The organism is Desulfomonilaceae bacterium (genome assembly GCA_041662605.1).
Classification (GTDB): Bacteria; Desulfobacterota; Desulfomonilia; order Desulfomonilales; family Desulfomonilaceae; genus CAJBEZ01.
Genome location: JBAZSD010000004.1, coordinates 173015 through 225740 on the forward strand (window position 1 = coordinate 173015; position 52726 = coordinate 225740).

Here is a 52726-nt window from a genome sequence, read left to right on the forward strand (position 1 = left end):
GAGCCACATCGTTCGACGAACTTGTGGCCGCAGGTAAACCCACTCGATTCTTGGGATCTAGAGTAGCGGAAACAACCCTTCTGGACACTAAAACGGGCCAGGGGACGCCTTTCGAATCGCGTGTCCATGGTGTTCAAATGGCCGAAGTTGAGGTTGATACCGAAACAGGAGCGGTTAGGATTCACAAGATAACGGCTATCGTCGACCCTGGAACCATTATCAACCCCATGATTGTAGAAGGTCAAATAGAAGGCGGTGTAGATATGGGCGCGGGGATGGCTCTTCGTGAACATTACGTACACGGAAAAACCCGTGACTGGGTGGGCCTCAAGTTCCCCACAACCAGAACGGCTTTTGATATCGATGTGATATTGCTTCAGACCCCTCGAAAAAAAGGCGCATTGGGCGCCGTAGGTGTGGGAGAGTTTGTCCTGTTGCCTACCGCCGCAGCAATAGTCACGGCTATTCAGAATGCTACCGGAGGAACCCGTATACGGGATCTGCCGGCTACGCCGCAACGGGTCTTGGAATCCATGAAGTCCCCATTGGATTAGAGGGGCGACACCTTCTTGGGCCACCACGGGGACACCAAAACAAGTGACAGTGATACAACCGCTGTGCAAGCCGATATCGCCCTGTTTGATGAAGAAGGCTTTTTATTGGATCCTGACGTGTGGAACGAAACGATGGCGGAAAATATCGCACGCGCTCAAGGGATGTCCGAGCTAAATGAACTTCACTGGCAGGTGATTAGCTTCCTGCGAAAATACTATATGTCGATGGGAAAAGCTCCCCTTAACACTGAACTGAGAAAGGGCGCCGGTTTAAGTTTGACGCAAATAGAAAGGATTTTCCCGGGTGGCATCAAGTTCGGCGCTCGTCGCATAGCGGGATTGCCCAACCCTAAGAGCTGCTAAAACAATGTCTTCCTGTCCCGAGACAATTTATTTGGATAACGCAGCCACCACATTCCCAAAACCTCCCGATGTTATTCGATCGATGTTGGAAGGTTACGAGTGTTTGGGTGTTTCACCGGGCAGAGGTGGTTATGATCTGGCTGTTCGAGCCGAAGAATTTGTCGCCGGTGTGAGACGACAAGTTAGCGACTTCTTCGGGGGTCATGATCCGAATAGAGTGGTTTTTTCCTACAACGCCACAGACGCTCTTAATACTATCATCTTCGGCTTGGTCGAACCCGGATGCCATGTTATCAGCTCCAGACTGGAGCATAATTCGGTACTGAGGCCTCTTTATCACCTCAGGGAAAAGAACCTTATCACTTTAGAACTCCTTCCGTTTGATTCCAGTGGCTTTGTCAATCCTCAAGACGTGGAAAAAGCGATCAGACATGAAACCGGACTTGTCATACTCACCCACGCTTCAAATGTCCTGGGTACAATTCAGCCTGTAGAGTCAATCGGCCTCATTTGCCATGAAAAAAATGTTCCATTTGTTATTGACGCATCCCAAAGCGCAGGGATCATTCCTATAGATATGAAGGCATGGCGCCTGGACGCCATAGCGTTCACAGGCCATAAGTCTTTGTTGGGCCCGACTGGAATAGGCGGACTGGTCATTCGTGACGGTTTAGACGTTCGGGCCAGCCGTTTCGGAGGGACCGGCGTCGATTCAGACAGTCCGGCGCATACAGACGAATACCCTCAACATCTGGAACCCGGCACCATTAACATGCTCGGTGTCATAGGGCTTTCCGCCGGCATGCGGCATATCACAGAGCTAGGCCTTCAAAATATTTATGAACGCGAGATGGATCTATTAAGGAAGCTTCGTGATGGACTTACCTGCTTCAAACGTGTCCGACTTTATTGCGCTGATAATTTGACCAACCATCTTCCGCTCCTGACGCTTAATGTCGATGGCATTAGCGCTGCTGATTTAGGCTCTATCCTGGATGGGGATTTTAACATTGCGGTACGAACCGGCCTGCATTGCGCCCCGCTAGTACACCAAGACCTCGGCGTAAGTCCCAACGGCGGTGTGCGATTCAGTATAGGGCCCTCCAATACGCATGAGGACATCGACGCCGTCCTGGATGCCTTTGGAGCAATTCTGGAATCCAGCGTAACATCCTCCTAACGTTATCGAACCATCGAGGCAAGAATATTTACAACGGCCTCAGCAAAATCAGTGTCGTTAATATGCGCATTAACTTCTGTCACTTCCACTTTGGAAGCAAGTCTGATTTTGAGTTCAGAAATAAACGCCTGATTGGCTTTGGGGTCCCACAAGGGACCGCCAACTGCGTCCGCCTCTGAAAAACCGCCCATTGGTATTACTACATTCGTAGGACCTTGGGACCGATTTAATTTGTCGGATATTATTCCGGCAAGCTGAATCATGTCCTCAATTGATGTTCTTACTCCGGATCTAAAATCGTACCAGAAGACGGCACGGTCGCGAAGATTGGTGGGCATGGTCTCTCTTGAGTCAAATTCCAACACTATACAATCAAGACCCCCTGGGACCACTACTTGTGGTAAGCCGAGCCGGCCTGCGGTCTCCAATCGACTTGTCCCTATGTCTCCGCAATACCCGCCATACAAGGAATCAGGGAACTCATGAAGGGCCAAATCCACCACAGCGTTTATTATACCCTGCTCTATCAGATCTTCCATGGCCATGCCGCCAGTTCCATTTGCGTGAAAAGGGGCTACCTCATAACCTTTAAGCTCCAGCTTTGATTTAACCTTCATGGCTCCTTCCGTAATGAAGCCAAAAGATGTCAGTCCCACAATAGGTTTTTCCGAGCTGATCTTTCTGGAATCGAAAGCCATACCCGCTATAGCCGCCGCGGCATTAGACAGTATCTTTCTGCTGATAGGGTTAAGGCCGAGTATGTCCACAACTGAATGCATTACCGTGATATCTTTGGTTCCAATTAGTCGGCTCATGTCTCGTGACGCTACGGTAGAAACCATGAGTTTGGGGACACCGAGTGGCAGGCTCCTCATAACTCCCATCCCGATGTGAGTACCGGTTCCACCTCCCACTGACACTATTCCAGACAGACGCTTACCTTCGTGGAGTTTCCTTGCAATTGACGAAGCCCCAAGAATCATGCTTTCTACAGCGGTTCTTCTGTCCCCCCGTTTATGAATGTCCTCTATGCTGGTTCCGGCTGCTAAAGCCACATCTATTCGAGAAATATCCGCTTGGCAGGTTGGTGGATTAAGCGTTCCAACATCAACCACGATCGTTGAACATTCGTGCCGGGATATTTCACTTTTAAGGAAATCGACCTCGGCGCCTTTTGTGTCCAAGGTTCCGAGAATTACTACAATGGGCTTCATTGGGACCTCGCGGGAATAGATTGTGACTCGGCAGGTTTGCTTGGGTCTTAATTCTAACTCTCACTATTCGGGGTGTTCGTCCAGAAAATTCTCATTGCGTTTCTTAATAGCTATTTTTAGGAATTGTCGGACATGAGACATCATTGGTTTTTCTCGAAGCACTACTATGTCGGCCGGAAACCGGATGTCGCCTTCGACAAGGTCAATCTTCTTCAAAATCCCTTTCGAAAGCTCATTTGGAACCTCGTTAGCCATTACAAACGAAACTCCCATTCGGCGCTCAACATAGGCCAGAATGAAACTCAGACTTCCCGACTCTATGATTGCGGAGGGCTTTACACTATGCTCTCCGAGTTTTTTTAGGATAGCGTCTCGCGATCCTGATCCCTGTTCCCGTATTATTAGCAATTCTCCGGACAGGTCCTTGATGGAGACATTCGCGCGTTGGCAGAGCGGGTGATCAGGCCTGGCTACTAATACCAATTCTACTATTGCAAAAGGGAATGCCTTGAAGCAAGCGTCGTAGTTGGTCCTAGCCACTACAACCAGATCCTTTTTCCGGCTCCTGAGACGGGCCATTAAATCCAAAGAATTTCCCTCGTTCAATTTCACCTGGATTTGCGGGAACTGATCCTGAAACTTTGCGACCAGTTCCGGCATCAATGTGACCGCATAATCTTTAGTTGTACCAATCCTCAAGACACCAGACTTGGGTTTCCGCGCTTCGTCAAGCACAGATTCAATTTGGTCCAGGCGGGCAAATATGACCTTACTCAACAGAAAAACCGATTCCCCAGCGTCTGTGAGTTTATACTGACTGCCCTCACGATAAACTAATTTTACACCACACTCTTCCTGGAAAAGATTAATTTGTTGAGAGATGGCCGGTTGGCTAACGTTCGAATATTCCGCAGCGCGAGTCATGCTGTGAAACCGGCAGAAATGGTAAAAGGTCTCCAGGTGTTTGAGATTGATTGGCATACTGGACCTCGTTGTACCGAAGTATAGTATAAGATAGACTTATGGACATATAACTTTTTCTATCTTGACTTGAATGTTTTAGAATTTCATAATTGAGATCAAGCAAGAGACTTGCGAACAAGCGACGAAAGTCGGCGTTCCGGCCTGCACAAGGGCAGTAGGGTAAACTTTCATTGTTTATCCGGGTGGCGTGTCATTACATGTTAAAAAGTCGAGGCCTTGCGATATTGGTTTAACACTTCCCAAAGACTCATGACGGAAAGCATGAGAACCAAAACTGGCGAACCTGCAGCCTTACAGTTCATTATTGTTTTTATCGGGCTAACAAAGCTGGGACAAAGCATCAGCAGCAGACTCTCAACGTAGACAGACCACATTAACAAACACGATTCGATCAGATTGCTGGAAAGGCATGTAGTGAAGAGAATTGTTGTAGGAGTTAGTGGCGCAAGCGGGACCATTTACGGTGTCCGACTGCTCGAGGTCCTAAACCAGATTGATGGCGTTGAAACCCATCTGATTCTTTCCCGCGGGGCTAGAGTCACGATGGAGCATGAGACGTCAATGAAACCTGATGCGCTTGAAAAGCTTGCTCATGTATCTCACTCCCCTGACGATCTTGCAGCTTGTGTTTCAAGTGGATCTTTCAAGACTGATGGTATGGTGGTCGCCCCCTGCTCGATGAAGAGCCTGTCCATGATCGCTAATTCGATAGATGACAACCTGTTGATTCGAGCGGCGGACGTAACCCTTAAGGAAAGAAGAAAACTTGTCTTGATCGTGAGGGAAACACCTCTCCATCTTGGTCATCTTCGGCAAATGACAGCAGTAACAGAGATAGGGGCAATAATATTGCCACCAGTTCCATCTTTCTACCACAAACCAAAGACAATAGAAGACATAGTAGATCAGACCATAGGAAAAACCCTGGATCAATTAGATATCGATCACCACCTGTTTCAGCGCTGGGCGGGAGGATGATCAAGGAAGATCTCGAGAAAACAGTAATCCGCTTCCTGGATTCATTGACCACAATGACTCTCGGTTGCACCCTGGCGGATGAACCATGGATTTGCCCGGTATTTTACGCTCGTCAGGGATTTGATCTCGTGTTCTTTTCGTCACAAAACTCCAGACATTCTGTCGTGTTCAAGGAAAATCGACGAGCCGCGGCGTCGGTTCATGCAGCATGCGACAACTGGCGGGATATCAAAGGATTACAGATGGAAGGCCATGTCGAAACTATAACGAAGATACCTGCGATCGCAAGAGCTACTGTGACGTACTTCAGAAGGTATCCATTTGTTAGAGAGTTTTTTAGCAAAGACTCCTCTTTGTCCAATGAACTTAGGGGGAAAATGAGCAGAGTCGCTCTGTACATTTTTCGCCCTGGTACAATACTATACTTGGATAATTCAATCGGAATGGGTGTCAGATGGAAACTGACCATACACGATGGAGTAGCGGTTGGTTCCCCTGTTCCAGCCTAACTCCAGGAAATAGTCCAAACTCATGATCGTTTTCTGAAACGGTCAACGTGACCAATGTAAGTAACAAGAGACAGGAGGACGAAACATGGCCGAGATGAAATTCCCAAATCCACACGAAGCGGAAACTATTCCAGGGACCGAAGGTTGGGAACGTATGTATCCCTACAATTATCAGTACAGTACTGAAGATCCGGAACGCAAGAAATATGAGGAGGACATGTTCTGGTTTTACGATGGACTGCACTATCCAGAACCGATGTATCCCTTTGACATCATTTGGGACGAGGCCTGGTTTTTAGGCCTTTCTCAGTTCAATTCCAGGATCTTCATCGTTCCTCCTGCAATGGGTGTCGATCACCGAATTCATAACGGCTACATTTATATCACCCCATTACCTGTTTCTGACCCAAGCGAGATACCAAAAAGGGCAGAATTGTTTATGAAAAGAGCCGGGTATTATTATCAGAACTGGGATCGTCTCCATGATCAGTGGGAAGTAAAAATGCGAGACGTTATTGATCAGGTCTCGAAGCTGAAAATCCCGACTCTCCCTGAAATTGAAGACGAGTCTGTGGTCACTGAAGGTCTTGGCACATCTACAGGGTATACGCTGCTTAAAGCATATGACAAACTTATAGATCTTGGCATACTAACATGGCAGTACCACTTCGAGTTTCTGAATTTAGGGTACGCCGCCTACGTGGTTTTCGTTGATTTCTGTCAAAAAGCCTTTCCTGACATTCCTCTTCAAAAAATCACACAGATGGTCGGCGGCATCGATGTAATAATTTATCGACCGGACGAAGAATTGAAGAAATTGGCCAAGTTAGCGATTGATCTTGGAGTGGATGACATTGCGCTAAAAGGCAACGAGGTTGAAGTATTGGAAGGCATGCAAGCGAGCGAGAACGGTAAGAAGTGGTTGGAAGCCTTCAATGCAGCGAGAGAGCCCTGGTTCTATGTGTCCACAGGAACCGGTTGGTATCATCACGACAAATGCTGGAATGACGACCTGGATGTCCCTTTGTCGGCAATGGGGATTTATATAGAAAAAATTAGGAAAGGGGACAATATAGATCGGCCGACCAAGAGCATTATTGCAGAAAGAGAAAGGCTCGCTACGGAATACAGGGCTTTACTCAATACGGACGCGGATAGACAGACCTATGATCAGCTACTCGGGACCGCGAGAACAGTTTTCCCATATGTCGAGAATCATCTTTTCTACGTCGAGCACTGGTTCCACAGTCTTTTCTGGAACAAAATACGTGAGGTCGGGAAAATCCTGGTTGATTACAAATTGATCGAGGATGTGGAAGATGTTTGGTACTTGAAACGATCCGAGATTAAGGACGCTCTATGGGACGTAGTTACGAGCTGGGCGACAGGAAGTAAGCCAAGAGGACCCCTCGTATGGCCCAAAGAGGTGGCTTGGCGTAAGGGAGTCATGGACAAATTCCGTCAGTGGACCCCGCCCGACGCTATGGGGACGATGCCGGAGACCATAACTGAACCATTCACGATAGTCTTGTGGGGTATCACTTCCGAATCCATGTCCCAATGGGCAAAATTAAAAGCCGTAGCTGAGGGTGATCTGACCATGATAATCGGTTTTCCTGGTTCCCCGGGAGTGGTCGAAGGCAAAGTTCGCGTATGCCGCACAGTCAAAGAGGTGGGAGAACTCAAGGAAGGAGAAATACTTGTGGCCCCCACGACTTCTCCTAGCTGGGCTCCGGCCTTCCAGAAAATCAAAGCTGCCATTACCGATGTTGGCGGGGTTATGTGCCACGCAGCTATCGTCTGTCGTGAATATGGTCTTCCGGCCGTAGTGGGAACCGGATCCGCGACATCGAGGCTGAAAACTGGCCAAAGAATAAGGCTTGACGGTTCCAAAGGTGAAATCAACATAATCGATTAGATATTTGTCGTAAAACTATAGGAGTCCGTGATGGACACATCAGGGTATGTGATTCCCTTTGAAAATTGCGATAACAGCATGGTTGGTATTGTCGGAGGAAAATGCGCCAGTCTGGGGGAACTAATGAAGGCAAGAATCCCGGTTCCCCCGGGCTTTGCAATCACGACCGCCGCATATGAACAATTCCTCGATGACAATGACCTGAAAAACAAGATTGTCAATCGTTTGGTCAATCTAAATGATGAGGACCTTTCTAAACTGGAAGAAGCGTCGAAAGATATCCGAAGTTGGATCGAGGCTGGAACCATAAGCGAAACACTGGAAGACATCATCGCTTCGCAGTATCGGCTCTTGGCACGCCGTTCGCGAATACCAGCCCTGCCGGTTGCGGTTCGATCCTCGGCGACGGCGGAAGATCTGCCCGGCGCGAGCTTTGCCGGACAGCAAGACACTTTCCTATGGATAAGGGGTGTGGATCAGTTGCTCGACAGAACAAAAAGATGCTGGTCCAGCCTGTTCACTGCCAGAGCAATCGCCTACAGGATAAAAATGGGATTCGAGCATTCCATTGTCCTCATTAGCGTTGCGATCCAGAAAATGGTCAGATCATTTACGGCAGGAGTTATGTTTACACTGAACCCGGCCACGGGTGACAGGGCTACCGTAGTTATAGATTCTAACTTCGGATATGGAGAAAGCGTAGTGTCAGGAGAAGTGACACCTGACCAGTTTCACGTGAACAAGATTACTATGGATGTTGTAAAGAAGACCGTTTCAGAGAAGAAGATTTATTACACTACAGACCCGGAGTCCGATGAAGTTCTAAAACTGGATTTACATCCGGAACGACAGACACAACAGAGTCTTCTGGACGAAGAGATAATTCAGCTTGCTAAAGTCGGGAAAATTATTGAGCAACATTACGGGCGTCCTATGGATATAGAATGGGCCACCGAAAAGGGACTGCCTTACAAGGGAGAAATTTTTATTCTTCAGAGCCGCCCTGAAACCGTTTGGAGCCAAAAGGAGGCTAAACCATTAGTGGAGCCCAAGGCTTCTGCGATTGAACAAATAATCGCTGGACTGATCAAGGGACGAACCATCACATAAGGCCAAATAATCTAAAGATAAGGAGATGTGGATTCGTATGAAAGACATGAGAGATTTTGTCAAGGAAGCTGAAGCTAAAGGACTCTGTAAAAGGATTAAGGCGGAGGTCGACTGGGACCTCGAGCTGTCACATATCGCTAAACTCAACGAAGAACAAAGCGGTCCCGCTCTGTTCTTTCAAAATATAAAGGATTACCACACACCGGTCATCACCAGTGTATGCACTACCACGGAACGCCTGTCCCTGATCATGGGGCAACCGCTCGACTCGACCCTGGTGAATCTTTACGACGCTTGGGCAAGGTTGGGCGAAAATCTGCTTCCTCCCAAGTATGTGGACAAGACTGCAGCGCCGTGCAAGGAAAACATCCTGACCGGAGATCAGATCGACCTTTTCAAGTTCCCGGTTCCCCGTTGGTACCCGCTGGATGGCGGGCGTTTTATCGGCACCGCTCACTTTTTCATTACCAAAGACCCTGAAACAGGCTGGGTCAACCTGGGCACTTACCGCGCCCAACTGCTTGGCAAGGACAAGATCGGAACCCAGTTCATCAAGGGCAAACACGCAGACATCATGCTGAAGAAGTATAAGGCATTGGGCAAACCGATGCCAGTCGCCTCGATAATCGGATGTGACCCTTTGCTTTTCATCATGGGAGCGGCCCGAATTTCCGCTTCAGTGTCGGAATATGACGTAGCGGGAGCCCTCAGGGGAACACCTGTGGAGGTAGTAAAGGGAGAAACCGTTGATCTGCCCATACCGGCGCATGCCGAAATCGTTATCGAAGGTGAGGTGGACGCCGACAAATTCATGGAAGAAGGACCGTTCGGCGAGTACACCGGTTATTACTCCGGCGTGGGCACCGACCCGCGAAATTTCGTGGATGTGAAATGCGTCACCCACCGGAACAATCCGATTCTGTGGGGGACTACTGTGGGTCGGGCGGTGACTGACACCCACATGACTATGGCGCTTTCCTACGGAGCGACTCTCTGGCAGCAACTCCTGGCCATGAAGATTCCAGGTTTGAAAGCCGTTTACTGTCCACCCGAAGGATCGGGAAGGTTCCTTGCCATAATCTCTGTCAAACAGATGTACCCGGGGCATGCCGACCAAGTCCTTACTGCGGCCATTTCTACGGAAATGGGAGCTTATGGTCTGAAAACCGTGATCGTTGTAGATGAAGACATCGATCCCTGGGACATTCCACGGGTGATGTACGCTCTTAGTTTCAGGTTCCAGCCGAACCGGTCTCAGGTAATTAAGCGTGGTCGATCAACCCCATTGGATCCATCTCTACCCATCGACGCCAGAGACATCACTGGCCGCCTCCTCCTGGACGCCACCATCCCCTATGACTGGAAAGACAAGCCGATTCCAATCGAGCTCGATGCAAAAATGGTGGAAAGAGTTAAGGGACGGTGGTCCGAACTGGGACTGTGAATTGGAGATCGCTAAACAGAAAACGCTAATCAGCTCGGTCTGTCGAGGAGGACTGGATGAAACCGATTCGTTATAAGCAGGAAATGGTCGATGAATTCTTAAGAAACGGCTATTGGACCCAGGAAACCTTTTACGATTTCTGGGATAGGAACGCCCGTGAATATGGAGACAGGGAGGCCCTGGTAGACTCCAAATACCGGTTGACCTGGGCCGAAGCAAAGCGTCTAGTGGACGCAATGGCTATTTCATGGGTCGAAATGGGAATTCCGAAGCATTCTCGAATCATCATTCAGTCCCCCAACAGCGTTTACGGTTTTTTGTCCAGGATCGCCTGTGAAAGGGCCGGTCTGATCTCGTTGACTGTTTATCCGTACCTTCGGCAGAGAGAACTTGAATACATGGTCGAGAGGACGGAAGCATCGGCCGTTATCATCCTGAATATTTACAACAAATTCGATTATCTGGAAATGTACAAAGGGTTGCAAAAGCAGTTTCCTCATTTGAAAAACATCTTTCTGTTCGACGACGAAGTTCCGGATTCGGTGCCCGAGGGAACGTTTTCGCTCACCCGCATAGTAAATGATAGGGCCCAAAAGCCGGTGGACGAGTCAATCCTTGCGGAAAGACGACTGGATCCTATATGGAATGTGGCGCTGCTTACCACGACAACGGGAACAACTGGAATTCCCAAACTTGTGGAATGGCCGATGGCTCCACGTGTCTGCACATCCAAGGGCCGCGTGGATATCTGGAAACTGAACAAGGACGATATTACAGTGGCTATCGCTCCTCATGCCGGTGGAGCGGCTGGTACACTCACATATTTTGCAGCGCCACTGGCCGGAGCAAAAACCGTCATGTTGGAGGAATTCTCTCCGGACGGGGCGCTGGCGCTCATTGAAAAAGAAAAGGCTACGGCCATCGGCGTCGTGCCCACTCATCTTGTGAGGATGCTCGACACGGATACGTCCAAATACGATTTGAGTTCGCTGCGTTTTATCCGTTCAGCCGGTGGCTATCTTTCTCCCCAGATTGCAGAGGAAGCCGAGCGGGCTTTCGGCGCATCCATCACAAGTGATCTTGGCACCCAGGACATGGGGTCGGTGTCCGGATGCCGCGTCGAGGATTCCAGAGATTTACGCCGTCGGACAGTGGGTCGAATGCTTCCGGGAAACCAGGTCCGTCTAATGGATGAGGAAAACAAAAACGAAGTTCCCGATGGAGAACCCGGTGTCCTATATTTCCGTGGCCCCCACGCCCCTGCTGGTTACTACCGCGATGAGAAACTCACCGCAACTGTTTTCGATCCCAACGGATGGACCACCACCGGCGATATTGTTAAATTCGACCAGGGTTGCCTGTGGATACTTGGAAGAGCCAAAGATATGATTATCCGAGGGGGACAGAATATATATCCTGCTGAAATCGAAGGCCTATTGAACGATCATCCCAAGGTGGCCTCGGTTGCGGTCGTAGGGTACCCGGACAGGGAGATGGGAGAACGCGCCTGCGCCTACGTGATTCCAAAAGCGGGGAGCCAATTCACCTTCAAGGAAATGGTGGATTTCCTAAAAGCCAGGAATATCGCCATGTTCAAACTCCCGGAGAGGCTGGAGATAGTGTCCGAGTTTCCATCTGTGGGCGATTCCGGAAAGGTTAACAAAGAAACCCTGAAAAAAGATATCAGGGAAAAGGTGCAGGCGGAGGTCAGAATTTGATGGAACGCGTGTCGCTTCTTGTGTCGACACTAGACACAAAAGGTCCGGAAACCTTTTATCTTAGAGATTCTATTAAGAATAGAGGCGGCGCATGCCTAGTCCTGGACATGAGTATGTCCGGAGAATTTCCCGGCGCCGATATAACATCCGCGGAAACAGCGCGTGCGGCAGGGGCCGATATTGAGGACATTCGGGTTTCTAAAGAAAGAAAGAAAATAACCAGACAAATGATTTCAGGCGCAACCAAAATAGCGACTGATCTAATGAAATCAGGGCGTCTGGGGGGTGTGATTGGTCTGGGAGGTTCTACCGGCAGCCTTATGGCGACTGATGTCATGAGGGCCCTGCCATTTGGAGTTCCAAAGTTAATGGTTTCTTCTACCGCCGCCCTACCCGGCTTGGCTACCCGATACATTGGCGCTGGAGATATAGCTATACTGCATACTGTTATAGAGATCTCCGGTTTGTCAAAGCCCCTGATGAACATCCTGGACAGGGCGGCCGCCGCAATCACAGGAATGGCGACGATTGATTCGCTTACTGTTCAATCATCGCGGGATAGTGGCATTCCTCTGGTGGCAATGTCCATGTTCGGTCCCACAGAACGCTGCTCTCATTCCGTGAGACAAAGTCTGGAATCCAGTGGATATCAGGTAATCGGATTCTCGGCCGCTGGAATTTGTGACAGGGCCATGGAAGAGATGATTTCGGAAGGCTTTTTTGATGCAGTCGTGGAATTGGCCCCAGGTGGAGTAGGAGAAGAATATCTTGGCGGCATGAGAGCCGCCGGCGCAAATCGCCTGACCAGCGCAGCCAAAATCGGCATTCCCCAAGTAATCGCGCCAGGGGGGGTCAATCTCACCAGCCCACGAAAATCACGTTACAAACCAGAGCATCATGAACGTCGAAAATTCGAGCTAGATGAACTCCGGACATTCTTGAGGGTCTCTGATGAAGAAATTGTCGGAGTGGCCAAGGTTTTTGCGGAAAAGCTAAATCAGGCAAAAGGGCCTACCATTTTTCTCTTTCCCACACGTGGTTGGTCCGCTGTCGACCCGCCAACGGGACATATGTTTGACAGAGATCAGGACAGGTTATTTCTGATGACTCTAAAAGAGGCCCTTTCATCCGATCAGGTCGTCATTAGAGAGGTAGACGCCAATCTGGAAGAACAGACTTTTGCCGAGGCCGTAGCGTCCGCTTGTTTGGAAATCTTCCCCAAGAGTTTGAAATCGCAAAAAGATTAGACTTCTCTTTCGGGGTTCTTGGGAACTATCAATTACAAAAACCTCGGCTTGAATTTGATAACTAGGAATTACTGCCTGCAACCGATTCAGGAGGCCATAATGTTCGTTAGAAACTGGATGCATGCTCAAGAATTGTCAATCTCAAGTGACGCTTTGGCGACCGAAGCTGTTACTCTAATTTCACAGAATAACCTGAAAATGCTGCCGGTGGTTGATAACGGCCGCTTACGGGGAGTTGTCCACAGGAGAGATCTCAGTGAGGCGGCGACCTGTGTAAGTGAAAGTGGTAATACATGTGAAATGAACTACTTTTGCAACAAGCTCAAGGTCAAGGATGTCATGGTCCGCATGCCTGTGGCGGTCTCCGTCGATGATAGTGTTGAAGACGTGCTCATGAAGGGTCGTGAACGAACAATGAGCACTTTCCCTGTAATGGATGGGGACAAGGTGGTGGGAGTGCTCTCCGACCGGGAAATTTTTGTAATGCTTTTTAAACTCTTGGAGGTCGGCCTGGAATGCACGCGAATTACCCTTGCTGATGTAAATCTTCAGGAAGGAACCTTGTCAAAGATTCTAAAAATTGTGGAGGATAGTAACTGCATGGTCCGGGCGGTCTTCACCGTTCCGGAAGGCAAGAACGGGTCGGCCCGCGTCGTGTTACGCACGGAATGTAAAGATTCAGGAGTTTTGAACAAGAATTTGGTGGATAATGGCTTCAATATACTGGAATTCAAGGGATAGGCTAAACAATGACGGTTTATGGACGGCTTTTTGGATTCATACAAAAGTAAGGCCATCCTACGGAATTTGAACTTTACATTTTTTTTGAGGTCTCTGTTAATGTTCCTCACGGAGGGAGCGTCTAATATGGTTGAACCTTTTGCGGAAATATATGAACTGGCTTTACCTTACCTTGACACCAGGAACAACAAAATCCATATGGAGGTTTCCAGAGGCTTTGCTGTGAGGTTGTTACAGGCGGAAGGCGGGGAACCGAAAGTGGTGTTACCCGCAATAACACTTCATGATGTCGGCTGGAAAATGGTACCTGAAGAATTGCACCTCAGGGCGTTTGGTCCCCATGATTATGACCGGGCAATTAACCGGATACATGAAGTTGAAGGAGCCAGAATAGCCGGTGAAATTCTCGAAAAGGTGGGATACGACCCTGCTTTGATCGCTGAAATAGTGGAGATCATAGGTGGTCATGATTCACGAGAGACAGCATTATCCCTTAACGATGCTATTGTAAAAGACTCGGACAAACTGTGGCGCTTTTCAAAAGAAGCTTCGGAAATAGATCCGAAGAGATTCAACATCGATGCGAATATCCATATTCCTTGGTTAGCTTTACAAATAGAAGGGTGGTTCATCACAGAAACAGGGAAGAAGATAGCGCGTGAAGAACAACAACTCAGGTCTAAGGCTCTAGAACAATAGTAGTTCCACTCGTTTGGACGTTATAGGAAGCTTAGCGGAGCGTTGTTATTAAATTCGCCGATAAACGCTCCCGTCGAAAGCTACAAATCCCTTTTTGATCAATCTCTGAATGTGCTTGTTCATTATTGCCCGTTCACCGAAATCGTAGAATTCTTTAGGCTCACGCTTTTTCTTGTATACGATTCTCTTCTCAACGATCTCCTGCATGGTTCTGGGCTGTTTCAGAAAATCCAGGATTTTTTCATCACGTAAGTCAATCACACTGATGTAGTTGTCCCAAGCCTCTGGCTTGACACTATGGTGGATACCTACCCCATGAGAAGTAATCCATAAACGTGCATCGATCTGCCGGAGTCTTTTTACGGATTCAAGGGTTGCGTCGATATCTGAACCGGTGTCTCCGTACCATGGGCCGAAGGATGTCAAATCATAGTCACCCAGGAACAGAATCTCCAGTTCTCTAAAATACAGTGATGTGTGTCCTGGCGTATGACCTGGCGTGTGAATTACCTCAATGGTCATCCCGCCCAAATCAATGAAATCCGTTGGCTTAATTAATCGATCCGCCGCCCTGGGTTTGAAATGGAACATGTCGTACATCGTCTTTGTCCATGGCGGCCTCTCATCAGAGTTCATACCGTATGCGTCGAAGAAATGGTCTATGCTGCGCAGGGGTCCGGCATCCAATTCGGATATCCAGAGTTCCTTACCGTCAAATAGATCCAAATGCGTGAAATGATCTTCGTGCCAGTGAGACAACCATACTGCGTCCACTCCGGAGGTATCTAGAATTGTGAGGAGTCTGTCCCGGTTGGAGGCTGGGTCAATCAGAATCTTTTTGTCGCATTCCAGATACAGGGAATGACAGCAAGGATAATTCCCGTTGTTGTCTCCAGGGATAAATATCAGCGGGCCAAAATTTGTCTCCATTTCAGGCAACCCTCTACTTGTCCAGTCTAGCAGGCGATTATTGAGTGTCTTCTCAATCTCGAAATTGTTCCAAAACCCGGATTATGTTCAACAAGGTTTGATTAACGGGCGTTGGGATACCGTAACTCTTACCCATATCAACCATCTTTCCGGCAAAGACATCTACCTCGGTCTTACGTCCTGCCTCAATGTCCTGCAACATTGAAGTCTTACCTTTGGGGGAAAGGGTATTGAGGACGGCGTACCAATCATTGAGATCCTGCTCCTTCAGATTTACCCCCGCCCACTGCGCCAGGGAAATAACCTCACGCATCAGTTCACCCATCAACGCCTGTGCGTCCGGAGACGATTGAAAGACTCCATAGGGTACCCGCATCACCGCAGACGCCTGGTTGATTCCCACGTTAATCATGAATTTCCACCACAACATGCGTATCATGTCGGGGGGGATCTCATGGGCTATTCCTGCCTTCTGAAAGGCTTCACTCACACGTAGGACCTGTTCACTCAGACTGGAATTGTTAGCCTGGCCAAAGAAGATTTTCCCGGGATTGGTATATGTGACCGAGTTTCCCTCACGAACGGCGTCTATCCCAACGGCAATCGCATAGAGCACTTTATCCATGCCATACACGGAACCAAGGAATTCTTCGCTGTCGAGCCCATTCATTACTGATATAAAAGTTGTCTGGTCACCGACCAGGTTTTTCAAATCCGGAACCGCCTCTGCAAGGTTGTGGCTCTTGAGAGCTACGATGATGAGGTCGCAGGGCCGGAAGGGCTCATCAGGGTGAACGACTGGAACTAGATAATGCTTCCCGTTGACCGTGCTCCCTTCTTTTCTCAGTCGATCATAGCGTGAATCTCGAGCGACTAACACCGTGGAGAAAGGTGACGCGTCGAAAAATTTGGATGCGTATACTGCTCCCATCGCTCCTGCTCCGAGGACGGCAACGGTCTTGATTTCTTTCACTGAACACTCCAATCCTATTGACTTATCTCATGCCGGTCAGTGGTTCCCGGCATTTATTAGCTTACCTTCTCAGCCTGATTCTCGTTTGAAATCGATCTAAAAAGGAACTACCAATTAATTAAAATAACTTTACGGACGTTCACGATGATGGCAAGAAGTTTTTTCAGTTTTCAGTGTTGATGGTCAGGAAATAAAAAGATAAGGAGCCAACATGAATAACTGTCTGATTTTGGTTGATCTACAAAATGACTATTTCCCCGGTGGCGCGATGGAACTTGTCGGCATGCAATCCGCCGCAGCAAACGCTCAAATTCTGTTGAACGAATTCAGAAAGACTAAAGCGCCTGTCATTCATATTCAGCACATTTCAGTTCACCCAGGCGCTACTTTTTTCTTGCCGGATACTGATGGCGCAAAAATCAATCAAATGGTAACTCCCGGGAGAAACGAAGTTGTAGTGGTAAAAAACTATCCCAACAGCTTTCGTGACACATCTCTCTCGGAAATTCTTAAAACCAAAAAAATTAACAACCTCGTGATCTGCGGAGCAATGAGTCACATGTGCATAGACGCGACCACTCGCGCTGCTTTCGACTTGGGTTTCCGTTGTGTTGTGGCCGAAGACGCTTGCGCCACAAAGGACTTGAATTTCAAGGGCAAAACCATAACGGCGTCGGAGGTTCATGGGTCCTTCATGGCAGCATTGTCAACTATTTATGCGAGGGTTATTTCTACAAAAGAAATCACGGGAAACATGCAATGAACGATGAATTCAGACGTTAACCCAGTTGAACCCGTGGAATTTCTCGGATCGTGAGGAATACGTGAGCATCACAATGAAGGTACTGAGCCGAATGCGACAAAATTAAGCCCCATCCACTTGGACGATCGGCGCAGCTACCGGAACACGATACGTGATTCTTTTTCGGTCGTTTTGACAAGTCCGCCGCATCTGTTTGTTTACTTATTCTGGCGCAGCTTATACACTTACGCCATGGTCCAATTCTTTCAGACCATCTCTCCCAGTCCAGAGTAAAAAGGTGAGGCGGGAAAATGACCAAAACGAAATTGCACTACGGATGGCTGGTTATCTTCGCAGGGCTCATGGTTACCATCGGCGCTCACGGTTTTGGCCGAATGTCCTACACATTGATCCTCCCGGCAATGAAGGACGGACTACATTTCAGCTACACGGAACTAGGGTTACTGGGGACGGGGAATTTCATCGGATACCTCGTGATGGCTATCATTGGAGGATTTCTTGCCGCGCGTTTCGGACCTCGAATTGTAATCACACTGGCATTGGTCTTGATGGGCGTCACAATGATCCTAACCGGTTTGGCAAATAGTTTCTCGTTTGCCTTTGGCAGCAGGTTGCTCACCGGACTCGGAAATGGAGCTGCGTACGTTCCGGCCATGGCACTTGGTTCCGCATGGTTTTCGGTCCAGCGTCGTGGATTTGCGACAGGGATAGTATCGGCAGGGATTGGCGGTGGCACCATGATCGCCGGGATCGTAGTCCCCGTGATTCTAGGAGCCTACGGGACCGAAGGATGGCGATTTGTCTGGTACTACCTGGGAGCGGCAGTGCTGCTTATTGCGATTATCGCCGGACTGGTCATAAGAAACCGCCCTGAAAATCTTGGGCTACATCAAATTGGATCAAAAGCCGGGATCGCCGGAGATCCGCCGAAAGCGCCATCCGGACCTATGGGCTGGAGCAGGATCTACAAAATGAGGTCAGTCTGGTATCTTGGCACGGTTTATTTTCTATATGGTTTTTCTTACATCATCTACATGACTTTTTTTGCAGCGTATCTGTGCAGGGAAATGGGTATGGCGCCGAGTGAAGCAGGCACACTCTGGGCATTAGTTGGCGGGTTAAGCATATTCTGCGGAATGATCTGGGGAGGTCTGTCCGACAAACTGGGTCGCGCTAGAGGAGCGGCCATGGCATACATGGCCCTTGCTTTGTCGTACGCCATTTTTGCGTTGTTTCAAATTAAGCTGGGATTTTATCTATCGGCTGTACTGTTTGGCCTCACTGCGTGGAGTATACCAACTATCATGGCGGCAACGGCTGGTGATTATGTGGGTCCGAGACTGGCCCCAGCGGGGCTCGGTTTTATAACCTTGTTTTTTGGAATCGGCCAGGCGCTTGGACCATGGATCGGCGGGTATCTTGCCGACGTAACAAAGTCTTTCACAGGACCGTTTTTGCTCGCGTGCGCAGTATCCGTAATCGGGGCTGTCATGTCCCTGGGATTGAAACCGATACAATCTGAGGAGTCATAACGACAAGGCCAGGATAGCGCAGGCCTTTGCCTTGCCATAGTACGTAAAATTGTGTTGGATCATGGAAGACGAGTCTCGATTGAGAGCCAGATCTGCAAAGGAATGACTTTCTACCTCTCGTAACAGGGAGGAACTAGTCGAAAAGCTAATTGCGTTCCGTAAAATGCGCTTTTGCATAAGAATTTACACTATGCTGACGTCACAAAATCTTGCTTCAATTCAGTAATCATGTCTTCCAGGGTTTGGGCAGAAGTTTGAGCGACCTCTATTTGCAGAGCGTCGAGAGCATAACCTGATCCTTTGCCTTCGAGTCGCACGCGAGACCTTACCTGATCGACTCCATGTTCTGCAAGCATCTCCGCTGCCTTCACGCCCTTCTGGCGCTCGAGATCTTTGAAACGATTCGGCAAATAATTATCTATTGAAACAGTCTTGTTTGAATAACTCTTTGCAATAATCGCAAAATAGGGCGCTTCCCCAAAGTGGTCGGATAGTCTGGATTTCTCGTCCGGCAGATTGGGCGCCTTTACATCCAGAGGAACGGCAATTAGTTCAATATCTTTGTGCTGAGGTTCGTAATGTATAAGAATTTTATCTATGTTTGGGTACTGATCTAGAATTTCCTCCTCAATCTCCGAAGTAAGTTGATGGGCGTCACTGAGAAGCTTTAAGTTTGTAGTAAGTGATATTTCCACAAATTTGAACCTCCCTGAATTTCGGCCTCCAATGTTCAGTATTTCCTCGACTTCCTGTCGGCTTTCGACGATTTTTCTTATGCCGTTTAAGGTGGGAAAATCCAGGGTAGCGTCTAAAAGAACTTTTACCGCCTCAACGAGTATCTGAACACCAATACGGGCCACGATCACAGCTACCAATAAAGCCACATAGCGATCAATCGGGTATCCCAAGTATGTGCCAATTATGCCGAACAGGATCACGGCGCTGGCCAGCAGGTCCGTAGTCACGTGTCTGGCGTCAGCCACCAAACTGGGGGAACCCACGTCCAGTCCGATCCTCAGTTCATATCTCGAAAAAATTGCGGCTATCGCCATGATTGCAATGATTCCCCCAACAACCTGTGGGAGATTTTTTATTTGCTCGTGGGACACCTTCCATAATGCTTCGGCGCCAATTTCATATGCGGCGAAAAAAATAAAGAGTGACGACAGGAGCGCCGCGAGGTTTTCTACTTTATAAAGACCCTCGGGAAAATTCCTCGTTTTACGGTCAGAGATTACTATCCCCAAAAATATGGTCAGGGATGAAATTACGTCGGCGAAAGAATGAATTGCGTCGGCTTTTAGAGCAAGACTTCCTGAAGCCTCGCCCAAATAGTACTTCAAAGCCATAAGCAAAGAGTTTACAAGGCAAGAATATATGGCGACTTTTGAATATCCGGATACCCGACTTATCGGATTATCTTCGCCTGCAAATTTTTCTTCGTGGTCCACTACAATAATCCGGTCTTGTCCCTGGATTCGTTCTCTGAATGCTGCTGCTGCCGCATCGGGGACATATGAGTTGGCGTCCTCCTCCGAAGGGGACCTCCCACTCATGTTTACATTTTAAACAAAGGAATTTCCTGTTTTGGGTTTCAGTCATGAACTTGCACCAGTGGTCCGTCGTAAAATTTCATGGCTTGCATTTCGATCGTTTAGGGTCCTATGCGCCATAGTGATACACACCCTGCCCTGTCTTTTTGCCCAAATGCCCCGCCTTGACCAGCTTTACAAGAAAAGGAGCCGGCCTGTACTTCTCTCCCAGTTCTCTGTGAAAGGTCTTCATGCAAGCCAGTAGTATGTCCAACCCAAAGGCGTCCGCTGCGGCCAGGGGTCCCAAAGGGAAAGCTAAACCCCTGACGCAGCTTCTGTCAATCTCCTCGGCGCCGGCAAGACCCGTCTCTAAAGCGAAAAACGCCTCATTGACCAGAGGCAAGTATAGCCGGTTTATTACGAATCCTGGAGAATCTGCCACCGTGACGGTCTCCTTGCCGCATCTGTTCAAAAAATCCAGAACGGCTTCATGTGTCTTGTCAGATGTTTCCACTCCCCTGACAACCTCCACAAGTGGAGTCAGAGCCGCTGGAATCAAAAAGTGAGCGCCAATGCACTGATCACTGCGTCCTGTAACCGCAGCCAGTTCGGTAATCCACAGAGTGGACGTGTTGCTGGCGAAAATGGTCTCTTTCGGCGCCACTTCATCCAGGATCTTGAAAACGTTGCTTTTTGTCTCTATGTCCTCGAAGACCGCCTCTATTACAAGATCCGCGTCCGCAACCCCTTTTGACATATCATTACTTGTGGAAATGAGCGAGAGGATGTGATCAATATCATCCTGACTCATCTTTCCCTTTTTCTTCTGATGGCCAAGAAATGAGCTTATGGTGGAGGCTCCCTTCTCCACCTGTTCGCTGGATGTGTCTACCATATAGGTTGGGAACCCCGCACGGGCGCACACAATTCCAATCTGGCTCCCCATTGTGCCCATGCCTATGACGCTCACCCGCTTGATCAGCATGTATTTCTCCTCTTAAACGAGTCATTCATTTCAAGGACTGTCGGTCCCGTACCTAAGCGCTCAAATCCTTTCAAAAATTGCGGCAATCCCTAGCCCCCCGCCGCCACATATGCATTCCAGGCCATAGCGAGCCTTTCGGCGACGCATTTCGTGGAGCAAGGTCACAAGAACTCGTGTTCCCGTGCAGGCTATGGGATGCCCCAGCGAGATCCCTGAACCATTGACATTGACTCGGGCATAATCTTCCGGTCCAATTCCAAGCTCCTGCAAATCGGCGAGAACCTGGGAAGCGAAGGCCTCCTGTATTTCCATCAGATCTATCCGATCAAGTGATATGCCGGTCTGGGAAAGAACTTTTCCCACGGCCGCAGGAATCGTCCTGTACGTATGGCGCGGATCATCTCCCGCCACAGCGAAGGATCTCAATCTTCCGAGCGGCTCCATCCCCATTTGCTGGGCGCATTCCAGCGAGGTCACCAATACGGCGGCAGCCCCATCGTTTTCGGAGGAAGAGTTTCCTGCCGTGCATACTCCTCCAAGGATAGGTTTGAGTTTCGCCAATTTTTCCATGCTCGTGTCTTCCCTCGGGCCCTCGTCTTCAGAAAAGACAGTTGGATTGCCCTTGTGGCCCGGAATTGGCACAGTGACTATCTCTTCGTCAAACTTCCCAACCTTACGTGCGCTGCATGCTTTTTGATGGCTGCCAACTGCCCACCGATCACAGTCCTCCCGCGAAATGGCCTCTTCTTGCGCTGCGGTTTCGGCCCATGACATCATCGAAGGTAAAATTCCATAACGCTCCTGAGGCTGCGACATAACCCTGGCCCGTTGGATGCGATCGTAGAGAGGAAGGCCCCAGGTTGACAGGTCTCCGTGGCCTCGAGGCATACCATGGACCCCGCCAACGCCCCACTTAATTGATCCAGGGAGATAGAACTCCGCGTTACTCATGCTCTCCACCCCTCCCGCTACTACGATATCCGCATATCCAGCCTGAATCTTCATGGCGGCTAGACATACGACATCAAGACCCGTACAGCAACGCCGATCCACAGTAATTCCGGGGATCGAATCCGGAAACCCGGCCTTGAGTAACGCCATTCGGGCCACATTCACAGACTCCCCACTTTGGTAAGATTGTCCCATGATTACTTCATCAATTCGTGTCGGATCCAGCGCCGCTCGTTTGACTACCTCTTTGAGGACTATGGCGCCCAGGTCATGTGCTGGGATCTCCCTGAGTGATCCCAGGTATCGTCCAACGGGTGTTCGAACCCCAGTAACTATCACTGCATCTCTCATTGTTTACCCCAATCAATTTTATCCATCACGGACGCCTGCAAGGGTCTCCCCGAGTTCCGTCTTCTCCCCAAGAATACCATCCCTTTCCGGTTTTACGTCCAAGATCACCGGCCTTCACTTTACGCCGAAGCAATTGTGGAGGAAAAAATCTGTCATCTCGCGAATCCTCGTAAATGGCGGTCAGCGCCCCGCAGGAAACATCGAGACCAACTATGTCGCCTGTTTCAAATGGACCCATTTTTCTTCCAAAAGCCAGCCGCACACCTTTATCAATATCCTCCACATTCCCAACGCCGGACTCCACAAGCCGAATCGCCTCAACGTATCCTACAAGGTTGATGCGGTTGAGGAGAAAACCTGGGACGTCACGTTCAACCGTAATGGGTTCCATGCCCAATTGCCTGACAAATGCCGTCGCCCTGTCAACGCTCCCTGGAGAAGTCTGCATTCCCCTGACCACTTCTACTGCCTTCATCATAGGAACAGGGTTGAAAAAATGGAGTCCAACCACTCGTTGAGGAGCCTGAGTAACAGCGGCAAGGTCCGTCACCGGGATTGCCGACGTGTTACTTGCCAATAGCGCTCCCGGTTTTGCCAATGAATCGAGTTCCTCAATTACACCCTGTTTGACGCGAAGATCCTCAAACACAGCTTCAATTATCAGATCAGCCTCCGACACGCCGGAGAGTTCGGTGTCGGTCCGAATGCGACACATTATCGTGTCCGTGTCTTCAGTCAACCTGCCCTTTTCCACGAACTTGCCCACCGACCATTTTATGGCGTTGATGGCCTTCCTTAACGCCGGCGCGTGAACGTCATTCAAGATAACTTGTCGCCCAGCCTGAGCGCAGACCTGAGCGATGCCTCTACCCATAACTCCCGCCCCTATCACTGCCACCATTTTGACAGGCGCCATTTAACCCCTCCTGCTCGACGATATTGCTTCTTTACGATAACACAATATGTCTAGCGTACTCCCTGGCAATCCAACAAGCGCTTTGCGATTGAAGCAGGTTCCTTTTCATTCTGAAGGGGTCTACTATTAAGTAAAACATCTCAATCACAAACAATTACAGGAGACAACTTTCTTGCCGTTGTGGTTTTTTATAGCTCTGGGTTGCGCATTTTTCACGTCTCTTGTATCGACTCACCTTTTTCTTCTTCATAGGGGCAGTCTTCATGGCTCTTCAGGAGGTAACCCACTTCGTTTCTATAAGCATGGCCCCTGTCGCTTACATGATATCTGTAAAGCGGCTAAGCATGATAATTGGCGTAATTTTCGGGTGGGGGTTCTTTGACGAGGAGAATGTCGTTAATCGATTGGCGGGCGTAGCTATAATGCTGCTTGGGGTGATTATAATATACGGATTTCAGGATTCCGGCGTATTGCGATAATGGAACCGATCTCTCCAGATTATCCTTCCCCTCTGTATGGTAACAAATTACTAAGTCTTTCTTTCAGGAAAGTGTAGCGATTTTGGGGCTTGTCGTTTTTCACGGCTATTGCCATCGCTTTTTTGGATCCCACCACGATGACCAGCTTCCTGCCTCTTGTGATTGCCGTATACAAAAGGTTCCTTTGCAACAGAACATAGTGCTGGGTCAACAGAGGTATCACAACACAAGGATATTCCGAGCCTTGAGATTTGTGGACGGATACGGCGTACGCCAACACTATTTCGTCCAGGTCAGGGTAATCGTAAGATACTGCCCGTCCGTCGAAGAGAATAGTGACTTCCTGATTTTCCCTGTCAATCCTGGAAATTCGGCCAATGTCCCCGTTGTATACGTCCTTGTCGTAGTTGTTCCTGATCTGCATCACCTTGTCATTGATTCGGAAACTCCGCCCCCCCCTCATTACACCCTCTTCACCGGGATTGAGGGCCTTTTGAAGTTCCAGATTGAGGTTAGAAGCTCCGACGGTCCCTCTATTCATCGGTGTAAGAATTTGAACATCGTCTATTGGGTCAAATCCAAACGCCTTTTGAATCCTCTCGCAAACAAGTTTGAGAATGGTAGCCAACGCTTCTTCAGGTTCGTTCTTCTCTATGAAATAAAAATCACTCCAACCCTCAGTTGAGGCCTCGAGCCGGGGAATGACACCGCTGTTTATCAGGTGGGCATTGACGATGATAGAACTGTCTTGAGCCTGACGGAAAATTTCAACAAGTCTAACCACGGGGACAGCTCCGGATTCTATTATATCTTGCAGCACATTCCCGGGACCTACCGATGGAAGTTGATTTACGTCCCCTATCAAGATCAGTGTTGAATGCAACGGCACGGCCTTTAAAAGGTTGTACATGAGCACGGTGTCAATCATGGAGGCTTCGTCGATTATTAGTAAATCGCACACCAACGGATGCTTGTCATCTCTTTGAAAGCCCCCTTTGTTTGGGCTAAACTCAAGCATTCTATGAATGGTCTTTGCCTCACGGCCGGTAGCCTCACTCATCCTTTTCGCCGCCCTGCCTGTGGGAGCCGCCAGGAGGATCTCAACCGAAAGTCGTTCAAAAATAGCCAATATGGCTTTGATTATAGTGGTCTTCCCTGTCCCCGGTCCACCAGTAATTACCATGATCTTGCTGTCAAGAGCTGACTTGACCGCTTCAATCTGATTCATGGCAAGGGACATGGAAATCTCCCTTTCCACCCATTCAACAGCTTTTTCGGTGTCTACCTTCCTTCTGGAATATGGCGCTCTGGTAAGAGTTTTCACCCTTGACGCCACACCGGTTTCACACATGTAAAATGTCGAAAGATATACAGCCAAAGTATCTTGGCCCGACAGGCTCTCGATCACTATCCTCTTATCCGAGGATAGACTCTCCAGCGCCTTTGTAATAGCATTCTGATCAACTTCCAGAATTTCCACGCACTTTTCCAGAAGAGGCACAAGGGGATAATACACATGTCCCTCCTCAGCAACTTGACTCAGGACGTAAATGGCCCCCGCTTGCACACGCACCGCGGAATCTTTCTGAAATCCGAGATTCTGGGCTATCCTGTCAGCAGTAACAAACCCTATTCCAAAGATGTCCATTGCCAGGCGATAAGGGTTTTCCTCGACTACCCCGATGGACTTGTTTCCGTATTGTTTGTATATCTTTGCCGCATATCCAGCGCTTACACCATGGCCCTGCAAAAATACCATGACTTCACGTACGTGCTTTTGATCTTCCCACGCCCTGCGAATCATGCTTAGACGTTTCTCCCCGATGCCTTCGACCTCAGAGAGACGGCCTGTCGACTCGTCAATAATTACCAGTGTATCTTCACCGAAAAGCTTGACTATCCTTTTGGCCATGATTGGCCCGATTCCCTTGACTAACCCGGAACCAAGATATTTTTCTATTCCAGTGACGGTAGCTGGAACCAGCGTCTTATACTGAATGACCTTGAACTGTTCACCAAATTGAGGATGATTGGTCCACTCTCCGGTCGCATTTATAACTTGGCCGGGCAATGGAGCCATAAGATTTCCCACCAACGTGACAAGCTCCCGATATCCCGGGACCTTGAGCCGAAGTATGGTGAATCCATTGTCCTCATTGTGGAAGGTGATTCGCTCTATCTGGCCTTGAACACTTGAAACCATCAAACAGAATCCTAAAAGTAGAACATGAAATCAGAAAAAATTATTAGGAATTGAGTTAGCAGAGCCAATTGGTTATGGCAACTATAAAAAAGTGATTGTAGGATAGGCTAAAGGGGGGATAAAAATCATTTAATGACCCGACGGAAATGTATATCTGTTTTTGTGTGTCCGGGCTCAAAGAAAGTTTAGGGACTGATGACCAAAGCTCATAGAATAGAAATAAGAACTCCATTCGCTCTCGATAGGGTCAACTGCTACTATATCCACGACTCAACTCCTACCCTCATCGACGCAGGAGTCAACACGGATGAATCATTCGAAGCCGTTGAGTCAGGAATCAAAAAGGCGGGCGGCACAGTTGAAGGACTAAAGAGGATAATCTTGACTCACGCCCATTCAGACCATATCGGTCTGGTTCCAAGAATCGTCAGTCTCAGCGGCGCCGAGGTGTACATACACTCGTGGGACGCGGAAAAAATGAACCATCGGGGCGAGGATGGCTTTTTGAAACGGAGCGAAAAGTTTGGGGAATTTTTTATCGAAGCTGGTGTGCCTCGAATTATATTGGAAGAGACTCTGAAGTTCATATCTGAGCGGTTTAAGAGATTTTATCTGGGTTTTTCAGGAGTCAAGCCGCTCGATGGTGGGAAAATCTTCTCTTTTGATGATTGTCGCCTTGAGGTTATCCATACGCCCGGGCACACCCCTGGTTCCATTTGTCTCCTTGACAGAGAATATGGCGCTTTCTTTTCAGGGGATAGCCTTCTGGAGAAGATAACTTCCAACCCCGTTGTAGAATTAGACTCACAGGGAGAAAACGACAGCTATAGGAGCCTGGAGAGATACATAGAATCCCTGGGCGCCATTGAGGCGTTGCCTATCACGAAGGTGTTCCCGGGACACGGTAAACCGTTTCTGAACCATCGCAAAAGGGTCAAAGAACTGTACGCCCATCATTCAGAACGTATGGACAAGATCCTGGACATTCTAGGAGTAAATGAACCGTACTCCAAGCCGTTGATTCGGATGACACCTTACGAAATGACAATAAAGGTGTTCCATTCGCTGGAAGGAATAGAGCTGTTTCTTGGACTCTCTGAAGTCTACGGGCACATGCAGGTTCTGGAAAAAAGGGGCTTGATTTCCACTGTCAAACAAGACTCAATAAGGGTTTACATGTTGAAGACGTGACTGGTGAAACAGATTTTGTAACCTGCAGTTACAGGAGAGCGATCAATATTGACATTTATCCGGAAGATGACGCATTTAAGGCGCATGGCCGGACGGGCCACAACGCACAGTCCTCCAACCAGTGTCATTCAGCGACTAGCCCATAATACCAGGAGACAATCATGCAGGAATTCCGTATTGAGACAGATAGCCTTGGGCAGGTGAAAGTCCCAGCCGACAAACTTTGGGGGGCTCAGACCCAGCGTTCCCTCGAACACTTCAGCATCGGCGATGACCTGATGCCACGTGAAATGGTGGGCGCTTACGCTGTCCTTAAAAAAGCCGCTGCATTGGCCAATCACAGAGGCGCCAGACTGACCACGGCGCAAATGGATCTCATTGCCCAGACCTGCGATGAAATTCTGGTTGGACAACATAATGATCAATTTCCTCTTCATGTGTGGATGAGCGGCAGCGGAACCGATTTCAACATGAACGTTAACGAGGTTATTGCTAACAGGTGCTGTCAAATTGCAGGGACCCCTTTAGGCAGCAAGAAACCGTTGCATCCCAACGATCATGTTAACATGTCCCAATCCACAAATGACACTTTCCCGTCTTCAATGTCCATTTCAGCCGCTGTCGGTGTTCAGCGCAACCTGATTCCGACTGTTATGGCGCTCCGTGATGCGATTGCCGCCAAAGCCGAACAATGGAAGGACATAGTCAAAATAGGCCGCACGCACATGCAGGACGCTACACCTCTGACTCTCGGCCAGGAGTGGCATGGGTATGTAGGGATGCTGGATGAGGCCCTACGCCACATCAAGGATAGCCTGAAAGGCGTGTACCTATTGGCCCTTGGTGGCACCGCAGTGGGAACTGGACTCAACGCAGCCCCTGGATTTGCAAAGGACGCCTGCGCTGAGATCGCCCGCTTAACCGATTTGCCCTTTGTCAACGCGCCTAACAAATTTGCCGTTCAGGGCGCTCATGACTCACTGGTGATGCTTTCCGGGGCCCTACGATCCCTGGCCGTTTCACTTTACAAGATAGCCAACGACATCAGGCTTTTAAGTTGCGGGCCTCGCTGTGGTTTTCATGAATTAAAGATACCTGAGAATGAACCCGGATCCTCGATCATGCCGGGTAAAGTTAATCCCACACAGTGTGAAGCGCTCTCGATGATAGCCGTTCAAGTCATGGCTAACGATGTGGCGGTAGGTTTCGGAGGGGCTTCTGGATATCTGGAAATGAACGTCTACAAACCGTTGATTATCTCCAACATAATGAAGTCGATTCGTATCCTTACCGACGGGTGCAACAACTTTAATATTTTTCTCATTCAAGGCACAGAGCCGAATCTCAAACAAATAAGCCGCTTTCTGGAAGCTTCATTGATGCTTGTCACAGCTCTTTCTCCGGAGATAGGGTACGACAAAGCGTCAGAGATCGCTCGCTACGCCGATGACCACGACTTGACACTGAAGGAGGCGGGATTGGAGCTTGGCTATATAAGCGCGGAGGATTACGATCGAATAGTTGATCCTAAAAAGATGGTCCATCCATACGTCGCTGATTGACGACTTTCCGCCGACTCTTGATTAATTACCAGAGGCTCTGGTAATCGCCCAATTGCCTGACAAACCTCAATGAGGACAAACTTCGTCAGTAAAGCTGAGGACCATATTATGAGAAAACCCTTAATTGCGCTGGCGCTGTGGGCGCTAATTTCCCTGTTACTAGGTGGTACAGCTCTCGCTGATTCCGCAATTCATCCTCTTGATCCCGTAGACATCTCAAGCCCAAGGGCCACGCTGGAATCTTTTATACAAAACTCCCATAAAGCCGCATCCGCCTATATGGCAGGGGATTTTCAGGAAACCAAGGTTTACGTAAAACGGCTTTTACAATGCCTCAATCTTGACGAAGAATTACCTGATCTCAGGGAGGCGATTGGATTTGAGAGCATGCTGTATTTAGCGGAAATCCTCCATCGTATCGAAATACCTCCTTACGATGACATTCCAGACCAAAAAGCTGTCCAGGACCAAAAAATAACCAGTTGGACCATACCTTATACCCCTATCACCATTGGCCTTGTCAAAGATCAGTCCCCCGTGAAAAGGTTCCGTTTCACTCCTGATACTTTGAAAACAGCGCCAGAGCTTTACCGCAAAGTTGAGGGGCTTCCATATTTGTGGGGAACCGAAGGTATGGGGGCGTACAAAGAACTTACTTCCCACGGGGGGCTTTTCATAACTAGGAAATTTATTAATTACCTTCCCGGTTGGGCCATGACCCATTTTTTCGGGCTGCGTTTTTGGCAGTGGGCGGGTTTGGCGCTATTCATTCTGGGCAGCGCTCTGTCGACCCTACTAGCCTACATATATGGAAGAAAGGCACTTGAGGCATTAGACAGGCGAATGGGGTCGAGTCTAAAACATAGTGTGGGAGGATTAATTTTACCTCTAGGTCTGATATCTTTCTCCAAGATTGGTCTATGGTTTATTGTCTACGAACTGCATATTTTCAATGCCGAGATCTATTTGCCGATAGCGTTGGCTCTTTTGCTTTTTCTTTATCTCGGTGGAATCTGGTTTGTAGGCGCCGTGCTCCACAGAATTGCATCAGTGGTAATTTTCTTGGGCGGTTTCGCCAAAGAGGGCATGGACACTCAGCTCATACGGCTAGGATTTCAAATCCTGGCGTCAATCATTATAGCCATTTTGGCTATAGATTTCGGGGCCAGGTTAGGCCTTCCCACGTATTCCATGGTCACCGGCCTTGGAATCGGCGGCCTTGCTGTCGCTCTGGCCGGACGGGAAGCGTTGTCCAATCTCATCGGAACTATCATGATAATTCTGGATCGGCCATTTAAGCCAGGTGATTACATTGTAGTCGGTGACGGTGAACATGGCACTGTTTCCGAGGTCGGCTTCAGGAGCACACGCATCCGCACAAGAGATGGGATTCTCATATCAATTCCGAATTCGATTGTCGCTAATATGAAGATAGTGAACTGGAGCGCTCCGGTCACTGTGTCCAGAGTTCATGTCCCTGTTGGCGTAGCCTACGGTTCAGATCCAAAAGAAGTGGAAGAAGCTTTACTGGCTGTCGCTTCCAAAAGTGAACATGTTACATCCTTTCCTCCGCCATCAATAAGGTTCTTGGGATTCGGAGATTCATCGCTGAACTTTTCTTTACTCTGCTGGATAGAACTACCGGAGTTCAGGGGACGCGCTCTGTCTCAGTTAAATTGGGGCATCTGTGAGGAATTCCAGAGGAGAGGAATCACCATGCCCTTCCCTCAACGAGATATTCACGTTGTCACGAGTTGACAATCATTCCTGATATTGTAAACGGAGAAAGAATTGGTCAAGAAAATCAGGGACAGTTTCTTCATCCGCTCGTTGATGAAATAGCGCATCTAACAACTAAACAAGCAGATACTTTCTCATCACCTCTTCGTTCTCACGTAATTCCTGAATCGTCCCCTGGTACCGGATGACGCCATTGTCCAGGATATAGCCTCGATCACTCAGACTCAGGGCGGTCTTTTGGTTCTGTTCGGCTAATAAGATGGTGAGACCGGCCTTCTTCAAGGCCATTATGTGCTGTTCCAGCATTCCTACAAGTATCGGAGCCAAACCCTCAGTGGGTTCATCCAACAGCAACAATTCCGGGTTGGTAACCAGGGCTCTACCGATGGTCAGCATTTGCTGCTCTCCACCGCTTAAAAAGCCGGCTTTTCTGGATCTGATGTGTTTAAGAGCCGGGAAAAAGTCATACACTCTGTGTCGATCCCATGAATCCGCTTTATCGACCGGCCTTTCCGATATCTCAAGGTTTTCCTCAACAGTGAGATCGAAAAAAACCCGCCTGTCGTCTGGAACAAAGCCCATTCCCATCCTTGCGATCTGATATGGCTTTTTCCCGGTTATGTCTTTGCCTTTGAATTGGATTGCGCCTTGTTGCGGGGGATTTATGCCCATGACACTCTTCATGGTTGTGCTCTTACCCGCCCCATTGCGCCCGAGCAGGCAGACTATTTCTCCCTGGGAAACAGTTAGGGAAACCCCAAACAGTATGTGACTCAACCCATAGAAAGTATGAATCTCTCTTACATCGAGCATCAACGGGCCCCCCCGAGATAAGCTTCTTTCACCCGCTCGTTCTCCCTGACCAGAGATGGAACGTCCTGGACAAGTGATATGCCTTGTTGCATTACCATAATACGGTTTGCGAAGGAAAAAACGAGTTCAATATCGTGCTCGCAGAAAAGAATTGTTAATCCTAAATCTGAATTCAGATGTTCCAGCAACTTTATCGTGCCTGCCGTCTCTTCCGGAGACATTCCGGCCGTAGGCTCATCCAGAATTAGCAGATCAGGATTGGCCCCCAATGCGATCGCTATTTCAAGAACCTTCTGCTCGCCATGGGACAATGTACCACTTACCCTTGAGCCGATTCCGTTCAAACCGACACTACTTAATATCTTTTCAGTTTCTGATATAGCGACTCTTCCAGCCGGAGTGACTAAATCAAATCCCCGTTTCAAGCGTGAGAGCACGGAAACCTGAACATTTTCAAAAACCGTCAACCGGCTGAAGATGTTGACAATCTGAAAAGACATACTCAAGCCGCGCCTGCAAACCCGATAAGGAGACAATCCCCCGATATCTTGTCCATTGAAAACGATACGACCTTTGTCGGGTTTAAGATAGCCGGAAATAAGTTTGAACAAAGTGCTCTTGCCGGCTCCATTCGGCCCAATAACAGCGACTATTTCACCTTTTTTAACTTCCAGTTCGGCTTTCTTAACGGCCTGAAAAGGACCAAAAGATTTCTGAACGTCTCTAACGCTCAACATTCATCTACCCTCTCCAGTTGAGCTAACGTGACTCTTGAAAAAACGTTGAAGGTAACCAAGCGCTCCTTCTGGAAGAAAAAAAATCAGAAGCATAAGAATTATAGCGAGAACCATGGTCCAGTACTGAGTATAGATGCCTACGATGGTCCTCAAGCATACAATTATAGAGGCTCCCAGCATTGGCCCAAAAAAACTGAACCACCCGCCGAGAAGACACATGATTATGAGTTCGAGGGACAAGGTCCAAGAAAGGAGATCTGGAAAGGCTGATCCTTCAACCGCTACAAAGAGCGCTCCAGCCACTCCGGCGAAAAAACCCGCTATCATCTGTGTCACGAGTTGATGATAGTGGACCTGAACGCCTATGCCTTCACTTCGCTCCGGGTTGTCTCGAATGGCCTGGAGAATCATTCCAAAGGGAGAATTCAGAATCATGTACATCACGGCCATGCACAGAACTGAAACAATAAGAGTCAAGTAGTAGGATCCGGTTACAGAGCTTATCAACTCAGGAACAGGAACCCCGTGAAGTCCATCGTCCCCTCCTGTGAAGGAGTACCATCTAAAGATGACTATCCAGACCAATGATCCGAGTGATAGTTGAAGCATTCCAAAATACAGTTTGGAAAGTCGGACGCAGATAACCCCCATGATCAACGCAAGAAACGACGAAACTAATGGTCCTGCAATAAAACCCACTAATGGCGGCAAAGACGTCTTCATCAGGAAAAGTGATACCGTATAGGCCCCCACGCCATAAAACACGGCGTGATGGAATTGATACATGCCTCCGAAACCAAGAGCCATGTTTAGACTGGTGGCCAACAAGCCGGTTAGAAGCATTAGGGCGAGCAAATAGTTGAAAAAACGAGGCAACACAAGAGGAGCTACTGAGAGCGCTACTATCAGGGATAAAGCCAAGACCGCCAATTTTATTCTGCTAAATCCGCCCGACACGCTCTTGCAACCTCCCTACCACGTTGCTCTCAGCAGTCCTTTAGGACGAAAGATTAGAACAATCACGACCACGGCGTAAGGGAAAACGATTGAGAATTGAGGCCAAACAAGTATTCCCATAGAATCCGTCAACCCAAAGATCAATGCTCCGAGCAGCGCCCCCCAGACGTTGCCCAAGCCCCCGATAATCACGATAAGAAACGCTTCCATGATTATTGTATGGTCCATACCCTGGTTGATATTCTGGGTCGGAGCCACTAGAGCTCCACCCAAGCCTGCCAGACAACAACCTATTACAAATACGGAAGCAAAAACCCAACTAACGTTTATCCCTACAGCGCTCACCATATCTCGGTCAACCGCCGCCGCTCTTGCAATTTTTCCTATCTTGGTTCGCTGAGTCAGGTACCAGAGCCCAAAAGCGACCAAAGGGCCTAAACTGAGCATAAACAGATTGTATTTCGGGAACGGCATACCGAGGATGGGTAATGAGCCCTGCAAAATCTCCGGAGGGCTCATGGATCTATATTCCGACCCCCACACTAATTTTACAAGGTCACGGAACAGGAGCATTAAGGCAAAGGTAAAAAGGAGCAACATGAGATGCTCTCTGTCATAAAGATGACAGAAAAGGCCCCGTTCCGCAACAAGGCTAATCAGGGCCACACCTATCGGGGCAAGAATTAGCGCCAGCCAGAACCCAGTGGCGCCGGGGCCGAGGACATAAGCGATCGAGTAACACAGAAAAGCCCCAATCATGTACAGAGAGCCGTGCGCCACATTCGGGATCCTAAGCACACCAAGAACCAGGCTCAGCCCCGAGGACACGATGAAAAGAATGGTTGAACGGCTCAATCCCACAATAAATTGTTGAACCAAGCCATTCAGCGTGATTGTTGATAAATCCATGCTCGTTGTTTCAGATCACTATTTGTGTTCTCTAGCCTTTTTTATGTCTTCAATTGAAGGCATGAGTTCCGCCGCCGGGATAGTCATTATATCCGTGGCGATCAGGAAGTCATAACCGGGGCCCTTCTTGGTGACCCCCATAAACATTGGCAGCATCAACTGATTGTCAAATTGCCTTACGGTAAGCTTTCCAACTGGACTATCAATGGTCAGTCCTGAGAGGGCTTCAGCGAATTTCTCCGGGTCAACTTTTCCCGCCTTCTCATACGCCTTGGCGATGAAATTGGCGGTGTACCATCCGATCAAGCTCCCGAATGAAGGATAACGATTATAAGCACCCCTGAACTCGTCGACGAAAACCTTATTTTCAGGCGTTTCAGGGTAGTAAAAATAATAATTGGCTGTTCCGATAACACCTTCAGGAGCGTCAAGTCCCAATGGTCTCAAAGTGGACAATTCGGTGGCCGTATGCATATAAATAGGCACTTTCTCATTGAAACCCGTGTTCTTTGCAGCCTTCAGAAATGGTATGCAACCCGCCCCTCCGGTAGCCACGATGACCGCATCCGGTTTAGCTGAAAGGATAGAAGTTATATAGGGCGTGAAATCCGGCTCACCTACCTTCCACCAAGACTGGCCCATCAACTGGACATCCGGCTTCATTTTTTTTAGGTGGTTCCAGACTCCATCAGCTATGGCGTGCCCATATTCGTAATCGTCACCAGCAATCCAGTATTTTACAAACGGACGCTTTGATAAACCGATGGCGGCTGCCTTTCCGATCATTTCAGTGTTTTCATTCATTGAAAAAACATACTTGTGGCCTTTGGCCCCTGTAATATTAGAGCTTTTTCCGTAAGTCACCAAAAAGGGTATCTTTTCTTTCTTGGCAAGATCTGAAACCGCCAGAGAAACTGCGCTATTAATTGTTCCCATCAGCAGATTGACATTTTCACGCATTATCAGTTCCTTAGCCTGTGTCAGCCCCAGATCAACCTTGAATTTGTCATCCCTGGTGACAAAGCTAATTTTTTTGCCGAGGACACCGCCACTAGCGTTTATTTTGTTTAACGCAAGTTTGAATCCATCCAGAACGTCCAATGCGTATGAACTCGGAGGCCCACTATAGGTGTCGATAATCCCGATCTTGATGTCATCCGCGGCTGGACTTAAACTGCCGAAGGCAAGCAAGCCCACAATTACGCACATTAAAGTGAATACTGAAACAATACTTCTCATAACAAACCTCCCTGTTTTTCAAGTTCCCGGCAAAAACTGCGGGTGGTCAAATTCCATGATCCCCCGAGGATGAGTATAGTAGAACAGGTTGAGCTTTTCCACTAAACAATCAAGGGGAACCCAGGGGGTTGACTGAGCAAGTGTTTTCGTGAAAAATCCGTAAGCGTTAAGTGATCCTACATCATGGAATCAAAAAAAATGAAGAAGAACTCTTCACAGAATACATTGTTTCAGGCAGGGGAAGCCCTGGGAGAATTACTCCTGGAACCGTTCAACAGATTTGCGTCCATGCAGGCTGCGAGTGGAATACTCCTGCTTGCTGTTACGGTGGTCGCTCTGGTCTGGGCCAACTCTAATTTAGCGGAATCTTATGAATGGCTTAAGCACTCGCATCTCGAGATTAGGATAAGCGATTACTCGCTGGATAAGTCTGTCCATTTCTGGATCAATGAAGGCCTGATGACGATTTTTTTCTTTGTTGTGGGTCTGGAAATCAAACGCGAGATGCTTGTAGGCGAATTGGCATCCTTTAAACAGGCGGCGTTACCTTTTACGGCGGCGCTGGGCGGTATGATTGCCCCTGCGGCCATATACTACCTGCTTAACGCTCAAACTCCTTGGGTAAAAGGCTGGGGCGTGCCCATGGCAACGGACATTGCGTTTACCATGGCGGCCTTCACGCTCCTAGGGTCAAGGGTACCCCATACCCTCAAGGTTTTTTTCGTATCGCTCGCAATTGTTGACGACCTCGGGGCAGTTGCGGTAATCGCCATTTTCTACACCTCCCAGTTAGCTGTTGGTTACCTCTTTCTCGCCGGCATTTGGTTGATCGTCCTCGTGTCTTTCAACATACTGGGTTATCGTAGGCCCTTGTCATACTTACTTGTCGGACTTATGGTGTGGTGGTCTCTTTACATGTCGGGAGTACATTCGACCGTGGCAGGAATTCTGGTCGCCTTTACCATACCCGCGCGTTGTCGCCACGATATGATGACATTCTCAAATCGTCTGGCAAAGATCGCTGATGGCCTAAAATGCGCACAAGTGTCTTGTCACAACAATTGCCCAAACGACGATCAACAAAACATGGTTCGAAAATTGGAGAATCTTTGTAGAGATGTGCAGACTCCTCTTCAAAGAATCGAATATTCACTACATCCCTGGGTCGTTTTTCTCATAGTGCCTCTGTTTGCTCTGGCCAATGCCGGAGTAATCTTGGAATGGGTTCAAATGTCAGAGACCCTGACTACTACGCTGTCGCTCGGTATTACAATTGGGTTGTTCGTGGGAAAGCAGTTAGGAATATTTATAGCGACCTGGATTGCCGTGAGGGCAGGTTTCGCAGTAATGCCTGCCGGAGTGAGCTTCGGGCAAATCTATGGCTCGGCTATTCTTGGCGGTGTAGGCTTTACTATGTCAATTTTTATCGCTGATCTGGCTTTTGGAGAGTCGCCCGAACTGGATGCCTCCAAAATCAGCATACTGCTCGCATCTCTGATATCGTTTATTGTGGGTTTCCTGGTTCTCTATGTGACTTCCCAGAGCAAAACCAATGGCGAAGGAGACGAACCTGAGATCGTACAAACCTGACATGGTCACTCCCACCCAGGCCTCGTAAAAAGTTCTGCCTGAAGTGGGAGCGCAAGCGATTTATTAAGCTGGAACACTATGCGAACTACTTACTGAAAGGGAATCGGTCTGAGTTATTTGACCAGCTTCCACTTTCCATTTTCCACTTTAACCATTATCATCGAATCAGGTCCAAGACCGTTATGATCTTCTGGTGTCAAGTTGTAGGTTCCGCTTATGCCAACATGGTTTTTGGTTTGTTCAATGGCGTCACGAAGTTTCGCCGGTTCGACGCCGGCCTTTTTCATGGCGTCGGCCACTATGTAAATAGCGTCCCATGCATAACCGGAGTGGGTATTGATCGGAAATTCTTTATTAATTTTGTACACATCATTATATAGATGCACAAAATCCTTAATCACTTTCTTTTGTGGGTCAGTATCAGGTAGCGCCTCCCAGGCCATCAACTTTGTTGATGGCATCATGCTGCCGTCCGCAGCCGCTCCCGCCAGCTCAACATATTTGGGATCAGGGATTCCGTGGCACTGGAACAACGGCTCCTTGAGATTCAGTTGTTTGACATTCTTGGCTACGATAGCTGCAGCGGGGCCTATTGTCCAGCAAACGATCGCGTCGGGCTTCGCTGAAGACAGCTTTGTCAACTGGGCGGTCACATCCGTATCTTTAGGATTAAAGGACTCATCAGCCACTATGGTCAATCCATACTTCGGAGCCAATTTTTCCAACCAGCCCTTTCCATCTTTGCCGAAACCATCAGACGCTGTAATCAATGCGACCTTTTTCAGATTCGCCGTTTTTAAATAATCGTAAAGTTTCTCGACGGCGGTGGAACTTCTCTGGGGAGATTTGAAAACCCATTTGTAGGTTCCGAGCGGACCGCCGCCCATGATTACCGGATCTCCTCCAACCGTCATGAAAGTGGGAATCCCTGCGTCTTCGACCAGTTTCTTAACAGCCATCCCCAAGTCGGTCCTGTCTGGTCCTATTATCGCCGCAACCTTGTCTACGTTGATGAATTTTTTGACAACCATGATTGCCTTGGTGGGTTCAGATTCGGTGTCACCCACTACCAGTTCTATCGGACGACCGTTTATCCCGCCCTGTTTGTTAATATTCTCGACCACCATCTGGGTGACAAGTTTGGTTGGCGTTCCGATAGCAGCGGCTGGACCGGACAATGAGTACACGGCTCCTATCTTGATGGGATCCGCGGCGTTCACATTCCCAAGGAAAAGGATACACATACATATCCCGACAAGAACTCCGATCTTTTTCATAGGACCTCCTTTTTTGAAATAGATTATGGCTCCAAATGAAGAGTGAGAAAAAAGAGTTAGCCCTGGTTGAGGACAACAAGCCGGAGAAATTTGAGTCGCCCCGGATCCTTTTACCTATTCTTTCCATATCTGGACTTGCTTACAGTATCGTCAGGTTGACATTACCCAGCAAGATCATTTCCCAGTTAGGCTCGACTGTAACCTGGAAATTGTAGCTAAACGCCGTTAATTTTTCTGAGAGCCGCTGTCTTCTTTCGTCGCAAGTGTGTGGCCACTGCCCAGATTCCTAAAGCTATGAGACCTAAAGCTCCAACTACCATATCCAGTTCATGAGAGTATTGCTGAACTAGCGTCCAATTCTGACGCAGTTTGAACCCGCAGAATAACAGAAATGAGTTCCAGAGGGTCGCGCCGGCAAGGGTAAAAAAGCAGAAATGGCTCACCTTCATGCATCCCAGGCCGGCAGGAATGGAAATAAGGTGTCGAATAACAGGTATGAAGCGGCTGATAAAGATGGTCCATGAACCGTTCTTCTCAAACCAACGTTCCGTCCATTCCAGATGCTCATGGTTAAGAAAAAGGTATCGCCCAGCTCTCAGAACTAGAGGTCGTCCTCCCCAGAGCCCCATATAATAAGAAAACAACGAACCGATCAGTGAACCGAGAGAAGTAAATATGATCGCTGTTGGTATGGAAAACTTTCCTTCCGCAGCTAAAAAACCTACAAAAGGCATCACCAATTCGCTGGGAACCGGGGCGATCATGCTTTCCAAAGCCATGAGGAACGCTGCTCCCCAATACCCTAATTGCTCAATAATATAAGTAAAATAAACCGTTAACTGCGCTACCATGCACCCGACCTCTCTCAGTCCGTAAGTTCCACACATAAGTAAGAGTATGTGGATAGCAGGAAGGAGGAACGATAGCACGAAATCATGTCTTTCTCAACTTTTCAGAATAATTTTTGAGGACCAAGAATTGGGTAGCGCCTGGATGGTGGACTACGTAAAATTATGAAATGGTGTTTTCCCATGGCGGTCAATTAAGACAGGTGGTCATACATAGTAGCATGATGTGAAGTTTTCCCGTAGGGCGGCGCAATCGATTTCTCACTGCTTTCGAAATGACACCCCCAATAAGAAGTTTTACATAGTCGTCCCACTGAACTGTTTCGCCATCTTATCCTGGATCTCTTTCATGGATAGGATTTTTTGCCCCGTTTTACTTTCAAATTCGGAAACCATTCTAAGAATGTCTTCGGCCAGCGTCTTGGCTGTAATGAATGACATTTGAACTACTGTAGGCGCTGTCCCTGTCGATTGAGCGATAACAAACATGTCACTGACCGTGTTCCCTACAAGAGTTCGGTTGATGTAGAGTTTTGGAACCTGCGGATTGTTCAAAATGGTGGAAATATCCATTCCCTGATTCTGATCTGTTTTCGGCGCTTCAGACATGTTATGTTCTCCCCTATGACATTGCAATTGAACTGACTCCGGATTACTCAACTAAGCGTAACAAGACCTTACGTAAAGTCAAGAAAAAGAAACATGGGAAAAACCATACAAATCTTTTCACACATACTGCTGCTGTCGGTAATCGTATTCGCGTTAGCAGCCTGCGATTCGAAACAGGAGAGTTCAAAACAGCCGGCTCCGCCTATCCCTGAAAAGAAATACAAGATAGCCACTCTCGTAAAAGTGGACGGCATCCCATGGTTCGCCAGAATGAGAGTGGGAGTGAGACGATTTGCCGAGAACACCGGCCAGGACGCTTTCATGGTTGGGCCCGCAAGGGCTGATGGCGCTTTACAGGCCCAGATGATCGATGAACTCGTCAACCAGGGCGTGAACGCGATTTGTATAGTGCCCTTCTCCGTTTCCGCGGTGGAGCCCGCTCTGAAAATCGCCAGGGAAAAAGGCATCGTGATAATAGCTCACGAAGCTTCAAACATAGAGAACGCCGACATAATAATCGAACCATTCGACAACAAGGCATGGGGCCATCATCTCATGGATGAACTGGCATCATGCATGCAAAGGAAGGGGCCTTACACTATAATCTTGGGCAGTTACGGCAGCCAGTCACATATGGAGTGGTCTCGAGCCGCTGTAGCTCATCAACTTGAAAAATATCCCAACATGAAACTAGTGACAGAAGCTATCGAAGATCACGACAATCCGGCCCGATCTTACGCTAAAACAAAAGAGCTGCTCAGCCGATTTACAGATCTACGTGCAATTCTGGGGCTTACCATGGCGTCCTGCCCTTCCGCTGCTCTAGCAGTGGAGACGGCAGGACTTAAAAACAAAGTAAGTGTAGTTGGTGTGTCCCTGGTTTCCGCATGCAAGTCTTATCTCGCTGACGGTTCGTTGAAGAAAATAAGTTTCTGGGACCCCGCTGACGCGGGCTATGTAATGAACAAAATCGCTCTAAAGTTATTGCAGGGGGGCAAGGTGAAAGCCGGGGACGATATGGGTGTGAAAGGATATCACGATCTAAGGCGGGATATGACCAAGCCAAACCTGTTTTTCGGTAAGGGATGGATAGATGTGACCAAAGAAAATATGGCCAATTACCCCTATTGAGTTGAAGCCGGGGAAGCATGGTCGTTACTAGGCGGATGGACGGTTTGAACCAACAGTGAAGATCAACATAAAATTAACAGTCATCCTGGGCTTTGTGCTGATGGTCGCCCTTATCATGATAACAGCGGGCGCAGGGTATTTTGCTCTGGCAGAAGCAGTCGAGGACGCGACCCGGTATAGCGCCCTGGCTCGTGACACGACCCTGGCTCATGAAATTGGATCGAACATGCTTCTTCTCGATGACGCCCTGGACAGCTACCTGCTCAATCGTGACATTCAATCAGTTTGGGATATAGATTATCGGTTGGCCCTTACAAGACGTATGGCGCAGCGGGTTAATAATTCGACCTCAGTCCCTCAGGTACAGACTATCCTCGAAAGGGTCGACGACACCCTGGCACGGTTCTCCACGAACTTCGACAGGCTGAGAAGACTTGATGAAACCAGAGATCAAATTCTTTCAAGAACACCAACCGACCATCTGAAGCTTCAGGAGATAGACAAGCAGAGAAAGATTCTTGAGAACTTCTTTCAGATTGCTACGACCAAGGTGTCGAATAACGTGGAAAGCGCTAGAGAAACGATCAAGATTCAGCAGGAATCAATAGACGCAAAGATTCAAAGTTCATTCCATACGACTATGTTTGTAGTCGGCGTCACAGTTGTAGGAGCTATTCTTGTAGCCTTCATTGTCGCTGGGCTCTTCGTCAGGCTAATCACTAAACCTGTAGGGGCGCTTGAGCAAATAGTCAGAAGAAGCCCATCCATAGCTTTCAGGTTCAGGGCGGAACCGGGTTTGCCGATTGAATTTATTTCTGAAAATGTGAATCAACTCGGTTACTCACCGAATGATTTCTTCTCGGGTCGCATCACACTGGTTGATGTCGTTCATCCCGAGGATAGAGACATTGTCGCGGAGAAGTTGAGCGATGTGGCAAAAACCAGGGGCGGAGAAGACGAATTCAGTCAGGAATACCGAATCGTTACCGGTTCGGGATCCACGTGTTGGCTCGATGAACGAATGTGGATCGTCCGAAATGACAAGGGTCTCATAACGCATTACGAAGGAATTGTGATCGACATCACTCAAAGGAAACTTGCTGAGGAAAGACTCGAAAAAGAACGCTCTCGAAGAGCCTTCGTCCTCGAAACATTCGGGTCATACCTCAGTGATGAAATTGTCACTGAAATACTCGAGTCTCCAGGTGGTATCAATCTTGGCGGCGAACTGCGCCAAATAAGTATACTCGTGTCGGATCTCCGGGGATTTACCAGAATGACGGAATCCATGGATTCCCGAAAGGTTCTGCGAATTCTAAATCGATACCTGGAAGTTATGACCAATATAATCCTCCGCTACAGCGGAACAATCGATGAATTCACAGGAGACGGGATTTTGGTTTTTTTCGGGGCGCCTCGGAGCTTTGAAGACCATGTTAGACGTGCGGTCCTTTGCGCAATTGAGATGCAGGGCGTTATGGATGAATTCAATAAAGAAGGGCTCAGCCTGGGTTTACCTGAGCTAAAAATGGGAATTGGCATAAATAGCGGTGAACTGGTTGTGGGTAACATTGGATCGACAAGGCGAAAAAAGTATGGGGCCGTCGGTAGCCCGATAAATGTGGCGTTTCGTGTGCAGACGCTAACATCAGGGGGAGAAATTCTCGTGACAACCCCTGTTTATGATCAGGTCGCAACCGAGGTGGTCTTAGGAACTGTGAGGGAAACTGAACTCAAAGGCATAGAGGGTCTTGTCAAATTGTTTCAGGTGACAGGGATCCAAACGTCTTGAGCAGAATTGTCGAAATGACTCGAGTCTTATATCCAACGAAGGTAAGGAGAAGGCACGATACTCTTTGGATCGTGACCGAGCGCCTTCGCTGCGTGTTGAGGCCAATAAGGGTCCCTCAGCATTTCACGCGCAAGTAAAACAATGTCCGCTTTTCCACTTTCAATAATTTCATTGGCCTGGATTGGGTCCGTAATCATACCAACAGCAGCGGTGGCTATCTGAGCTTCTCTTTTTATCGCCTCTGAGAATGGAACCTGCCACCCAGGTCCGAATGGATATTTCCTATGATCGGGGCTTCCAAATCCTGAACTGCAGTCAATAAGGTCCGCCCCGGTCTGCTTGAGTTTTTTCGCCAACTCGATTGTTTCTTCTATTGTCCAACCACCATCGACCCAGTCGGAACAGGACAAACGAACCGCCAACGGTAGATTTTCAGGCCAAACCGCTCTCATACATTCCAGTGTTTCGACAGTGAACCGGATCCTATTCTCAAAACTACCCCCATATTCATCAGTCCGTTTGTTTGATATGGGCGAGTAGAAGCTATGGCAAAGATAACCGTGGGCGGCGTGCAGCTCCAGCCATTGATAGCCGATGGTTAAGGCCATTTTAGTGGCAGCGACAAACGATTGCTGAACATTCTTGATGTCCTGATGAGTCATGGCCTCGGGAACTTTCCAGAGCTTGTCTCCAAAGGCGACAGCGCTGGGGGCGATAGTGGGCCATCCGCCCTCTTCTTCCTTAAGGGAGTTGTCGCCCTCCCAGGGTCGCGCTGCGCTTGCTTTGCGACCAGCGTGAGCCAATTGAATACCTGGAACCGCCCCCTGTTCCTTCACAAATCTGGTGATTCGTGCAAGGGGTTCGATATGTTTGTCGGACCATAGACCCGCGTCCTGTGGAGAAATGCGGCCTCGAGGCTCAACAGCCGTCGCTTCGGCAATGACCAAGCCGGTGCCACCGACCGCTCGGGCTCCTAAATGAACCAGATGCCAATCGGAAGCTGTTCCGTCGTTGGAAACATACTGGCACATCGGTGAAACACCAATTCTATTGCGCAGAGTCACAGATTTAATTGTGAATGTGTCAAAAAGACCCGGCATTTTATTTCCTCTCTCTTATACGGTCTCGCCCGGTTTGGCCAAAGCGCGATGAAATATGTTTCGTTGATGTTAAATAATCTAATAACGGAATCGGCGGGGAGCAACATTTCAGTTGAAAATGAGGCCATCAAACAAAATTGGAGACCCAGTCCGGTAGTGAGAACAAGGTCTCCAATCTTGATAATGTCATTGAGTTAGAGCGTGGAACCTGATCTTAGAGCATTTTTTGTGGTTACCCGCAACTCGGAAAATGACCTTGATTCCCGGTCATTGTCCTAAGCCTAATTTGTAGGTTACACAGACTCAAACGGTCGCTAGAAATTTCCTAAAACCGGAATCACTTTATCGATTCTTTGAGCGCCTTTGCGGCTGAAAACTTGGGAGCTTTTGTTTCCGGGATGTTGATTTTCTGTTTGGTCTGAGGATTCAGACCTGTCCGAGCTTTCCTGATGGTAATGGAAAATTTGCCAAAACCTGGGATAGAGATTTCATCACCGGCGACCAACCCGTCGGCCATAGTGGTGAAAATCATGTCTATGGCTTCTGAAGCCTGCTTCTTGGTTATCTTGCCTTTCTCCGCAAGTTTATCCACGAATTCAGCCTTTGTCATGCCCGGGCCTCCCTTTTAATAGTAATTGTTTCATCAAAAAAAATATGTGACGGCTTTATAAGGCACATGCGTATAGGGTGTCAAGAGGTATTAGCTTCGATTCGCAAACCCTATTGGTCGTTTACAGATGGAGTACATCCACTAGGCGGAAAAATTCACCATCCTTCAACAAAAACAAAATTTTTTGTCTAGACACCAATGGCCACTTTATACTACTGTTTCTCGCGGAAATAAAGAGGTTGGCATTAGCCGAAAATTCAAAGTGGCCACGAATTGAAATTAGAAGAACTGGTCATCGGGGTGACGGAAAGCCTTTTTTCGGGGAAAAATCGTCCATTCCAGATCACCTGAAATTTGTCGATTACTGCGAGTGTGGTCACTCCTTATTGCTACAGATGTTAAATATTCGTAAGTCTTCGGGGGAGTTTTCACCAAAAACGAAGCACGCTTTGAGCCAAAAGGCACAAGTCGTGTTCACGTAATAAGGAAACTATCACGTTTTTGGGTAGACCATCGTGATACGAATTCTTTTAGGGAGTGAACATTAATGGACTTCACAAATGTAACAGAGGGAGATCTTCTCTGGGAACCCTCAGACCAATTGAAAGGCGAAGCCAATATCAGCCGGTTCGTTCAGTTTCTTTTGAATAACAAAAAACTGAGTTTTGACTCTTACAAAGATCTTTGGAAATGGTCAGTGACAAATCTCGAAGATTTTTGGGTATCTATTTGGGAATTTAACGGGATTCAGGCTTCACATCCATACAACAAGGCGCTTTCCCAGAGGAAAATGCCGGGAGCGCAATGGTTTGTCGGCGCCAAATTGAACTACGTTGAACAGGTGTTCCGTTGGAACAAGCTGGATACGCCCGCATTGAAATTTCAATCTGAGATCCGACCACTAACAGAAATATCGTGGGGCGAGCTTTCCCAGAAAGTCGCCTCCGTGTCTACAGCCCTTCGCAATATGGGAGTGAAATGCGGAGACAGGGTGGTGGCCTACCTCCCAAACATACCTGAGACCATCATCGCGTTCCTTGCATGCGCCAGTATTGGAGCCGTATGGTCTAGTTGCTCCCCAGATTTTGGGTTTCGGAGTGTTACAGACCGTTTCCGTCAGATAGAGCCAAAGGTACTTTTTGCTGTTGACGGCTATCAGTATGGCGGTAAAAAATTCGACTGCGAGAACACGGTCGCCACTTTGCAAAAGTCGCTGCCTACACTGGAACACACTATTCTGGTCCCGTATCTGTACCCATCAAAGAAATCTTACCCAATTGAAAACTTACTTGTATGGGATGATCTTGTTAAGGAAGCAGGAGCGCTCATATTCGAACAGGTTGATTTTAACCACCCCATGTGGGTTGTATATTCGTCTGGAACCACAGGTCTTCCCAAGCCACTTGTTCACAGTCAGGGCGGAATTTTAATTGAGTTTCTGAAATTTACGGGATTGCACGTAGATGTACGGCCAAGAGATTCCTTTTTCTGGTTTAGCACCACTGGATGGGTCATGTGGAACATCATGCAGGGAGGGCTTCTCTTAGGATCAACCTCTGTCCTCTACGACGGGAGTCCGGGATATCCTGACATGAACGTGCTTTGGGACCTTGCTGAAAAAGCCAGGGTTACGGCGTTCGGCGCAAGCGCAGCTTATATTACCAGTTGCATGAGTCAAAAGATGCTACCTGGAAAGACGCGAGATCTGTCAGCGCTGCGAGTAGTCGGCTCGACAGGCTCTCCGTTATCACCCGCAGGATTCAAGTGGGTGTACGACTCTGTAAAAGAAGATCTACTGCTTGCCTCCGTTAGTGGAGGAACCGATCCGTGCACTGGGTTCCTTGGATCGTGCCCGCTACTTCCTGTTAGAGCAGGAGAACTTCAGTGCAGATGTCTGGGTGTAAAAGCCGAGGCCTACGACGAAAACGGCAATTCCGTGGTTGACCAGGTCGGCGAATTGGTCATTACAGAACCTATGCCATCGCTTCCGATCTATCTATGGAACGATCCCGAAAACAAGCGTTACATCGAAAGCTACTTTGAGGTTTTCCCCGGAGTATGGAGGCACGGCGATTGGGTCAAGATTACAGACCGCGGCAGCGCTGTCATAGCCGGAAGATCGGATTCTACCCTAAAGCGAATGGGAGTAAGAATGGGGAGCAGCGAAATCTACGGCGTCGTGGATGAACTGCCCGAGATTACTGAAAGCCTAATCGTTGGATTTGAGAATTCCAAAGGCAAGTACATCATGCCGCTGTTCGTTGTGCTCAAAGAAGGCCTCGAATTTAACGACGCATTAAAAAACAAGATCCGGAACGCCATTCGGAGCGCCCTTTCACCCAGACACGTTCCTGATGAAATTTATCCGGTAATGTCTGTCCCTAAAACTCTCAACTCAAAGAGACTTGAAGTTCCCGTGAAAAAGATTCTTTCGGGTGTGCCACTAGAAAAAGCGGTAAATGTAGACTCTATGATGAATCCGGAATCGCTCAAATTCTTCCAGGACCTTTCAACAATATTGAACAACGCTACTTGATCAAAAGGACAAGATTCTCTGACTAATTCTTCTATTGGGGAAAGGCTCGTTAGTTACAAAATTTCAAAAATGGAAAGTTTTCTGCGATGAATCTGGATTATTCATGACAGCGCATGTTTCAGAAATCCCTGTTCTTGAGACCAGAGCCGTCACAAGGCATTTTGGAGCCTTAACGGCTGTCAATGGAGTATCTCTGTGTGTTAGCCACGGGATACAATCAATTATTGGTCCCAATGGAGCAGGCAAGACTACCTTTTTCAACTTGCTTGCGGGATTTCTGGTCCCGGACAAAGGCGGCATTTTCTACCGTGGTAAGGAAATTACTGGGCTAGCGCCCTATGAGATTTCCCAGATGGGAATTGGAAGGTCGTTTCAAATCACGAGCATATTCCCTGGCCTTTCCGTCTATGAAAATGTTCGTGTCGCCCGTCAGTCACGGTCGAAATCACGGTACAACTTTATCATGTCATGCGAGAGACTTCCCGGCGTAGAAACTGATACAAAAAGGATTCTCAGCCAAATGGGCCTGGAGGATTGGGCGGATTCTCCGGCAAAAAATCTTCCATATGGTCTGCAGCGGTGTTTGGACATTGGCATTTCTTTAGCCACTGATCCTCAGGTTCTTCTCCTGGACGAGCCTACATCAGGGATGAGCGCTGAAGATTCTTCCGTTATTCTTAAATTTATCGCCGAAATATCCAAGTCAATTCCAGTGGTCCTCATAGAGCACAACATTGACATGGTCCTCGCCATCTCGGACAGGATTGCAGTGCTGTATCAAGGGTTGCTGTTGGCTGAGGGGACACCAGCGGAAATTCAGGCTAACCAAGAGGTTCAGGAAGCATATTTAGGAGGGTACTGACTTGCTCGAACTTCAGGATGTGCATTCACATTATGGTGGAAGCCACATACTTAAAGGAATCACATTCAGAGTTGAAGAAGGACAAGTGGCTACGATTCTTGGAAGAAACGGAGCGGGAAAGACTACCACCCTTCGTACGATAATGGGACTGGTTCCAGTCACTACGGGGTTCATCAAGTTCAGCGGCGAAGACATCACAAACAAGAAACCGTATAGGATCGCTCAACTAGGTGTCGGTTACGTTCCTGAAGAAAGAGCTGTTTTTCCAAGCCTTTCTGTCTATGAAAATTTGACTCTTCCGATGGCCAAAGGGCATGCGGGTCTGTGGAGCATCGACAAGATATACTCCTTTTTCCCCATTCTTAAAGCCAGGGGCTTTCACAGAGGATCCCAGTTGTCTGGTGGCGAGCAACAAATGCTCGTGATCGCCCGAATTCTGACTATGAACGTGAAGCTCATTATTCTCGATGAACCGACGGAAGGGCTAGCCCCAATGTTAGTCCGTGAAATCGCTAAAATTGTTCTAGAGTTAAAAAAGGAAGGGATTTCAATACTTTTAGTGGAACAAAACAGCAGATTTGCAGAGGAAGTCGCCGACCAACATTTCATAATATGCAACGGTCGGATCGTTTATGCTGGGAGCAACAAGGAATTCAAGTCCGATGAGAAGATCAAGTCACAGTATTTGGGCGTATGACTGAGGCTGGAGACATTGTGTCTCATGCGCCCAGACTAAGATTGATAGCATGGAGAGGAGGTAAGCGCATGGAAAGGAAATGGCACGCAATATTGACGGCATGCTTGCTGTCGATTGCTTTTTTCTCACTGGTTAATACTCCGGTCGTCGCCGAGCCTTTGAAAATATCGGTGCTAACCGATATGTCCGGACCGTATGCCGGTATCACGGGCGCCAATGTTGAAGCTGCAAAAATGGCCATTGCCGACTTTGGTGGGAAGATTCTGGGTAACCCCATCGAATTCGTTTACCGTGACCACATGTGTAAGCCAGACGTGGCCAATCAAAAAGCAAAAGAATTGTATGAGAAAGAGCAGGTCGACGTCATATTTGATTGCCCTAACAGCGCCGCAGGTCTGGCCGTAGCCAATCAAGCCAAGATCCACAAGAAACCGTTTATTGCGATCGGTTCAGGCACCACGAGGCTATCCGGTCCGGATTGCAACCGTTACACCTTTAAATGGGCGTACAACGATTACATGCTGGCTACTGCGGTAGGATTGTGGGCAGCGGACAATCTAGGCAAGAAATGGTACACAATCACAGCCGATTATGCCTGGGGCCATGATCTGCTTCACCACTTCTCTGAAGCGCTGAAAGCAAAGGGAGGCACGCTTTTAGGCAATGAAATGGTCGCTCTGGGCACATCAGACTTTAGTCCCTACATTTTGAAGGCCATGAACGCAAAGCCGGAAGTCCTGGTTTTACTGAACGCGGGAAAAGACGCCGTGAATTCTACGAAACAAGCGATGGAATTCGGACTGAAGAAAAAAGTAAAAATCGTCCATGCTCTTCTGTTTATAGAGGATATAAAAGCATCGGGGGATATATTCGCCGGTGACTATGTTACGGGCGCATGGTACTGGAAAAGTGACAATCCAGGTTCCAAAGAATTTGTTGAAAAGTGGAAAAAACAATTTAACAAACCACCGAACTGGATGAACGCCGCAACCTACAGCGCTGTTACTCAGTATCTCAAAGCTGTGGAGAGAGCTAAAAGCAAAGATGCCCTACCGGTTATCAAAGCCCTCGAAGGACACGAATTCCGGGATCTATTGGCAAACCCTGGAAAGATTCGGGCGGAAGACCATATGGAAGTTGGCAACGCCTACATTTTACGAGCCAAGAATCCTGGAGAGATCAAAGAAGACTGGGATTTCTTTGACATAGTTGGCGTAATTCCACCTGATAAAGCCTACCAAAATCCAAAGGATACAGGCTGTAAGATGGACACTGCTGAATAAAATCGTCCCATAGTGGTGCCAATGCATGTTTTTCGCACGCATGGCCCCACTATGGCTGATCAGAAAGATTTCTTTGATGAACCTACAGTTCGTCTTCATGCAACTTTTCAATGGCCTAATTCTCGGGTCCCTCTACGTGCTTCTAGCGTTGGGGTTGTCGATTATTTTCGGAATGCTGGGAATAATAAATTTTGCCCATGGCGCATTTTTCATGTTGGGAGCTTACGCCGCTTACACGATTACATCTTACATCATTCCTGATTATTGGCTGGCTCTAATTTCCGTGCCTATACTAATGGCGGCTTTTGGATCCCTTTGTGAGATAGTCCTCTTCAGGCGCCTGTACGACCTTCCTCCCCTATATATAATGTTGCTCACGTTTGGACTAATGCTCGTGTTGCAGGATGCCGCAAGATTAGTGTTTGGGAGTATGGGTGTGCCTTTTGGCACGCCAAAGTCACTTACCGGCATGGTAAATCTTGGATTCATGTATTATCCCAGCTATCGGCTTTTTTTGATCGCTGTGACATCCTGCGCAGCTTTCGCCGTGTGGCTGTTTCTCAGTAAGACCAAGCTGGGCTGTATCATTCGAGCCGGAACAGACAATCCTAAAATGCTCGAAGCGCTTGGAATCAACATATCCAGGACAATGACTTTAGTTGTTGGCCTGGGAACCGGACTGGCGGGTCTTGCAGGAGTTTTGGCGGCGCCTATTCAAAATGTCCGTCCACTGATGGGAATGGATCTTCTTGTGGATTGCTTTGTAGTTGTAGTGATTGGAGGCATGGGCAGCCTTGGTGGATCTGTTGTAGGCGGACTAATTGTAGGACAAATCATAGCAATCGGGGTCATGGTCTGGCCGCCTATGGCCAACACCCTCATATACCTGTTTATGGCGGCCTTTCTTCTCGTCCGGCCAAGGGGATTGTTCGGCCGAGAATCGTTTCACGAGTAATAGCTTATGCCTCGTTCGCAATTCTTAACCCTCGTAACTTTCTTCGGACTAGCCTTAGTCTTTCCATTAGTCGCGCCTTACGAGGCGCTGGCGACCGAAATCTTGATATTCGCTCTCTTGGCGATGTCTTACGATTTGGTCTTGGGTTATGGAGGCATGCTCTCTTTCGGTCACGCGGCTTTTTTTGGCATTGGCGCATACACTACAGGAATCTTATTGATCAGAGTTTTCCCTTCAGTACCTGTGGCGTTGACGGGGGCTATTTGCGTGAGTGGCCTGGCAGCGGCGTTTGTCGGTTACGCGAGCATCAGGAGACATGGAATCTATTTTACGATGGTGACACTGGCTTTCGCTCAGATGTTTTATTTCATAGCTTTCAAGTGGACTGGTCTGACCGGCGGCGATGATGGATTGCAGGGTGTGCCCAGGCCTAATATTGGACCAATAGACATTCATCCGGAAATTAATCTGTACTACTTCATTTTGGCATTGGTCATCGTTTCAATGTTTATCATTGTTAGAGTTGTTAATTCCCCACTAGGCGCCACTCTCCAGGCGCTCCGGGAAAACCGCAACAGGGCCATGAGCGTCGGCTATAATGTAGACAGATTCAAGTTAGTCGCCTTCGTGATATCCGGTTGTTTTGCAGGGTTGGCTGGAGGCCTTTACGCCTTGTTACTAAACATGGTACCGCTCGGTTCGTTGCACTGGACCACTTCAGGTGAAGTGGTAGTAATGAACATTACAGGCGGCATGGCTACATTGTTCGGACCAGTGGTAGGGGCTGTGTCCATTATTCTGCTGCGAGACATTATCAGCAACTATACGGACGCATGGAGCCTTTTCATGGGTTTGATTTTCATGATGGCCGTGTTTGGATTTCGCGATGGAATCGTAGGGTTCTTCCAAAACAAGATAATGCCGACAGCCGCTAAATTTTTAGGGCAAGTATTTCCAAAGAAACATTAGACTCCGAAATTTGATTAGAATTTCCCGCGACATCCGATAGCAAGCAGGAAATCTGCTTTCTCTTTTTCAGACTTCATTAATATGATTCCACCCAATAAGTGAGATTGGTAAGATCAGAACTCTCGGGAAAGCGTTTTCTAGGCAAAGCATTCTCTTCAAGCTCCTTGTCTCATTCGTGGTTCTTTCCGCCCTGCCTCTAATCGTTCTCGCCTTCCTGGCGAACACGATAGCCGCTTTCCTGTATGAAAGGGATAATGACGCAAGAACCCTGGCTTCGATCTCACCATCAGAGAACAACTATTTGAGTTTTTTCCAGTAATACTGAAAATGACCAGTCATGGAGACATCATCCTCAATATGATTTTAAGAAAAAAAGTATTCCAATTTATCACGAGATCACTTTCTTAGATTTCGAGGCAACGAAAAAATAAACCGAGTCCTCAAGAAAAGTGATCTAAAAGCCGGCGTCAAGTCTAGCGCCTGATAAGCGACAATCAATTGCCAAAGCATATAGGAAACAAACAATGCCTACGACCCCATGGAAGAAATGCGTTGACTCTGACCCGAGCCGTACTTACGTAGTATTCTTAACCTACCTGCCGCTGAAGCGCTATCGAACGACACCACGCTTTCTGTTTTACACGGCCAAAATCCTGGTCCAACTGAGCCAATCAAACGGCCTGGTTGGCTACTCGCTTCGGGCGCATTTGTTTAAGAATAGCTTCTGGACATTGTCGGCTTGGGAAAATGAGTCAGCGCTCCGAGACTTTGCCTTCAAAGGATTTCACAAGGGGGTCATGAAACTGCTCCGGACGGATATGGGCTCAACAAGGTTTGTGAGGTGGACAGTGAATGGGACCGAGATCCCGCTCTCATGGGAGGACGCTATGCGACGATTTAAGAACCCCTCATAACGATTATAGCAGTTGCCTAAAGTTATGTCCGAATGGCGCAAGTTTTCCGGTTTTGATTTTTTCGGTCCACGACCCAGTTCAGGGCGAGGCATATGCGTTGGATCAGCTGATCTTTGGATTTTGCGAAAAAG

Annotated in this window: 47 protein-coding genes (1 of these 47 only partly in view); 28 read left to right on the top strand and 19 right to left on the bottom strand. The window is 48.2% G+C overall.

The window, feature by feature from the left end; translation table 11 throughout:
- The 3 genes in view from WC647_05175 to WC647_05185 are tightly spaced (at most 15 nt apart) and all read left to right on the top strand, a layout consistent with a single transcriptional unit that may run on beyond the window.
- On the top strand, positions 1–554 hold the 3' portion of the coding sequence (locus WC647_05175; protein ID MFA6221686.1) for a molybdopterin cofactor-binding domain-containing protein. The gene continues 2104 nt to the left of window position 1, outside the view; 554 of the gene's 2658 nt are visible here — the last part of the coding sequence; the start codon falls outside the window, past its left edge; its stop codon occupies positions 552–554.
- Positions 555–569: 15 nt separating this feature from the next.
- A complete protein-coding gene (locus tag WC647_05180; GenBank protein MFA6221687.1) occupies positions 570–917 on the top strand; it encodes a TusE/DsrC/DsvC family sulfur relay protein in 348 nt (115 codons plus the stop codon).
- Between the two features lie 4 nt (positions 918–921).
- Positions 922–2097: an aminotransferase class V-fold PLP-dependent enzyme gene (locus WC647_05185; GenBank protein MFA6221688.1), complete on the top strand. Its 1176-nt coding sequence runs from the start codon at positions 922–924 to the stop codon at positions 2095–2097.
- Positions 2098–2099: 2 nt separating this feature from the next.
- On the opposite strand, the gene WC647_05190 is transcribed toward WC647_05185, so the two are convergent.
- Both WC647_05190 and WC647_05195 read right to left on the bottom strand, forming a co-directional pair.
- Entirely contained in the window at positions 2100–3311 is a 1212-nt protein-coding gene (locus WC647_05190) for a Tm-1-like ATP-binding domain-containing protein (protein MFA6221689.1), read from the bottom strand.
- Between the two features lie 63 nt (positions 3312–3374).
- Entirely contained in the window at positions 3375–4292 is a 918-nt protein-coding gene (locus WC647_05195; protein ID MFA6221690.1) for a LysR family transcriptional regulator, read from the bottom strand.
- A 417-nt stretch (positions 4293–4709) separates the two neighbouring features.
- Between WC647_05195 and WC647_05200 the strand changes: the two genes are divergently transcribed.
- The 9 genes from WC647_05200 (at position 4710) to WC647_05240 (ending at position 14659) form a co-directional block, all read left to right on the top strand.
- Positions 4710–5273, top strand: a complete 564-nt coding sequence (locus tag WC647_05200; GenBank protein MFA6221691.1) for a UbiX family flavin prenyltransferase — start codon at positions 4710–4712, stop codon at positions 5271–5273.
- Positions 5270–5782 carry a hypothetical protein gene (locus tag WC647_05205; protein ID MFA6221692.1) on the top strand — a complete coding sequence of 171 codons (513 nt, stop codon included), beginning with the start codon at positions 5270–5272 and terminating at the stop codon, positions 5780–5782. The genes WC647_05200 and WC647_05205 overlap by 4 nt, the downstream gene beginning before the upstream one ends.
- Before the next feature lie 85 nt (positions 5783–5867).
- The gene (locus WC647_05210; GenBank protein MFA6221693.1) at positions 5868–7700 is read left to right on the top strand and encodes a PEP-utilizing enzyme; all 1833 of its coding nucleotides are present in this window, start codon (positions 5868–5870) and stop codon (positions 7698–7700) included.
- Between the two features lie 30 nt (positions 7701–7730).
- Positions 7731–8810: a PEP/pyruvate-binding domain-containing protein gene (locus tag WC647_05215; GenBank protein MFA6221694.1), complete on the top strand. Its 1080-nt coding sequence runs from the start codon at positions 7731–7733 to the stop codon at positions 8808–8810.
- A 37-nt stretch (positions 8811–8847) separates the two neighbouring features.
- Positions 8848–10254 (top strand): phenylphosphate carboxylase subunit beta, encoded by a 1407-nt coding sequence (gene ppcB / locus WC647_05220; GenBank protein MFA6221695.1) that lies wholly within the window; start codon positions 8848–8850, stop codon positions 10252–10254.
- 56 nt (positions 10255–10310) lie between these two features.
- Positions 10311–11972 (top strand): AMP-binding protein, encoded by a 1662-nt coding sequence (locus WC647_05225; GenBank protein ID MFA6221696.1) that lies wholly within the window; start codon positions 10311–10313, stop codon positions 11970–11972.
- Positions 11972–13219: a Tm-1-like ATP-binding domain-containing protein gene (locus WC647_05230; protein MFA6221697.1), complete on the top strand. Its 1248-nt coding sequence runs from the start codon at positions 11972–11974 to the stop codon at positions 13217–13219. The genes WC647_05225 and WC647_05230 overlap by 1 nt, the downstream gene beginning before the upstream one ends.
- 99 nt (positions 13220–13318) lie before the next feature.
- Positions 13319–13960: a CBS domain-containing protein gene (locus WC647_05235; GenBank protein MFA6221698.1), complete on the top strand. Its 642-nt coding sequence runs from the start codon at positions 13319–13321 to the stop codon at positions 13958–13960.
- Positions 13961–14086: 126 nt separating this feature from the next.
- Positions 14087–14659 carry an HD domain-containing protein gene (locus tag WC647_05240; protein ID MFA6221699.1) on the top strand — a complete coding sequence of 191 codons (573 nt, stop codon included), beginning with the start codon at positions 14087–14089 and terminating at the stop codon, positions 14657–14659.
- Between the two features lie 48 nt (positions 14660–14707).
- On the opposite strand, the gene WC647_05245 is transcribed toward WC647_05240, so the two are convergent.
- On the bottom strand, positions 14708–15589 hold the full coding sequence (locus WC647_05245; GenBank protein MFA6221700.1) for an MBL fold metallo-hydrolase: 882 nt from the start codon (positions 15587–15589) through the stop codon (positions 14708–14710).
- Between the two features lie 52 nt (positions 15590–15641).
- Positions 15642–16562 carry a ketopantoate reductase family protein gene (locus WC647_05250; GenBank protein ID MFA6221701.1) on the bottom strand — a complete coding sequence of 307 codons (921 nt, stop codon included), beginning with the start codon at positions 16560–16562 and terminating at the stop codon, positions 15642–15644.
- 211 nt (positions 16563–16773) lie between these two features.
- On the opposite strand from WC647_05250, the gene WC647_05255 reads away from it, so the two are divergent.
- Both WC647_05255 and WC647_05260 read left to right on the top strand, forming a co-directional pair.
- Positions 16774–17325 (top strand): cysteine hydrolase family protein, encoded by a 552-nt coding sequence (locus WC647_05255; GenBank protein MFA6221702.1) that lies wholly within the window; start codon positions 16774–16776, stop codon positions 17323–17325.
- Positions 17326–17615: 290 nt separating this feature from the next.
- Positions 17616–18857, top strand: coding sequence for an MFS transporter (locus WC647_05260; protein MFA6221703.1), 1242 nt, complete (start codon positions 17616–17618; stop codon positions 18855–18857).
- Positions 18858–19045: 188 nt separating this feature from the next.
- Here the strand turns inward: WC647_05260 and WC647_05265 are convergent, their stop codons facing one another.
- From WC647_05265 to WC647_05280, 4 genes are all read right to left on the bottom strand, one after another.
- Entirely contained in the window at positions 19046–20413 is a 1368-nt protein-coding gene (locus WC647_05265; GenBank protein ID MFA6221704.1) for a cation diffusion facilitator family transporter, read from the bottom strand.
- Between the two features lie 106 nt (positions 20414–20519).
- Complete coding sequence (locus WC647_05270; GenBank protein ID MFA6221705.1) at positions 20520–21374, bottom strand: 3-hydroxyacyl-CoA dehydrogenase NAD-binding domain-containing protein; 855 nt, start codon at positions 21372–21374, stop codon at positions 20520–20522.
- A gap of 60 nt (positions 21375–21434) precedes the next feature.
- On the bottom strand, positions 21435–22676 hold the full coding sequence (locus WC647_05275; GenBank protein MFA6221706.1) for an acetyl-CoA C-acyltransferase: 1242 nt from the start codon (positions 22674–22676) through the stop codon (positions 21435–21437).
- Positions 22677–22701: 25 nt separating this feature from the next.
- Positions 22702–23592: a 3-hydroxyacyl-CoA dehydrogenase family protein gene (locus tag WC647_05280; GenBank protein ID MFA6221707.1), complete on the bottom strand. Its 891-nt coding sequence runs from the start codon at positions 23590–23592 to the stop codon at positions 22702–22704.
- Positions 23593–23855: 263 nt separating this feature from the next.
- Between WC647_05280 and WC647_05285 the strand changes: the two genes are divergently transcribed.
- On the top strand, positions 23856–24071 hold the full coding sequence (locus tag WC647_05285) for a hypothetical protein (GenBank protein ID MFA6221708.1): 216 nt from the start codon (positions 23856–23858) through the stop codon (positions 24069–24071).
- 19 nt (positions 24072–24090) lie between these two features.
- On the opposite strand, the gene WC647_05290 is transcribed toward WC647_05285, so the two are convergent.
- A complete protein-coding gene (locus tag WC647_05290; GenBank protein MFA6221709.1) occupies positions 24091–26274 on the bottom strand; it encodes an ATP-dependent RecD-like DNA helicase in 2184 nt (727 codons plus the stop codon).
- Between the two features lie 195 nt (positions 26275–26469).
- On the opposite strand from WC647_05290, the gene WC647_05295 reads away from it, so the two are divergent.
- The 3 genes from WC647_05295 (at position 26470) to WC647_05305 (ending at position 30785) form a co-directional block, all read left to right on the top strand.
- Positions 26470–27465 carry an MBL fold metallo-hydrolase gene (locus WC647_05295; protein ID MFA6221710.1) on the top strand — a complete coding sequence of 332 codons (996 nt, stop codon included), beginning with the start codon at positions 26470–26472 and terminating at the stop codon, positions 27463–27465.
- A 161-nt stretch (positions 27466–27626) separates the two neighbouring features.
- On the top strand, positions 27627–29027 hold the full coding sequence (gene fumC / locus WC647_05300) for a class II fumarate hydratase (protein MFA6221711.1): 1401 nt from the start codon (positions 27627–27629) through the stop codon (positions 29025–29027).
- 108 nt (positions 29028–29135) lie between these two features.
- Complete coding sequence (locus tag WC647_05305) at positions 29136–30785, top strand: mechanosensitive ion channel family protein (protein MFA6221712.1); 1650 nt, start codon at positions 29136–29138, stop codon at positions 30783–30785.
- A gap of 96 nt (positions 30786–30881) precedes the next feature.
- On the opposite strand, the gene WC647_05310 is transcribed toward WC647_05305, so the two are convergent.
- The 5 genes from WC647_05310 to WC647_05330 are packed head-to-tail and all read right to left on the bottom strand — an operon-like array spanning position 30882 to position 35422.
- Complete coding sequence (locus WC647_05310; GenBank protein MFA6221713.1) at positions 30882–31580, bottom strand: ABC transporter ATP-binding protein; 699 nt, start codon at positions 31578–31580, stop codon at positions 30882–30884.
- The gene (locus WC647_05315; protein ID MFA6221714.1) at positions 31580–32317 is read right to left on the bottom strand and encodes an ABC transporter ATP-binding protein; all 738 of its coding nucleotides are present in this window, start codon (positions 32315–32317) and stop codon (positions 31580–31582) included. The genes WC647_05310 and WC647_05315 overlap by 1 nt, the downstream gene beginning before the upstream one ends.
- Positions 32318–33274 carry a branched-chain amino acid ABC transporter permease gene (locus WC647_05320; protein MFA6221715.1) on the bottom strand — a complete coding sequence of 319 codons (957 nt, stop codon included), beginning with the start codon at positions 33272–33274 and terminating at the stop codon, positions 32318–32320.
- 15 nt (positions 33275–33289) lie between these two features.
- Entirely contained in the window at positions 33290–34183 is an 894-nt protein-coding gene (locus WC647_05325; protein MFA6221716.1) for a branched-chain amino acid ABC transporter permease, read from the bottom strand.
- A gap of 18 nt (positions 34184–34201) precedes the next feature.
- Positions 34202–35422 (bottom strand): ABC transporter substrate-binding protein, encoded by a 1221-nt coding sequence (locus tag WC647_05330; protein ID MFA6221717.1) that lies wholly within the window; start codon positions 35420–35422, stop codon positions 34202–34204.
- Between the two features lie 198 nt (positions 35423–35620).
- On the opposite strand from WC647_05330, the gene nhaA reads away from it, so the two are divergent.
- Positions 35621–37012 (top strand): Na+/H+ antiporter NhaA, encoded by a 1392-nt coding sequence (gene nhaA, locus WC647_05335; GenBank protein MFA6221718.1) that lies wholly within the window; start codon positions 35621–35623, stop codon positions 37010–37012.
- A 113-nt stretch (positions 37013–37125) separates the two neighbouring features.
- Here nhaA and WC647_05340 read toward each other — a convergent pair whose 3' ends face one another.
- From WC647_05340 to WC647_05350, 3 genes are all read right to left on the bottom strand, one after another.
- The gene (locus WC647_05340) at positions 37126–38289 is read right to left on the bottom strand and encodes an ABC transporter substrate-binding protein (GenBank protein MFA6221719.1); all 1164 of its coding nucleotides are present in this window, start codon (positions 38287–38289) and stop codon (positions 37126–37128) included.
- Between the two features lie 215 nt (positions 38290–38504).
- The gene (locus WC647_05345; protein MFA6221720.1) at positions 38505–39140 is read right to left on the bottom strand and encodes a DedA family protein; all 636 of its coding nucleotides are present in this window, start codon (positions 39138–39140) and stop codon (positions 38505–38507) included.
- 294 nt (positions 39141–39434) lie between these two features.
- On the bottom strand, positions 39435–39746 hold the full coding sequence (locus tag WC647_05350) for a hypothetical protein (GenBank protein MFA6221721.1): 312 nt from the start codon (positions 39744–39746) through the stop codon (positions 39435–39437).
- 93 nt (positions 39747–39839) lie between these two features.
- Here WC647_05350 and WC647_05355 point away from each other — a divergent pair, with 93 nt between their 5' ends.
- Together WC647_05355 and WC647_05360 are read left to right on the top strand one after the other, a co-directional pair.
- The gene (locus WC647_05355) at positions 39840–40877 is read left to right on the top strand and encodes a substrate-binding domain-containing protein (GenBank protein MFA6221722.1); all 1038 of its coding nucleotides are present in this window, start codon (positions 39840–39842) and stop codon (positions 40875–40877) included.
- Positions 40878–40932: 55 nt separating this feature from the next.
- Positions 40933–42669, top strand: coding sequence for an adenylate/guanylate cyclase domain-containing protein (locus WC647_05360; GenBank protein ID MFA6221723.1), 1737 nt, complete (start codon positions 40933–40935; stop codon positions 42667–42669).
- Between the two features lie 26 nt (positions 42670–42695).
- Here the strand turns inward: WC647_05360 and WC647_05365 are convergent, their stop codons facing one another.
- Both WC647_05365 and WC647_05370 read right to left on the bottom strand, forming a co-directional pair.
- The gene (locus tag WC647_05365) at positions 42696–43769 is read right to left on the bottom strand and encodes an NADH:flavin oxidoreductase/NADH oxidase (protein MFA6221724.1); all 1074 of its coding nucleotides are present in this window, start codon (positions 43767–43769) and stop codon (positions 42696–42698) included.
- A 337-nt stretch (positions 43770–44106) separates the two neighbouring features.
- Positions 44107–44379 (bottom strand): HU family DNA-binding protein, encoded by a 273-nt coding sequence (locus WC647_05370; GenBank protein MFA6221725.1) that lies wholly within the window; start codon positions 44377–44379, stop codon positions 44107–44109.
- A gap of 547 nt (positions 44380–44926) precedes the next feature.
- Here WC647_05370 and WC647_05375 point away from each other — a divergent pair.
- The 7 genes from WC647_05375 to WC647_05405 all read left to right on the top strand — a co-directional run bounded on the left by WC647_05375 (position 44927) and on the right by WC647_05405 (position 52595).
- Positions 44927–46915 carry an acetoacetate--CoA ligase gene (locus tag WC647_05375; GenBank protein ID MFA6221726.1) on the top strand — a complete coding sequence of 663 codons (1989 nt, stop codon included), beginning with the start codon at positions 44927–44929 and terminating at the stop codon, positions 46913–46915.
- 103 nt (positions 46916–47018) lie between these two features.
- A complete protein-coding gene (locus WC647_05380) occupies positions 47019–47777 on the top strand; it encodes an ABC transporter ATP-binding protein (GenBank protein MFA6221727.1) in 759 nt (252 codons plus the stop codon).
- A 1-nt stretch (position 47778) separates the two neighbouring features.
- Complete coding sequence (locus WC647_05385) at positions 47779–48474, top strand: ABC transporter ATP-binding protein (protein MFA6221728.1); 696 nt, start codon at positions 47779–47781, stop codon at positions 48472–48474.
- Between the two features lie 68 nt (positions 48475–48542).
- Complete coding sequence (locus tag WC647_05390; protein ID MFA6221729.1) at positions 48543–49757, top strand: ABC transporter substrate-binding protein; 1215 nt, start codon at positions 48543–48545, stop codon at positions 49755–49757.
- 76 nt (positions 49758–49833) lie between these two features.
- A complete protein-coding gene (locus WC647_05395) occupies positions 49834–50712 on the top strand; it encodes a branched-chain amino acid ABC transporter permease (protein ID MFA6221730.1) in 879 nt (292 codons plus the stop codon).
- Positions 50713–50718: 6 nt separating this feature from the next.
- Positions 50719–51681: a branched-chain amino acid ABC transporter permease gene (locus WC647_05400; protein ID MFA6221731.1), complete on the top strand. Its 963-nt coding sequence runs from the start codon at positions 50719–50721 to the stop codon at positions 51679–51681.
- A gap of 524 nt (positions 51682–52205) precedes the next feature.
- Positions 52206–52595, top strand: a complete 390-nt coding sequence (locus WC647_05405; protein MFA6221732.1) for a DUF3291 domain-containing protein — start codon at positions 52206–52208, stop codon at positions 52593–52595.
- The last annotated feature ends 131 nt before the right edge of the window (positions 52596–52726 follow it).

What these genes read in the sequence shown, in the direction of transcription:
- WC647_05185 (MFA6221688.1), top strand. Translation starts at nt 922, where the DNA reads ATGTCTTCCTGTCCCGAGACAATTTATTTGGATAACGCAGCCACCACA.
- WC647_05190 (MFA6221689.1), bottom strand. Translation starts at nt 3,311, where the DNA reads ATGAAGCCCATTGTAGTAATTCTCGGAACCTTGGACACAAAAGGCGCC.
- WC647_05195 (MFA6221690.1), bottom strand. Translation starts at nt 4,292, where the DNA reads ATGCCAATCAATCTCAAACACCTGGAGACCTTTTACCATTTCTGCCGG.
- WC647_05205 (MFA6221692.1), top strand. Translation starts at nt 5,270, where the DNA reads ATGATCAAGGAAGATCTCGAGAAAACAGTAATCCGCTTCCTGGATTCA.
- WC647_05210 (MFA6221693.1), top strand. Translation starts at nt 5,868, where the DNA reads ATGGCCGAGATGAAATTCCCAAATCCACACGAAGCGGAAACTATTCCA.
- WC647_05215 (MFA6221694.1), top strand. Translation starts at nt 7,731, where the DNA reads ATGGACACATCAGGGTATGTGATTCCCTTTGAAAATTGCGATAACAGC.
- ppcB (MFA6221695.1), top strand. Translation starts at nt 8,848, where the DNA reads ATGAAAGACATGAGAGATTTTGTCAAGGAAGCTGAAGCTAAAGGACTC.
- WC647_05225 (MFA6221696.1), top strand. Translation starts at nt 10,311, where the DNA reads ATGAAACCGATTCGTTATAAGCAGGAAATGGTCGATGAATTCTTAAGA.
- WC647_05230 (MFA6221697.1), top strand. Translation starts at nt 11,972, where the DNA reads ATGGAACGCGTGTCGCTTCTTGTGTCGACACTAGACACAAAAGGTCCG.
- WC647_05235 (MFA6221698.1), top strand. Translation starts at nt 13,319, where the DNA reads ATGTTCGTTAGAAACTGGATGCATGCTCAAGAATTGTCAATCTCAAGT.
- WC647_05240 (MFA6221699.1), top strand. Translation starts at nt 14,087, where the DNA reads ATGGTTGAACCTTTTGCGGAAATATATGAACTGGCTTTACCTTACCTT.
- WC647_05245 (MFA6221700.1), bottom strand. Translation starts at nt 15,589, where the DNA reads ATGGAGACAAATTTTGGCCCGCTGATATTTATCCCTGGAGACAACAAC.
- WC647_05255 (MFA6221702.1), top strand. Translation starts at nt 16,774, where the DNA reads ATGAATAACTGTCTGATTTTGGTTGATCTACAAAATGACTATTTCCCC.
- WC647_05260 (MFA6221703.1), top strand. Translation starts at nt 17,616, where the DNA reads ATGACCAAAACGAAATTGCACTACGGATGGCTGGTTATCTTCGCAGGG.
- WC647_05265 (MFA6221704.1), bottom strand. Translation starts at nt 20,413, where the DNA reads ATGAGTGGGAGGTCCCCTTCGGAGGAGGACGCCAACTCATATGTCCCC.
- WC647_05270 (MFA6221705.1), bottom strand. Translation starts at nt 21,374, where the DNA reads ATGCTGATCAAGCGGGTGAGCGTCATAGGCATGGGCACAATGGGGAGC.
- WC647_05275 (MFA6221706.1), bottom strand. Translation starts at nt 22,676, where the DNA reads ATGAGAGATGCAGTGATAGTTACTGGGGTTCGAACACCCGTTGGACGA.
- WC647_05280 (MFA6221707.1), bottom strand. Translation starts at nt 23,592, where the DNA reads ATGGCGCCTGTCAAAATGGTGGCAGTGATAGGGGCGGGAGTTATGGGT.
- WC647_05285 (MFA6221708.1), top strand. Translation starts at nt 23,856, where the DNA reads ATGGCTCTTCAGGAGGTAACCCACTTCGTTTCTATAAGCATGGCCCCT.
- WC647_05290 (MFA6221709.1), bottom strand. Translation starts at nt 26,274, where the DNA reads ATGGTTTCAAGTGTTCAAGGCCAGATAGAGCGAATCACCTTCCACAAT.
- WC647_05295 (MFA6221710.1), top strand. Translation starts at nt 26,470, where the DNA reads ATGACCAAAGCTCATAGAATAGAAATAAGAACTCCATTCGCTCTCGAT.
- fumC (MFA6221711.1), top strand. Translation starts at nt 27,627, where the DNA reads ATGCAGGAATTCCGTATTGAGACAGATAGCCTTGGGCAGGTGAAAGTC.
- WC647_05305 (MFA6221712.1), top strand. Translation starts at nt 29,136, where the DNA reads ATGAGAAAACCCTTAATTGCGCTGGCGCTGTGGGCGCTAATTTCCCTG.
- WC647_05310 (MFA6221713.1), bottom strand. Translation starts at nt 31,580, where the DNA reads ATGCTCGATGTAAGAGAGATTCATACTTTCTATGGGTTGAGTCACATA.
- WC647_05315 (MFA6221714.1), bottom strand. Translation starts at nt 32,317, where the DNA reads ATGTTGAGCGTTAGAGACGTTCAGAAATCTTTTGGTCCTTTTCAGGCC.
- WC647_05325 (MFA6221716.1), bottom strand. Translation starts at nt 34,183, where the DNA reads ATGGATTTATCAACAATCACGCTGAATGGCTTGGTTCAACAATTTATT.
- WC647_05330 (MFA6221717.1), bottom strand. Translation starts at nt 35,422, where the DNA reads ATGAGAAGTATTGTTTCAGTATTCACTTTAATGTGCGTAATTGTGGGC.
- nhaA (MFA6221718.1), top strand. Translation starts at nt 35,621, where the DNA reads ATGAAGAAGAACTCTTCACAGAATACATTGTTTCAGGCAGGGGAAGCC.
- WC647_05340 (MFA6221719.1), bottom strand. Translation starts at nt 38,289, where the DNA reads ATGAAAAAGATCGGAGTTCTTGTCGGGATATGTATGTGTATCCTTTTC.
- WC647_05345 (MFA6221720.1), bottom strand. Translation starts at nt 39,140, where the DNA reads ATGGTAGCGCAGTTAACGGTTTATTTTACTTATATTATTGAGCAATTA.
- WC647_05350 (MFA6221721.1), bottom strand. Translation starts at nt 39,746, where the DNA reads ATGTCTGAAGCGCCGAAAACAGATCAGAATCAGGGAATGGATATTTCC.
- WC647_05355 (MFA6221722.1), top strand. Translation starts at nt 39,840, where the DNA reads ATGGGAAAAACCATACAAATCTTTTCACACATACTGCTGCTGTCGGTA.
- WC647_05365 (MFA6221724.1), bottom strand. Translation starts at nt 43,769, where the DNA reads ATGCCGGGTCTTTTTGACACATTCACAATTAAATCTGTGACTCTGCGC.
- WC647_05370 (MFA6221725.1), bottom strand. Translation starts at nt 44,379, where the DNA reads ATGACAAAGGCTGAATTCGTGGATAAACTTGCGGAGAAAGGCAAGATA.
- WC647_05375 (MFA6221726.1), top strand. Translation starts at nt 44,927, where the DNA reads ATGGACTTCACAAATGTAACAGAGGGAGATCTTCTCTGGGAACCCTCA.
- WC647_05380 (MFA6221727.1), top strand. Translation starts at nt 47,019, where the DNA reads ATGACAGCGCATGTTTCAGAAATCCCTGTTCTTGAGACCAGAGCCGTC.
- WC647_05390 (MFA6221729.1), top strand. Translation starts at nt 48,543, where the DNA reads ATGGAAAGGAAATGGCACGCAATATTGACGGCATGCTTGCTGTCGATT.
- WC647_05395 (MFA6221730.1), top strand. Translation starts at nt 49,834, where the DNA reads ATGAACCTACAGTTCGTCTTCATGCAACTTTTCAATGGCCTAATTCTC.
- WC647_05400 (MFA6221731.1), top strand. Translation starts at nt 50,719, where the DNA reads ATGCCTCGTTCGCAATTCTTAACCCTCGTAACTTTCTTCGGACTAGCC.
- WC647_05405 (MFA6221732.1), top strand. Translation starts at nt 52,206, where the DNA reads ATGCCTACGACCCCATGGAAGAAATGCGTTGACTCTGACCCGAGCCGT.